Here is a 55,845-nt window from a genome sequence, read left to right as displayed (position 1 = left end):
AACGAAGCCGCGGCCGCCTTGAAGTTGCCGTTGCGGAACTGCTGCTGCGCCGCGCTGAGCGCATCCGTTTCACCCGGCTGCACGGTGCCTTCGACACCATCGATCGTCGCCTGCTGCGGCTCGAACTTCTTGAGCCGCGTGTCGAGATCCTGGTAGTACTCCTTCTGCTGCCGCTCGAGCGTCGTCAGCCGGTTCGTCAGGTCCTCGTTCTCGCCGCGCAGCGTCGCGACCTGCTGGTTCAGCTGGTCGAGACGGCCGGATTGATCGAGGATCGTACGCTGGGCGGCGGACAACTGGCTCGCCAGGTTGTCGGTTTTGCTGCGCAGATCGAGCACGGCGCGGCGCGCTTCGTTGTCGTCGAACACGCCGGCGTGCGCCGGCGCGGCCGACCACGCCGCGCCGGCGACGCAGAATGCTGCGGCAACGCGCAGCAGGGATACACGGTGCGTCATACGGCGATTCTTCCGTTACTTACTGTTGGTAGACGAGGTCGGCGCGACGGTTCTGCGCCCACGATGCTTCGTCGTGACCCGCTGCCTGCGGCTTTTCCTTGCCGAGGCTCACGGCTTCCATTTGCGAATCGTTCACGCCGAGCAGTGCCATCGCGCGACGGACCGCTTCCGCACGCTTCTGGCCCAGCGCGAGGTTGTACTCGCTCGTGCCGCGTTCGTCGGTGTTGCCCTGGATCAGCACGTGGCGCTGCGGGTGGCTCTTCAGGTACTGAGCGTGCTGCTGCATCAGCGGCTGGTACTCGTCCTTCACCGAATAGCTGTCGAAGTCGAAGTAGATGCTGCGCTTCGCGAGCGGGCTGTTCGGGTCGTTCAGCGGATCGACGTTCACTTGCGCGACGTTGTCGGCGCTCGGTTGCGTGCTGACCGCACCGCCGGCATTCGCCTTGTCGTCGAGCTTCACGCCCGACTTGCACGCTGCGAGCGCGCTGATCATCATCACGGCCAGGGCCAGACGAGCTTTATTCGACATCATGTTTACTCTCCTTGTGGTCATTGCATGAAGGGCCCCCACGACGGCTCACGTACGGAGCCGCCCTGGACGGACAGGATTTGCGGCGGCGCGCTGCCGTCCGAGGGCACTGCTGCCAGAACATTGCGACCACCCGACTGGGTAGCGTACAGAAGGTACTGGCCGTTTGCCGCGAAGCTCGGCGATTCGTCGCGATTCGTATTCGTGATGGCGTTCGCCGCGCCGGACTGCAGATCCTGAACGTACAGCTTGAAGCCCCCACCCGTGCGGGAGATGTAAGCGAGCAGCTTGCCGTCCGGGCTGATACGCGGACTCGTGTTGTAGCTGCCGGTGAAAGTCACGCGCTGCGCGGCACCGGCGCTTTCACCCTGTGCCGGCATCCGGTAGATCTGCGGCGCGCCGCCGCGATCGCTCGTGAAGTAGATCCAGCGGCCGTCCGGCGAGTAGAACGGCTCGGTGTCGATCGAGCTGCTCTGCGTGAGGCGGCGCAGGCCGCCGCCCGTCGAGTTGACCGTATAGATTTGCGTATTGCCCGTCAGCGACAGCGCGACGGCCAGCGTGTTGCTGTCCGGCGACCAGGCCGGTGCGCTGTTGTTGCCCTTCTGGTCGGAGACGATGTAGCGACGGCCGGTCGGCAGGTCGTGGATGTAGACGATCGGCTTCTTGCGCTCGAACGAGACATACGCGACCTTCGTGCCGCTCGGCGACCAGGACGGCGAGATGATCGGTTCGGTGCTCGACAGCGCGATGCGCGCGTTCTGGCCGTCCGAATCCGAGATCTGCAGCTGGTAGCGGTTGCCGGTCTTGATCACGTACGACAGGCGCGTGGCGAACACGCCGCGCACGCCGAGCAGCTTCTGGTAGATGTAGTCGGCGATCTTGTGGCCGGCCGTGCGCAGCGTGGTGTCGGTGGCCGTCAGGGACAGGCCGCCGAGGCTTTGCTGCTTCACGGTGTCGTACAGGATGAAGTTGACCTTGTACTGGCCGTTCGCCTCGCGGTTCACGCTGCCGGCGACGAACGCATTCGCGCCCTTGGCCTTCCATGCGCCGAGGTCGACCGATGCGCTCTCCGGCACGGGCGTGCTGCCGGCGTCGATGTTGGTGAATTTGCCGCTGCGGGCGAGGTCGGCGCGGACGATCGACGTGACCTGCTGCGGCAGGTTCGCCTCATTCGCGAAATTCGCCGTGGCAATGGGGAACTGGGTCGACCCGACACCGGTGATCAGCACGTTGACCTGGGCGTTAGCGGCGCTGCCCGCCGTAATCAGACACGAGGCCACGAGTGCCCTGAAACCTAGCTTTGTCATCAAACTCATGCTTCTTGCTTCCCGTATGGCTTGGATCGCTGCGCAACGGCAGAGACAGTAAAAATACCCGATTCGTTCCCGTCCGACAGCGACGCCCGGAGTGTAAGCGCAATTCTTTTCACTCCGCCGCCTTGAAGGTAATCGTAATGTCCGACGGGGTACGACCGTTAGAATCGGGCGGCAACGGGACCGATGCGTGGATTGCACTCACCACGGCTTGATCCCACCCCGAATTCCCGCTGGAGCGGGAAACCGATGCGCTCAAGACGTCACCGGACGGCGTGCACCGAATCTTGACGACGGTGGTCAGGCCTGCTCGCTCGCCGCCCCAAACGATGTTCGGTTTGACGCGGCGGCGCACCTTGTCGGCATAGCCGGGCGTCGCGGCATTGCCGCCTGAGCCCGTGCCCGTGCCGCTTTTCGCGAGGCCTTCGCCGCCGCCTTCACCGGCGCCGGACAGGCCCTGCATCTGTGCCAGGCGTGCGCTGCGCTCGCGGTCGAGCTTCGCGTTCGCTGCCGCATTGGCCTTCGCGCGCGCCGTGGCTTCGGCCTTCGCCTTGGCCTGGGCTTCCGCCTTTGCCTTCGCGGCCGCGTCGGCCTTCGCCTTCGCCGCCTGCTGCGCTTCGAGCTGCGCCTGCTTTTGCTGCTGGAGTTTCTGCTGTTCGAGCTTCTGCTGCTCGGCGAGCTGCTGTTGCTTGAGCTTGTCGGCCTGCTTCTGCTTGTCGCGTTCCGCGGCCTTCTGTGCGGCGAGTGCGGCTGCCTGCTGCGCCGCGAGCTGCGCGCGCCGGGCTTGCTCTTCCTGCTGGGCCTTCAGTTGCTGCGCGCGGCGCTGCTGCTCGAGCAGTGCTTCACGCGCGGCCGCTTCCTGCTGCCGCTTCTTCTGCTGCAGCGCGATGTCGGCCTGCTCGTCGCGCACCGGGGGAGGGGGCGGCGCGACCTTCACGGGCGGTGCGGGTGTGACAACGGGCCGCGGCGCGGGGACATCGGGCACCTCGGTCCACAGCTCGGCTTCGGCGCCGGCCGGCGTGCTGTTCTGCCACTGCACGCCGTGATACAGGAACAGCGCGAGCAGCACGTGCATCAGCGCGGCGAGCGCGAATGCGCGCCAGGTGCCGCGCTCGCGGGGAGGCTGAGGCGGGTAGGCGGAGCTGCGCGTGGATTGCTGCCGGTTCATTGCGATTTGACGAGGAGGCCGACGCGCTTGACGCCGCGCGCCTTCAGATCGGACATCACGGTCATGACGGCATCGTACTGCACCGTCTTGTCGGCCGCGATCACGACCGGCTGGTCGGGATGGTCAGCCTGCCGGGCCACGATGAAGCTGTCGAGCTCGGCCTTCGTCATCGTGTCTTCCTGGGTCGCGCCCGAGTCGCCCTTGTACTTGACGCTCATCGTGCGATCGGCCTTGATGTTGACGACGACGGGCGGCGTCTGCTCCTGCGGCGCGGCGTTGCCGACGGTCGGCAGGTTGATGATCGACGGGGCGACGAGCGGTGCGGTGACCATGAAGATCACGAGCAGCACCAGCATCACGTCGATGTACGGCACGACGTTGATGTCGGCCATTGCGCGGCGCGAGCGGCCGCCGCGCATGCTGGATCGGATGGGGCTTCCTGCCATGGCGCGCTCCTTACTGGGCCTGACGCTGCAGGATGTTCGAGAACTCTTCGATGAAGGTCTCGAAGCGGATCGCGAGGCGGTCGATGTCGTGCGCGTAGCGGTTGTACGCGACCACCGCCGGAATCGCGGCGAACAGGCCGATCGCGGTGGCGACGAGCGCCTCGGCGATGCCCGGTGCGACGTTGGCGAGCGTGGCCTGCTGCACGTTCGCGAGGCCGCGGAACGAGTTCATGATCCCCCAGACCGTGCCGAACAGACCGATGTACGGGCTGACCGAGCCGACCGATGCGAGGAACGCGAGGTTCGCTTCGAGCACGTCCATTTCACGCTGGAACGACGCGCGCATCGCGCGGCGCGCACCGTCGAGCACCAGGCCCGGATCGCTGATGCGCTTTTCCTTCGCCTTCAGGAATTCGCGCATGCCCGATTCGAAGATCCGCTCGAGCGCGCCGATCGTGTGGCGGTTGTTGGCTGCGCTCTGGTACAGCGCCTGCAGGTCGCCGCCCGACCAGAAATCCTTCTCGAAGCGTTCGGTCTGCGCGCGCGCACGGCGGATCGCAAACCACTTGCGGAAGATGAAGGTCCACGACATCAGCGACAGCAGCAGCAGCAGCCCCATCACGGCCTGGGCCAGCACGCTCGCGTTGAGGACGAGGGAAATGATCGACAGGTCTTGAGAAGTGTTCATAGAGGTTTGAGTAACGTCCCTTCGGGGCGCCCGGTATGCGTGTGGCGCGGCGCGCCGGCCATGCCTGGCGCCGAACCTTGCTTAGTATCGAATCAGAAAGGCAAGTTCATAGGCTTTGTCTAAACGGTGCTCATGCGAGCTTCGTTGACAGTGCAGTCTGCCCGTCGTTGATGACGGGCCCGCGCTGCAGCGCGTCGAGCACGGCCGGCGGGATGGCCGCGGGCCGGATGCCGGTACGGTCCACGCAGCCGAGACGGATGTGCCCGGACACGAGCAGCGTGTCTCCGCACCAGGCTTCCTGCGCGAATTCCACCGACGCGCGGCCGATGCGTCCGGGCCGGCTCGTGATCGCCAGCGTGTCGTCGAGTCGCGCCGGGGCGCGGTAGTCGAGCGACGTGCTGCGGACGACGAAGATCGCGTCGGTGTCGTCGGCGAGCTGGCGCTGGTCGATGCCGCATGCGCGCAGCCACTCGGTGCGGGCGCGTTCGAAGAACTTCAGGTAGTTGGCATAGAAGACGATGCCGCCTGCGTCGGTATCCTCGTAGTACACGCGCACCGGCCAGATGAAGCCGGACGGCGCTTCCGGGGAGCGGGTAGGCTGGGTCATGGCGCGCATTCTACCGGAAGGCAAGAGCCTGATTCGTAACCGATTCGTAACGGAATGTAGTATGTCGTAGCACACCGCGGGCCGGCGCGGAGGGGCCGGGCCCGCGTGGCTTCAGCCGCGGTGGACGGTCGGGCCGCCGGGGGCTTGCGCGATCGGCATCAGCTCGATCGTGTTGACGTTGACATGCGCCGGGCGCGTCGCGATCCAGTAGATCGTGTCGGCGATGTCCTCGGGCATCAGCGGCTGAACATTGTTGTAGACGTTCGCCGCTTTGGCGTCGTCGCCGCGATAGCGGATGTTCGAGAATTCGGTGCCGCCGCACAGGCCAGGCTCGATGTCGGTGACGCGCAGCGGCGTGCCGAGCAGGTCGGCGCGCAGGTTCAGGCTGAATTGTCTGACGAAAGCCTTGGTCGCGCCGTAGACGTTGCCGCCCGCATAAGGGTACGAGCCCGCGACCGAGCCGATATTGAAGATGTGGCCGCGGCCGCGATCGATCATGCCGGGCAGCAGCGCGTGCGTGACCGTGACGAGGCCCGTGCAGTTCGTGTCGATCATCGTGTGCCATTCGTCGAGACTGGCCTTTTGGGCCGGCTCGACGCCGAGCGCGAGGCCGGCGTTGTTGACGAGCACGTCGAGCGCCGCGAATTCGGCGGGAAGGGCGGCCGGCACGGCCTCGACGGCCGCGCGATCGCGTACGTCGAGCTCGAGCGGCAGAAGGGAATCGCCGAGTTCGGCGGCGAGCGCATCGAGACGATCCTTGCGGCGCGCGGTCGCGACGACGCGGTGGCCTCCCTTGACGAAGGCACGGGCGATGGCGGCGCCGAAGCCGGCGGACGCGCCTGTGACGAACACGATCATTGCTGCTCCTGGTGGATGACAAAATAGCGAGTGATATCCCGCAAGCCTACTGAGATTGCCGCACCGCGGCAAGGCGGCACAGCGTTCCCGCACGGGCGCGTAGAGTCTGGCCCCAATTGCTTCCGGCGCACCGCCGTGCGGTTGCCTATTCATGACGCATCCAATACACTAACGCGCTCATCACCCCTGCGTGACTGGCGATAGAACCCTTCGGGTTCAAGGTGGAGCATCCCACCGTGAAGCGCGGGGCGCCGTTTTTGCCGTTCGCCTGGGCAGCCGTTGTGCGCCGTCGCGTGCATCGCCGGTGGCTGTCCTGCCTCGCGTCATACGGATTCTTCCGCCACGTCGAGCTGGTCCCGCCAGCAGCGCACCGTACTCGGCCGCTCCGGTCAACCTGTACACACTTAACGGAAACCGTATGTTTGACAGAGCCCAAAGCACCATTGCGAACGTCGATCCCGAAATCTTTGCCGCGATCGAGCAGGAAAACCGCCGCCAGGAAGATCACATCGAGCTGATCGCGTCGGAAAACTACACGAGCCCGGCGGTGATGGCCGCACAGGGTTCGCAACTCACGAACAAGTACGCCGAAGGGTATCCGGGCAAGCGCTACTACGGCGGCTGTGAATACGTCGATGTGGTCGAGCAGCTGGCGATCGACCGCGTGAAGCAGCTGTTCGGCGCGGAAGCCGCGAACGTGCAGCCGAACTCGGGCTCGCAGGCGAACCAGGGCGTGTTCTTCGCGATGCTCAAGCCGGGCGACACGATCATGGGCATGAGCCTCGCGCACGGCGGCCACCTGACGCACGGTTCGCCCGTGAACATGTCGGGCAAGTGGTTCAACGTGGTGAGCTACGGCCTGAACGAAAACGAAGACATCGACTATGAAGCGGCCGAGAAGCTGGCGCAGGAACACAAGCCGAAGCTGATCGTCGCGGGCGCGTCGGCGTTCTCGCTGAAGATCGATTTCGAACGTCTGGCGAAGATCGCGAAGTCGGTCGGTGCGTACCTGATGGTCGACATGGCCCACTACGCGGGCCTGATCGCGGCGGGCGTGTACCCGAACCCGGTGCCGCACGCGGACTTCGTGACGACGACGACGCACAAGAGCCTGCGCGGCCCGCGCGGCGGCGTGATCCTGATGAAGGCCGAGTACGAGAAGCCGATCAACTCGGCGATCTTCCCGGGGATCCAGGGCGGCCCGCTGATGCACGTGATCGCGGGCAAGGCGGTGGCGTTCAAGGAAGCGCTGTCGCCGGAGTTCAAGGCATACCAGGAGAAGGTGGTCGAGAACGCCCGCGTGCTGGCTGAAACGCTGGTGAAGCGCGGCCTGCGGATCGTGTCGGGCCGCACGGAAAGCCACGTGATGCTGGTGGACCTGCGTGCGAAGAACATCACGGGCAAGGCAGCGGAAGCGGCACTGGGCGCGGCGCACATCACGGTGAACAAGAACGCGATCCCGAACGACCCGGAAAAGCCGTTCGTGACGAGCGGCGTGCGCCTGGGTTCGCCGGCGATGACGACGCGTGGCTTCGGTCCGGCGGAAGCGGAGCAGGTGGGCAACCTGATCGCGGACGTGCTGGACAATCCGGAAGATGCAGCGACGATCGAGCGCGTGCGCGCGCAGGTCGCCGAGCTGACCAAGCGTTTCCCGGTCTATCGCTGATCGACGATGCGCTGCCCGTTCTGCCGGCATGACGACACGCAGGTCGTGGATTCCCGCGTGTCCGAAGATGGCGCCGCGATCCGGCGGCGCCGTCGCTGCTCGGCTTGCGACAAGCGCTTCACGACGTACGAGCGGGTCGAGCTGTCCCTGCCGTTCGTCGTGAAGAAGGACGGCAGCCGCACGGAATTCGACCGTCGCAAGCTCGTCGCCAGCATGCAACTCGCGCTGCGCAAGCGGCCGGTCGCTGCCGACGCGATCGACGCGGCGGTCGCCCGCATCGAATATCAACTGCTCGCGACAGGCGAGCGCGAAGTGCGTAGCGAGAAACTCGGCGAACTCGTGATGAACGAGTTGCGCGGGCTCGATACGATCGCTTATGTCCGCTTCGCATCGGTGTATCGCCGGTTCGAGGACGTTTCCGAATTTGCCGACGTGATCGAAGAGTTCCGTCGCGCCTCTCCCGCCAAGACTCCACGTAAGCGCTGACGCGCTGCGTTCGTTCATCGTCTTCTCCGTTGGGTCAGTTCGCGCCGATTGTGTCGGTCGCGATCGCATGCCGCCAGTCAGCCATTCGGCAAATGGTGCGTGTCCGCACGTGTCGCTACAGTCGTCGCATCACCTTGGCGACGGACGACTGCGATGGGACTGCATGCTCAACCCCTGAAAACTGTATTGCGACGCGCGGGCGGATTCACGCTCGTCGAACTGATGGTCGCCATCTCGCTGGCGGCCGGGCTCGCGCTTTATGCTGCGCCCGCGTTCGACCAGTGGCGCATGCGCGAACGCGTGGATGCACGCTCGCGCGCGCTGCTCGGTGCGCTGTCGTTTGCACGTACCGAGGCGACGCGTCTCGGCGTGCGCGTCACGCTGTGCCGGGCGGGTAGCGCCGGCACCTGTCTGCGTGCGGGTGAACGGTGTGATCCGGCTGAATGGTCGTGCGACTGGATCGTCAGCGGGCAGGTCGACGGGCAGTCGCGCGTGCTGCGGCGCTATCCGCGCGATGCCGAAGTGGCCGTCGCGGGTGCCGCGCACGATCTCGCGTTCGCACCGCCGGTCGGACAGGCAATCGGTGGCATCCGGCGCTTCGAATTGCGTCCGCGACGCGACGTGCCGGGGGCGGACGACGCGCATGCGTCGCGTTGCGTGCGGATCGCGGCAGGCGGTCGGGCACGGGTTGTCGCCGGCCGTTGCGACGCGGCGTGAGCGTCATGCGCAACGCCATGCGCGGCACGTCGCTGATCGAAGCGATGCTGGCCATCGCGCTGCTCGCGACCGTCATGCTCGCCGTAGCGGGCAGCCAGCTTGCGATGGCGCGTGCGCAGCGCGCGACGATCTGGCGTGAGCGCGCGCTGTGGCTGGCCGATGCGCGTATCGAGCGCCTGCACGTCGCTGCGGAGGCCGGTGATGACCTCGCGGCGCGGGCCACGGCGTCGCTGCCCGGCGGCACGATGACGCGCGGTGACGGGCCGGATGGCGTTCGCTACACGGTTGTCGGCTGGCGTGGCGGCAATGCGGCCACCGAGCCGCGATGCGAAGCGGCGGGAAGCCCGGCGCAGCCGCCGTCGTGTGTCCGGATTCCGTATCGGGAGGCTGAAGCCGATGAACGCTGATCGCCGCATGCGTGCGCACACGTTGCTTGAAGTGTTGATTGCGATGACCGTCGGTCTGCTCGTGCTCGCGGCGGCCGGTGCGCTGTACCACGCGCAGCGCGTCGCACAGCGGCGCGCGGACGACGGGTTCCGGATGCGCGATGCGGCCGGCACCGCACTGATGCTGATCGGCCAGCAGATCCAGATGGCCGGATTTCGGCCGCTCGATTTGGAAGGCGTCTCGTCGTTGCCCCCCGTGTTCGGCTGTTCGATGGCGCGCGTGAGGGGAGAGGGCGCGCAGGTACGGTGCGAGCCGGTGCGCGGTGCGTCGGACGCTTTGCTGATCCGGTATGTCGGCGATGCCGTGTCGACGTGGCTCACCGTTAGCGGCCAGGTGTCGGATTGCCTCGGGCAGGGTGTCGGCGTGTCCGGCGAACGTGCGCCGGTGGAGAACCGCTTCGATGTGCACACCAGTCCGTCGACGGGCGAACCTGAACTGTATTGCGAAGGAAGCGGCCGTCCGGGCACGCCGCAGCCGATCGTGTCGGGAATCGATCAGTTGCGGGTGCGCTATCTTCGCCGCGGCGGCACTCAGTTCGTCGAGGCCGATGCATTGCGCGGCGACGACTGGCGCGATGTCGTGGCCGTGCATGTCTGCGTGCGGGCGCGCGGCGAACCGACGGGCGAGCCGGTGCGGCACGTCGACTGCGACGGCCGCATTGTCGTTGCGCAAGACGGCCGCGTGCGTCTGACGCTCGATCGCATCGTCGCGTTGCGCAATGCCGCGCGCACATTCGACGATACGTCGCGTGATGCCACGGATGAACGCGAGGTGCCGCGATGAACGGAGCGAGGCAGTATGCGCGCAAGAGGTCGCGGTGCGTTGCGACACGCAACATGCATGAGCGAATCGAAACACGCCGTGACGGTCCGCGGCAGGCTGCAGATGCGAAAGTCCAAACAGCGAGCCGGCAAGCGCTGCACATGCGCTTGCGGTCAGCCAGCCGCGATTGGCGTCGCGACGCGGGCCTCGCATTGCCCGCGGTGATCGCGATTGGCGCAGCGGTGGCGGCGCTGACCGGCACGTGGTTCGAAGCCGCACTGACGGAGTCGCGCCGCACGCGCGCATTATCCGATCGGCTGATCGCATTCCACGCGGCCGACGCCGCGCTGGCAGCGTGCACCGCGCGATTGCGCCGGGGCGCGGCGCCGTACGTGAGTGAAGGCGAGTCGCACGCGGAGCCCGACGCGTGGCGGCGCATGCCGGCGCTGGCGGCCGCTGAAGCGTTCGCGCCGTTCGCCGGATGGCCGATGGCCGTTCAACCGCCGCGATGCCTGATCGAAGCGTGGCGCGGGGCAGGGCCGGCCGGCGGCCGCGCATACGTCGTCACCGCGCGTGGCGTCGGTGCACATGCATCGAGCGCAGTCTGGCTGCAGCACCAGGTCGCGATCCGTGATGGGCACATCGTCGCCCTGCACTGGCGTCGCATCGCGACGGTGCTCCGATGAACGGTCGCGCGTGCGTGTACCGCTCGGCGGGATTCACGTTGATCGAACTGATGATCGTGCTCGCGATCGTTGCGGTGCTGGCAGGATGGGGCATCCCGTCGTATCGCGAGCATGTCGTGCGCGTTCATCGCGCGTCGGCGGTCGCCGCGTTGTACCGTGCGGCCCAATATCTTGAAACACTGGATGGTGTGCCGCCTTCGGCATTGCCGATGGCGCTCACACAAGCGCCGCCGGACGGGCGCGCGGTCTATCGACTGGCGCTCAGGCGGCCGGATCGCGACGATTCGCCGGTGGGTTATGACCTGGAGGCCATCCCGCTCGACACGGGCCCGATGCACGACGATGCGTGCGGCGCATTCACGCTGCGTTCGGACGGGACGAAAGGCAATGTGCGAAGTGACGGCGCCGACGGACCGGTCGCGGCGTGCTGGGGCGTGCGTTGAATGCGGCGGGAAGGCGCGCCACGGCGCTTGGCCGTGCGCGCGGGATGCCGACGACGGTCAGTCGTCGTGCGTGTCGAGTCCACGCTCGTCGCGGGACTGCTTCCAGATCCGGTAGACCTCCCATGCCGCGAAACCGAGGGTGCCCCACTTCAGCGCGGGGCCCGCGCTCGCGCGCAGCAGCGAGCGAACGGGTTTGGCGAGCACGAGCGATGCGAGCGAACTCAGCATCGGATACTGGTTGACGAGCTGTCCGAGGTTCGCGTTCAGGTTCTTGGCGGACTGGCTGAACTTGCTGCTGGACAGGCCGGGGATGAACACCTTGAGCCAGCTGAAGCGCGTCACCGCGCGGCGCATGTCGCCGGCGGCTTCCGCGAGTTCGAGCCGCTCGACTTCGGATCGCAGGATCAGCAGTTCCTTGCGGAGCGCGCGATGCTGCGACGCGCTCCAGGTCGATCGCGACGAATGGGAGCGGGGTGAATTGCCCGTGACGTTCTGGCTCATGGCGCGTCGGCGAAGTAGGTGGGAGGGGTGAGCGCGACTGCGTTCACGGCTTGCCGCGGAACAGTTCGCGGTCTTTCTCGAGTTCGGCGAGCGTCGCCTCGAATACGGTCGGCGCGTCGCGCAGGCCCGAGCGGGCCTTCAGTGCGCAGGCGATCCCGCCCGCGGCATACAGCGCGGTGATCGCCGCGAGCGACTGCCAGCGGTAGGTATCCCAGAACGCGATCGCGATGAGCACGGTCAGGCTGATGAGCGCCATCGTGGCGAGCATCATCGCGGCGAGCCCGAGGAACAGCACGCCCATCAGGCGCTCCTTCTCCTCGGCAAGCTCGATGCCCACCAGTTCGAGGCGCGTTTGCAGAAGGCCGATCGCGGAGCCGACGAGGCGGCGCAGCGGTCCTTGGCCGGACGGCTGCGAGGTGGTGTCTGTCGTCATGGGTGAGGTGCGTGCGCGTGCAGTGTGCAGCTAGGACAAAGCCGGCCGGCGGAAACTGCCGGCTGGCTTCGACGCCCGTTGGCCGCGCGACGCGGCCAGCGGGACGAAACGGCGCAGAGCGCGTTACTTGCGGTTGATCAGCAGGCCGATCAGCACGCCCACGCCGGCGGCAACGCCGATCGACGTCCACGGATGCTCGTGCACGTAGTCGTCGGTCGCGCGTGCGGCCTTCTTGCCTTTCTCGACCACCACGACCTGGACGTCGGCCGCCTTTTCCTTGGCCTGCTTGAGGCGCGACATGGCTTTCTCGCGCAGCTCGGCCGCACGGTCGCCCGTGCTGCTCGCAGCTTGCTTGAGCAGGTCTTCGGCGTCCGAGAGAACGGTTTTGATATCCGACATCAGTTTCTCCTTGTTGATTTCCGACATTGCAACTCCCTTCGTGCTGTCATGCTGCAGGTTCATATCCTAGCGAAACGCCTGCCTGCTGGCGAGCCGGGAAGACACACGGTGGCGGTGCAAGACTGCATGGTAAACGACTCGCAATCATGAACAGAGCGACAAAAGGGTTGAAAAGTTTCCCTTTCGGCCGGTTGTCCCGCCCCGACACCAGGCAAAAATGACAAAAAAGTATGAATATCAAACGGAATAATCGTTCGCATGCCCCATTGCTTCCCGTAAGCTGACAGACTTTCCCGCGCCGATCCGGGCGCGGTTTCAACCAGCATCGTTCGAGGAGGGAACATCATGAGTCTGCGTCTTGGCGACATCGCACCGGATTTCGAGCAGGAATCGAGCCTGGGCCCGATCAAGTTTCACGAATGGCTCGGCAACAGCTGGGGCGTCCTGTTCTCCCATCCGGCCGACTACACGCCGGTGTGCACGACCGAACTCGGGCTGACCTCGAAGCTGAAGGGCGAATTCGAGAAACGCAATGTAAAAGTGATCGCGCTGTCGGTCGACGGTGTCGAGTCGCACAAGGGCTGGATCAACGACATCAACGACACGCAGTCGACGGTCGTCGGCTTCCCGATCATCGCCGATGCGGACCGCAAGGTTTCGCAGCTGTACGACATGATCCACCCGAACGCGAACGAAACGCTGACGGTGCGTTCGCTGTTCGTGATCGACCCGAACAAGAAGGTGCGGCTCACCATCACGTATCCGGCCAGCACGGGGCGCAACTTCGACGAAGTGCTGCGCGTGATCGACTCGCTGCAGCTGACCGACAACTACAAGGTCGCGACGCCCGGCAACTGGAAGGATGGCGACGACGTCGTGATCGTCCCGTCGCTGCAGGATCCGGAAGAGCTGAAGAAACGCTTCCCGAAGGGCTTCAACGCGGTGCGTCCGTATCTGCGCCTCACGCCGCAGCCGAACAAGTAAGCATCGGCTGCAGAGGAACGTGATACCGGGCCGGCGGCCCGGTGCGCGGATCCGATGAAAAACGGCCCGCCCGGCATGACTGCCGGGCGGGCCGTGTCTTTTGCGCGAGCACGGCGCGGCGTGCTTGCCGCGCTTGCTGCATCCGGACGATCAGAAGAATGCCTGGATGCCCGTCTGCGCGCGGCCGAGGATCAGTGCGTGGATGTCGTGCGTGCCTTCGTACGTGTTGACCACTTCGAGGTTCACGAGGTGGCGCGCGACGCCGAATTCGTCGGAGATACCGTTGCCGCCGAGCATGTCGCGCGCGAGTCGTGCGATGTCGAGCGCCTTGCCGCACGAGTTGCGCTTCATGATCGACGTGATCTCGACGGCCGCCGTGCCTTCGTCCTTCATCCGGCCGAGGCGCAGCACGCCTTGCAGGCCGAGGGTGATTTCGGTCTGCATGTCGGCGAGCTTCTTCTGGATCAGCTGGTTCGCGGCGAGCGGCCGGCCGAACTGCTGGCGGTCGAGCACGTACTGGCGCGCGGTGTGCCAGCAGGACTCGGCCGCGCCGAGCGCGCCCCATGCGATCCCGTAGCGCGCCGAGTTCAGGCACGTGAACGGGCCGCGCAGGCCGCTCACGTTCGGCATCAGGTTCTCTTCCGGCACGAACACCTCGTCGAGGACGATCTCGCCGGTGATCGACGCGCGCAGCCCGACCTTGCCGTGGATCGCGGGCGCCGACAGGCCTTTCCAGCCTTTCTCGAGGATGAAGCCGCGGATCGCGTCCTTGCCGTTCTCTTCGAGCTTCGCCCACACGACGAACACGTCGGCGATCGGCGAGTTCGTGATCCACATCTTCGCGCCGGACAGCGAGTAGCCGCCGGGCACCTTTTTCGCGCGGGTGACCATGCTGCCCGGATCGGAGCCGTGGTTCGGCTCGGTCAGCCCGAAGCAGCCGATCCATTCGCCGGTGGCGAGTTTCGGCAGGTACTTCTGCTTCTGCGCGTCGGAGCCGAATTCGTAGATCGGGACCATCACGAGCGACGACTGCACGGACATCATCGACCGGTAGCCCGAATCGACGCGCTCGACTTCGCGGGCGATCAGGCCGTAGCTCACGTAGTTGAGGCCGGGGCCGCCGTATTCCTCGGGAATCGTCGGGCCGAGCAGGCCGACTTCGCCCATCTCGCGGAAGATTTCGGCGTCGGTGCGTTCGTGGCGGAATGCTTCGGTGACGCGCGGTGCGAGCTTGTCCTGCGCGTACGCTTGCGCGGCATCACGCACCATCCGCTCTTCTTCGGTCAGTTGCTGGTCGAGCAGCAGCGGATCGTCCCAATGAAAAGTTGCAGCACTCATCGTCTCATCTCCTGTCGACCCGAGTTAGCGCTTTAGCGCTTACTCGGGTCCCATGCTTTGCGGTCGACCCGAGTTAGCGCTTTAGCGCTTACTCGGGTCCCATGCTTCGCGGTCGACCCGAGTTGGCACATCAGCGCTTACTCGGGTCCCATGCTTCGCGGTCGACTCGAGTTGGCACATCAGCGCTTACTCGGGTCCCATGCTTTGCGATCGACCCGAGTTGGCACATCAGCGCTTACTCGGGTCCCATGCTTTGCGGTCGACCCGAGTTGGCACTTCAGCGCTTCCCCCGGACCCCATGCTTTACGGTCGGTCCCTGATTCAGCCGGGTTTGTTACCTGAGAGTTTGCTTGACTGAAGTTCCGCTGTGCGGAACAATGTTTTGCAAATCGAACCCAGTGTAGCACCAGATGACACTTTCAACCATCGACGAAACCACGATCGACGAACGCAAGTTCGTCGTCGCGCTCGCGCGCGGTCTCGACCTGCTGCGCGCATTCCGGCCCGGGGAGACGATGCTCGGCAACCGCGACTTCGCGGAGCGCACGGGGCTGCCGAAGGCGACGGTGAACCGGCTCGCCTACACGCTGACCGTGCTCGGCTACCTGCGTTACGACGAGACGCTCGGAAAGTATGCGCTCGACGCCGGCGTGCTGTCGCTCGGCTACGCACTGCTGTCGGGCTCGGGCACGATCGACCTCGCGCGGCCGCACATGCAGGCGCTCGCGCGTGACATCGGTGCGGCCGTGTCGCTCGGCTGCCGCGACGGGCTCGACATGATCTACCTGGAGACGATCCGCAGCGAGACCGCGCTGACGCTCGGGCTCGCGCCCGGCTCGCGGCTGTCGATGCTGACGAGCTCGATGGGGCGCGCGTACCTGGCCGTGCAGCCGGAAGACGTGCGCCGCGCGCTTTATGCGGAGCTGCATCGTGCGGCCGGCGGCGCGGCCGACGCCGATGCGCTCGTCGCCGCCGCGCAGCAGGCGGTGGCCGAGTTTTCGGCGGGTGGCTGCTGCTATTCGTTCCGGGCGTGGCACATGGACGTCAACGCGGCGGCCGTCCCGTTTCGCGAGCCGCGCGAGGGGCGCTGGCTGATCCTGAGCTGCAGCGGCCCTGCATCGTCGATGGACGAGGACGTGTTCCGTACGCAGGTCGGGCCGAAGCTGAAGGCGCTCGCGCAGCGGCTAGGGCAGACGGCCTGAGCGACGGGCGCGCGCGGTGGGGTGCCGTCGCCGGTACGGTCGGCAGCGCCCGGGCACGACACCGCCGCCGGTTGTGCCACGAACGAACCGCGCGCATGATCGTTCGCCAGCTCACCGACGAAGAGGCTTGCCATGTCTCACGCAGAATCGATGGAAGGCGGATGCGCATGTGGCGCGATCCGGTACCGGATCACCCGTGTTCCGGCCGACGCCGGCTTTTGCCACTGCCGGCTCTGTCAGCGCACGACCGGCGCGGCGGTCGTCGCGTCGGCATCGGTGCCAATCGACGCGTTCGAATACCTGCAAGGCGAGCCGACGGTGTATGCGTCGAGCGCGTGGGGCGAGCGGCGCTTCTGCGGCCGTTGCGGCGCGCAGCTCGAATACCGGCTCAGTGATGCACCCAGGACGGTCGAGATCAATTACGCGACGCTCGACGAGCCGTCGCGGCTACGTCCGGCCTGGCATGTCTGGTATGGGGATCGCTTCCCGGGCATCGAGATCGACGACGATCTGCCCAAGTACGATGACGGTGGAAGGGCGTAAGCGGTAGGTTACCGCCGACATCGACCGTGCCGGCAACGAGGCGCGCGCGTTCCCGCTAAGCCGGTCTTTCCACGAGGCCGGCAACCGCCGGCCGGACCTCGGACGACGGGGCGAGCCAGGCGGCCCGATCCCCACGTTACATCACCTGCATTCCTCTGTCGGCACGCGACGCCCCGCGTGTGCGAACCCCCTCATCCGCCGAGGCTCAGGCCGTCACGACCTTCGCAAACACGGGCCCCTGCATGAACCGGACGTCGTACTGGCGCAGCAGCTCGCACTGCGTTTCGTCGACGACGCCGTCGAAGATCAGCGGAATCCGCACGCGCTGCGCATAGGCGACGAGCGCCTTGACCATTCCGTCGCGCAATGCGATGCCCGCATCCATCTTGATGTAGTCCGGGCGCGCCATCTCCGATTCGACCGCGAGGATGCGGCCCGGGTCCGGCAGCTTGTCGGCGACCTTGAAGCCGTGATGCTGATAGCTGCGCGTCAGGTAGCCGAGGAAGGTCTTGTGCGCGACCGCGACCGCCGGCAGCTCGATCACGATCCGCTCGGCCGGCAGCCCGAAGCGCTGCAGCACCGACGAGAAGTGCTTGCCGTGGTCGTACTTCACGCTCTTCAGCAGCCGTTCGTGCACGCGCAGGAACAGCAGCCCATGGCGCTGCGCGCCAAAGAAATTGATGGCATGCAGCGCGCGCGACAGGCGGTCGATCGCGACGAGCGTCTGGTCGTCGACGGCCGAGTCGACCGGATCGTGCGGCGCGCCCGTGACGACCGTGACGGCCTGGAAGCCGAGCTCGTCGCCGTAGCGCTCGATCGCGTCGGCGAACGACGTCGATTGCGGTGCGCCCGGCATCGTCACGTCGTAGATCGGTTCGTAGGCGCTGCCGAGCGTGCGCTCGGGCAGGTTCGCGCTTGCGGTGCCGCCATCGGCGAGCGCGAGGTGATCCCGCAGATACGGCAGTTGCCCGGCACGGGCGACCAGCTCGGGAATGGTGGGCGGAATCATCGGCGTAAGAAGGAAAAACGGCGGCCGAACGGGCCGCCTCGTAGCTTGATATTAGCAGCGCCGGCCAAGCTCGGCTCGGCGTTTCGTTCATATGGTTATCCCGTCGTCGACGCTTCGGCTAGGGTTTACGTTGATTTCACTATTCGTAATTGGTTTTACTATTCGTAAATCCAGGATTTGTCGCCGATCAAGAAATGCGGCATGCGGGCGCCGCGAGACGGCGCCGTTCACGAATCAACAGGAAGCAAGGAGCGAGACGTGGCGGTTGACAGGAATGGCACGCGGGAGAGCGGCGCGGCGCGCCGGCAGGCGACGGGCGGGATGACGGGCGTGCCGGCCCGCGCCCGGCAGGGGTGAGGAGCGGATGGCGACCATGAGCATCGATTACCAGACGCTGAAGTTCGACTACCGCCCGCGTGCGCAGGACACGACCGTTCACCCGGTGATCGTCGTCGGCGCGGGCCCGGTGGGCCTCGCGGCCGCGATCGACCTCGCGCAGCAGGGCGTGAGCGTCGTGCTGCTCGACGACGACGACACGCTGTCGACCGGCTCGCGCGCAATCTGCTTCGCGAAGCGCACGCTCGAGATCTTCGACCGGCTCGGCTGCGGCGAGCGCTTCGTCGACAAGGGCGTGAGCTGGCACGTCGGCAAGGTGTTCCTGCAGGACGAGCAGTTGTACGCGTTCGACCTGCTGCCCGAGGAAGGGCATGCGCGCCCCGCGTTCATCAACCTGCAGCAGTACTACGTCGAAGGCTACCTGGCCGACCGCGCGTTCGAGCTGCCGAACATCGACATCCGCTGGAAGCACAAGGTCACGGGCGTCGACCAGTCGGCCGAACACGCGGTGCTGACGATCGAAACGCCGGAGGGCGTCGCGACGCTGCGCGCGCAGTACGTGATCGCGGCCGACGGCTCGCGCAGCCCGATGCGCACGATGATGGGCCTCGAAAGCCACGGCCGCACGTTCAAGGACCGTTTCCTGATCGCCGACGTGAAGATGAAGGCGGAGTTTCCGACCGAGCGCTGGTTCTGGTTCGACCCGCCGTTTCACCCGAATCAGTCGGTGCTGCTGCATCGCCAGCCCGACAACGTATGGCGCATCGACTTCCAGCTCGGCTGGGATGCCGACCCCGTCGCCGAGAAGCAGCCGGAGCGCGTGATCCCGCGCGTGCGTGCGCTGCTCGGGCCGGACGTCGAGTTCGAGCTCGAATGGGTGAGCGTCTATACGTTCCGCTGCCAGCGGATGGACACGTTCCGGCACGGCCGCGTGCTGTTCGCGGGCGATTCCGCGCACGGCGTGTCGCCGTTCGGCGCGCGCGGCGCGAACAGCGGCGTGCAGGATGCCGACAACCTCGCGTGGAAACTGAAGCTCGTGCTCGACGGCCGCTCGGCCGACAGCCTGCTCGACACGTATGCGAGCGAGCGCGAGTTCGCGGCCGACGAGAACATCCGCAACTCGACGCGCTCGACCGACTTCATCACGCCGAAAAGCCCGGTGTCGCGCGTGTTCCGCGATGCGACGCTGAAGCTTGCGCGCGACTGCGAATTCGCGCGCAAGCTTGTGAACAGCGGCCGCCTGTCGGTGCCGGCGGTGCTCGCCGATTCGCCGCTGAACACACCCGACCGCGACGGCGACGCCTTCGCGGGCGCGATGCGGCCGGGCGCTGCTGCGGCCGATGCGCCGGTCCGTCCGCGGGGCGCGTCGGGCCGGCTTCTGCAGCATCTGGGCAGCGGCTTCACCGGCGTGCTGTTCGGGTTGCCGGGCGATGCGGCCGCGCTCGCGCAGGCGCTCGATGGCCTCGCGCTGCCGGTGCGGCCCGTGCTCGTCGTGCCGGCCGGGCACGCGCAAGCGGTCGCGGGTGTCGTCGTCGTGGAGGACGTCGACGGCTTCGCCGCGCAACGCTACGACGCGAAGCCCGGCACGTTCTACCTGCTGCGTCCCGACCAGCACGTGTGCGCGCGCACGCGCACGCTCGACCGTCAGGCGCTGGCCGACGCACTGGCGCGCGCGACCTGCGCACGCTGAAAACGATAAAGACACCGGAGACTCCGTCATGCCCCCACTCGACACCCGCCCGCGCCTGGCCGATCCGGACGCGTTCTACGAAGCGCTGATCGACATGCATCGCGACCTGTCCGACGCCGACAGCCAGCTCGTCAACGCGAAGCTGATCCTGCTGCTCGCGAACCAGATCGGCGACGCCGACGTGCTGCGCGAAGCGATGGCGCTCGCGCGTCAGGGCGTGACGCCGCCCGTGCATCCGGCCGCCGAGGTGACGCAATGAGCGCGGCGCCGGCCGACGCGCGCGTGCTCGAAGTCGAGCGCGTGATCGACGAGACCCATCGCCCGGGCTTCCACTGGATGCTGCTCGTGTTGTGCGGGCTGTGCCTCGTGATCGACGGATTCGATGCGCAGGCGATGGGCTACGTCGCACCGAGCGTGATCGCCGAATGGGGCGTGCCGAAGCAGGCGCTGGGGCCCGTGTTCAGCGCGAGCCTGTTCGGGATGCTGCTCGGCGCGCTCGGGCTGTCGGTGCTGGCCGACCGGATCGGGCGGCGCCCGGTGCTGATCGGCTCGACGCTGTTCTTCGCGGTGACGATGCTCGCGACGCCGTTCGCGGGTTCGATCCCCGTGCTGATGGCGCTGCGCTTCGTCACGGGCCTCGGCCTCGGCTGCATCATGCCGAACGCGATGGCGCTGGTCGGCGAGTTCAGCCCGGCCGCGCATCGCGTGAAGCGGATGATGATCGTGTCGTGCGGCTTCACGCTTGGCGCGGCGATCGGCGGCTTCATCAGCGCCGCGCTGATTCCGGCGCTCGGCTGGCGGTCGGTGTTCTTCGTCGGCGGCGCGGTGCCGCTCGTGCTGACGATCGCGATGGTCGCGCGGCTGCCCGAGTCGCTGCAGTTCCTGGTGCTGAAAGGGCGCGTCGCGCAGGCACGCGCGTGGCTCGCGCATTTCGCGCCGCAGGCCGGCATCGATGCGAACACGCGGATCGTCGTGCGCGAGCGCGCCGCGACCGGCGCGCCGGTCGCCGAGCTGTTCAGCCACGGCCGCCTGCCGGTCACGCTGCTGCTGTGGGCGATCAGCTTCATGAACCTGATCGATTTGTACTTCCTGTCGAACTGGTTGCCGACCGTGATGCGCGACGCGGGCTATTCGCCGGGCACGGCGGTGATCGTCGGCACGGTGCTGCAGACGGGCGGCGTGATCGGCACGCTGTCGCTCGGCTGGTTCATCGAACGCTACGGCTTCGTGCGCGTGCTGTTCGCCTGCTTCGCGTGCGCGGCCGTATCGGTGGGGCTGATCGGCTCGGTCGCGCATGCGCTGCCGTGGCTGCTGGTGGTGGTGTTCGCGGGCGGGTTCTGCGTGGTCGGCGGGCAGCCGGCCGTGAATGCGCTCGCGGGCCAGTATTACCCGACGTCGCTGCGCTCGACGGGCATCGGCTGGAGCCTCGGCATCGGCCGGATCGGCTCGGTGCTCGGGCCGCTCGTCGGCGGACAACTGATTGCGCTCAACTGGTCGAACGGTGCGCTGTTCCACGCGGCCGCGGTGCCCGTGCTGTGCTCGGCGCTGTTCGTCCTCGGGCTTGCCGGCGTAACGCGGCGAAGCGGCGCGCAGGCGCCGAACGCCGCGATGAATTGAGGGAGAAAGGAAACGATGACGCTTGACCTGTCGAAGCCGGCAACCGCCGGCTACCAGAGCGGTTTCGCGAACGAATTCGCGACCGAGGCATTGCCCGGTGCGCTGCCGCACGGCCGCAACTCGCCGCAGCGCGCGCCGTACGGGCTGTACGCGGAGCAGCTGTCGGGCACGGCGTTCACCGCGCCGCGCGGCCACAACCGCCGCTCGTGGCTGTACCGTATCCGCCCGGCGGCCGTGCACCGGCCGTTCGAGCCGTATGCGGGCCCGCAGCGGCTCGTGTCGGAATTCGCTGATTCGGCCGACGTGCCGCCGACACCGCCGAACCAGCTGCGCTGGGATCCGCTGCCGATGCCGGTCGAGCCGACCGATTTCGTCGACGGGCTCGTGACGATGGCCGGCAATGGTTCGGCCGCCGCGATGAACGGCTGCGCGATCCACCTGTATGCGGCGAACCGCTCGATGCAGGACCGCTTCTTCTACAGCGCGGACGGCGAACTGCTGATCGTGCCGCAGCAGGGGCGGCTGTTCATCGCGACCGAATTCGGCCGGGTCGACGTCGAGCCGTTCGAGATCGCGGTGATCCCGCGCGGCGTGCGTTTTGCCGTCATGCTGCCGGACGGCGACGCGCGCGGCTATATCTGCGAGAACTTCGGCGCGCAACTGCGCCTGCCGGATCTCGGCCCGATCGGCTCGAACGGTCTCGCGAATCCGCGCGACTTCCTGACGCCGCAAGCCGCGTACGAAGACCGCGAAGGCGCATTCGAACTGATCGCGAAGCTGAACGGCCGGCTGTGGCGCGCGGACATCGGCCATTCGCCGCTCGACGTCGTCGCGTGGCACGGCAACTACGCGCCGTACAAATACGACCTGCGCCTGTTCAATACGATCGGCTCGATCAGCTACGATCATCCCGATCCGTCGATCTTCCTGGTGCTGCAGTCGCAGAGCGACACGCCGGGCGTCGACACGATTGACTTCGTGATCTTCCCGCCGCGCTGGCTCGCGGCCGAGGATACGTTCCGCCCGCCCTGGTTCCACCGCAACGTCGCGAGCGAATTCATGGGGCTCGTGCACGGCGCGTACGACGCGAAGGCCGAAGGCTTCGTGCCGGGCGGCGCGAGCCTGCACAACTGCATGTCGGGCCACGGGCCCGACGCGGACACGTTCGAGAAGGCGTCAGCGAGCGACACGACGAAGCCGCACAAGGTCGACGCGACGATGGCGTTCATGTTCGAAACCCGCACGCTGATCCGGCCGACGCGCTACGCGCTCGACACCGCGCAGCTGCAGGCCGACTACTTCGAATGCTGGCAAGGCATCAAGAAACATTTCAATCCGGAGCAACGATGAGCGATACCCAAGACTGGCGCGCGACGCTCGACCCGGCCCGCAAGAGCTGGGTCGAGACGGCGAACGATCCCGCCTGCGATTTCCCGATCCAGAACCTGCCGTTCGGGATCTTCAGCGATGCGAAGCAAGCGTCGCGCCGTGCGGGCGTGGCGCTCGGCGACCAGATCGTCGATCTCGCTGCGCTCGCGCGTGCGGGCCTCGTGACGCTGCCGGCCGGCGCCGACGTGTTCGCCGCGCCGACGCTCAATGCATTCATCGCGCTCGGCCGCGACGCATGGCGCAGCGTGCGCGTGCAGCTGTCCGATCTGTTCTCGCGCGACAACGTGCGGCTGCGTGACGATACGGCGCTGCGCGCACAGGTGCTCGTCGCGCAGCGCGACGCGACGCTGCATCTGCCGGTCGAGATTCCCGGCTATACCGATTTCTATTCGTCGAAGGAGCACGCGACCAACGTCGGCTCGATGTTCCGTGATCCGAAGAATGCGCTGCTGCCGAACTGGTCGGAGATGCCGATCGGCTACAACGGCCGCGCGTCGTCGGTGGTCGTGAGCGGCACGCCGGTGCGGCGCCCGAGCGGGCAACTGAAGCTGCCCGACCAGGAGCGCCCGGTGTTCGGTGCCTGCCGCAAGCTCGACATCGAACTGGAGACGGGTTTCATCGTCGGGAAGGGCAATGCGCTCGGCGAGCCGATCGCGTGCGAGGACGCGGAAGCGCATATTTTCGGCATGGTGCTGCTGAACGACTGGAGCGCGCGCGACATCCAGCAGTGGGAATACGTGCCGCTCGGGCCGTTCAATTCGAAGGGCTTCGCGACGACGATCTCGCCGTGGATCGTCACGCTCGACGCGCTCGAACCGTTCCGCGTCGCGCAGCCGGAGCAGTCGCCGCAGCCGCTCGCGTATCTGCGGCATGCGGGCAAGCATGCGTTCGACATCGCGCTCGAAGTGACGCTGCGCGCGGAAGGGGCGGCCGAAGCCACGTCGATCAGCCGCACGAACTTCAAGCACATGTACTGGACGATGGCGCAGCAACTCGCGCATCACACGGTTGCTGGCTGCAACACGCGCGTGGGCGACCTGATGGGTTCGGGCACGATCAGCGGGCCGACGAAGGATTCGTTCGGCAGCCTGCTCGAACTGACGTGGAACGGCAAGGAGCCGGTCGCGCTGAACGGTGGCGGCAGCCGCGCGTTCATCGAGGACGGCGACGAGCTCACGCTCGCCGGATGGTGCCAGGGCGACGGTTACCGGGTCGGCTTCGGCGCGTGCGTCGGCAAGATCCTGCCGGCGTTGAAGGCGTAACGCGCAACGTGGCGCACACGTGAGCATGACGGCCCGCATTGCGCGGGCCGTCGTCGTTTTCGCAATGTGACCGGTGTATCGGTGGACGGGCGGCGTGTGTTCGTGCCGTCGTCGTTTGGGCGGCGCGCGGCGGTATGCTCGCGCCCCGGTGTCAGACCGCGCGTTGCGGCGCGACGCGGCGCTCCCACAGCGCGGCCGCGACGAACGCCGCGACACAGACGACCAGCACGCCGACCAGCGCGTGGCTGCCCAGTTGTTCCATCAACGCGCCGGCGACCAGCGGGCCGCCGAAGCTCGCGGCGCTCCACGACGCCGACACGAGCGAGCTCGCGGTGACGAGCGCCGCACCGCGGAAGCGTTCACCGCACGCGACGAGCGACAGCGTGTAGATGCTGCCGGCCGCCGCGCCGAGCACGAACAGCAACGGCCAGCACAGCCACGGATTGGCGATCACGAACGGCAGCAGCGGCAGGCCGGCGAGCACGATCCAGCCTGCGCCGAGGTGCACGCGTTCGCGGCCGAGCTTGTCCGCGAGCCAGCCGATCGGGAACTGCATCGCGGTATCGCCGAACAGCATGATCGACGCGAGCAGCACGGCGGTGGCGCTCGCGACGCCGTGATCCATCGCGTAGAGGGGCAGCAGCGACAGCGCGAGCGTATCGAACAGCGCGAAGAAGCCGGTGCCGATGATCAGCGCGGGCATGCGCGGCAGGATGTCGAGCCAGCGGCCGTGTGCTTCGTGATGCGCGTCGTCGCCGGCGAGCGGCGCGCGCCGGATCGTCGCGAGCGTCGGCAGCGCGAGCAGGAACAGCGCGCCGCACAGCGCGAAGCGGATGCTCGTCGCACCGGCGATCTGGCTCACGAGCACGGGGCCCGCCATCTGGAACAGCGTGAAATTGGTCGCGTAGATCGCGACGACGCGGCCGCGCGTCGAATCGTCGGCGAGCTGGTTGACCCACGCCTCGCCGATCGTGAACAGCAGCATCAGCGCGGCACCGCACAGCACGCGCAGCGCGCCCCACAGGATCAGGTTCGACGTGAACTGCATCAGCGCGGTGGCCGCCGCGAGCAGCACGACCGACACGACGATCGCGCGGCGCGAGCCGATATGCCGCGCGAGCGCGGTGACGAACGGGACGATCGCGAGGCCGCCGAGGGCCTGCGCGGCCGTCAGCATGCCGACGACGTTGGTGCCGTGTCCGGCTTCGGTCAGCGCGAGTGCGGTGAGCGGCAGCGTGGCGCCGGTGCCGAGACCGACGACCGCGACGCTCAGAATGAGTGCGAGGAAATCGCGATTAAGAATGGCTTTCATCGGCGAGGATGCTACACCGCGGACCTTGAAAGGTCCATGAAGGCCATCAGCATTGAGTGGAGTTGTGCTCGCAACGATTTCAGCAGGGTTGCGTCACACGTACTCGGTCGGCATGGCCACCGGTCGACGTTCGAGCGACGCCGACCACAGCGTGAGCGCGAGCGCCGCGACGGCCATCGCGACGCCGACCCACGGCAGGTTCACGAGCGACACGCCGGAGCCGATCGCCATCCCGCCGAGCCATGCGCCCGTCGCGTTGCCGAGGTTGAACGCACCCTGGTTCAGCGTCGACGCGAGGTTCGGCGCGTCGCTGGCGCGGTCGACGATCAGGATCTGCAGCGGCGGCACGATCGCGAACGCGAGGATGCCCCACACGAAGATCGTCGCGAGCGCGGCGAACGGCAGGTGCATCGTGCCCGCGAACAGCGTGAGGACCACGCCGATCAGCGCGAGCGTCGCGATCAGCGACGGCATCCGGCGCCAGTCGGCGAGCTTGCCGCCGAGCGTGCCGCCGACCGTCAGCCCGAGGCCGAACAACAGCAGCACGTAGGTGACCTGGCGCGGCGAGAAGCCCGTCACGTCCTCGAGGATCGGCGTGATGTACGTGAACACGCTGAACAGGCTGGCCGAGGCGAGCACGCTGATGCCGAGCACCATCAGCACCTGCGGATGTTTCAGCACGCTGAATTCGCGCGTGATGCTGGTGTCGGGCATCGCGAGATGCTTCGGCAGGCAGACGGCGAGCGCGGCGGCCGCGGCGATGCCGATGCCGGTGACGGCCCAGAACGTCGCGCGCCAGCCGTATGCCTGGCCGAGCGCGGTGCCGAGCGGCACCCCGAGCACGTTCGCGAGCGTGAGCCCGGTGAACATCAGTGCGATCGCCTGCGCGCGACGGTTCGGCGCGACGAGGTTGCTCGCGACCACCGAGCCGATTCCGAAGAACGCGCCGTGGCAGAACGCGGTGACGACGCGCGCGGCCATCAGCACCGCATAGCCCGGGGCGATCGCGCAGAACAGGTTGCCCGCGATGAACAGGCCGATGAGGCCCATCAGCGCGCGCTTGCGCGGCATCTTCGCGGTGACGATCGCGAGGATCGGCGCACCGATCGTCACGCCGAGCGCATAGCCCGACACGAGCATGCCGGCGGCCGGGATCGACACGCCGAGATCGCGCGCGACATTGGGCAGTAGCCCCATGATCACGAACTCGGTGGTACCGATTCCAAATGCGGCGACGGCGAGGGCGAAAAGAGGTAAGGGCATCGCGGTGGGCTCGGGAAAAGCCGCCGCTCGGGCGGGCGCAGGATGCGCGGGACGGGCGGGCGGTAAGGCGAACGACAGCCGCGATTCTACTTCAGTGAAAACCCCTATGCTTGGGGCCAAAACGGTTGTTGCCGGCGTGCGACGGGCTTGCCCGCGTGGCGCTCACAGTGTGGGATTCGGCGGCCTTTGCGGCGGTGAAATTGCGGGGGCCGGAACGATGACGGCGGGGGGCTCGTCAGGCGATGCGTTCGGGGGACCCGCAAACGCTCGTGGTCGAAGCGCTTGCCGAGCCGGCCCCGGTTTCCGTGGCCGCGTCCGCCGCGTCGGCGGGGGACGAAGGCGAGCCGGCGGCATTGATCGCGGCCGGATCGTCCCAGCCGTTTTCGAACAGGCACGCTTCGATCGGCATCCGCGCGGCCCAACGTTCCTGCTCGAGCATCGGCTTCGCATAGAACGCGTCGACGTGCCCGACACACAGCACCGCGATTGGCTTCGCGCCGTCGGGCATCCGCAGCAGCGCGCGCAGCGCATCGACGTCGAACAGCGATACCCAGCCCATCCCGAGCCCTTCGGCGCGGGCCGCGAGCCACATGTTCTGGATCGCGCAGGCCGCGGACGCGAGATCCATCTCCGGCAGCGTGCGACGGCCGAACACGTGGCGCTCGCGGCCGTCGGCGAGCGCGACGACCAGCAGCTCGCCGCATTCGCGCACGCCTTCGACCTTCAGCCGCATGAATTCGTCCTGGCGCTCGCCGAGCGCGTCGGCGGTCGCACGGCGCTCGGCCTCGACCAGCGCATGGATCGCAGTGCGCAGCGCCGGATCGGTGACGCGGATGAAGCGCCACGGCTGCATGAAGCCGACGCTCGGTGCATGATGCGCCGCGCGCAGCAGGCGCGCGAGCACGGCGGGATCGACGGGCGCCGGCGTGAAGTGGCGCATGTCGCGCCGTTCGAAAATGGCGCGGTAGACGGCGGCGATGTCGGAATCGTCGAAACGCATGGACGGGAGGGGGCGGGATAACGTCGGCGCAACGATAGCAGACGGCACACGCGCCGCGTTACATCATTTGAAACAAAGCACGAAATTGTTGATGCAAAAGGTCGTGTTTTCAGCGGCGACCAAAAGCAAACGATTGCGGTATCGCTTGCAGCCATGAAATGAGCCGGTTTCGTCGATTTCTCAGCGATTCGCGGTCACGACGTTCTGCGGCGCGCCGGCGTGCCACGCCTCGATGTTCAACAGCGTGGTGTGCGCGATCTCGGCGAGCGCCTCGCGCGTGAAGAATGCCTGGTGCGACGTGACGATCACGTTCGGGAACGTCAGCAGCCGCGCGAGCACGTCGTCCTGCAGCGGCAGGTCGGAGTGATCCTCGAAGAAGAGCCCGCTTTCCTCTTCGTACACGTCGAGCCCGAGATGGCCGAGCTGGCCGCTCTTGAGCGCGTCGACCAGCGCCTGCGCATCGACGAGGCCGCCGCGCCCGGTGTTGATCAGCATCGCGCCGTGCTTCATTCGCGCGAGCGTCCGTTCGTTGATCAGATGGTGCGTCGCCGGCAGCAGCGGGCAGTGCAGGCTGACGATGTCGGCGTGGTGCAGCAATTCGTCGAGCGCGACATAGCGCGCGCCGAACGCGATCAGCTCGTCGTTGTACGGCGGCACCGAGTGCGCGAGCACATGCATCCCGAAGCCCATCATGATCTTCGCGAACACGCTGCCGATGATGCCGGTGCCGATCACGCCGACGGTCTTGCCGTGCAGGTCGAAGCCGAGCAGGCCGTTCAGCGAGAAGTCGCCCTCGCGGGTGCGCGCGACGGCGCGCGGCAGGCGGCGGTTGAGGGCGAGGATCAGCGCGACCGCGTGTTCGGCAACCGCGTGCGGTGAATAGGCGGGCACGCGCACGACCGTGATGCCGAGCCGCTCGGCGGCGGCCAGGTCGACGTGGTTGAAGCCCGCCGAGCGCAGCGCGATCAGGCGCGTGCCGCCGTCCGCCAGCCGTTCGAGGACGGCCGCGTCGACGGTGTCGTTGACGAACGGGCAGACGACGTCATAGCCATGCGCGAGGATCGCGGTTTCCGCGTCGAGGTGCGACGGCTGGAAGTGCAGCCGATAGCCGAACCGCCGGTTGGCGGCAGCAAACGAATCGTCGTCGTACTGCCGGCTGCTGAACAGGATCACGCGCACGCTGCACCTCCGAAGGCTGACGCGCGCAGTTTACTGCAGCCCCGTGACGATGTCGGAGCGGTCGGGCCCGCGCGACGGCCGCAGGAAACCGTAATCGGTGCGTTCGCGGGCCGGCTGCGCGCTGAAGTGATCGAGCGCGTGCTCGACGAAGCTGCGCGTGCGGGCCGGCACGTACTGGCGGTTCGGATAGACGAGCGACAACTGCGTGTCGGGATCGTCGATCCGGTAGCCGGCCATGAGCCGCACGAGCGCGCCGCTGGCGAGCGCGCTGGCGACGCACGGCTCGGGCAGCACCGCGATGCCCGCACCGGCCACGGCGGCCGCGTGGACGAGCGCGAGCTGGTTGACCGTGCAGGTCGGACGCACCGTGACGGAATGCGCGACGCCGTCGTGGCCGACCAGTTGCCACGCGGGTGCATGCTGGTGCGGTGCGAGCGTGACCCAGTCGTGGCCCGGCAGGTCGTCGGGCAGGCGCGGCTCGCCGCGTCGCTCGAGATAGGCCGGCGCAGCTACCGCAACGAACGGATTCGGTGACAGGGCGTGGCCGATCAGCGTCGGGTTGCCGTCGAACCGGTTGCCCGTGACGATGCCGACGTCGTACCCGGAATCGAGCACGTCGAGCGGCCCCTCGGCGACGGTCAGCTGCACGCGCAACTCGGGGTAGCGGCGCCGGAAGCTGCTGACGAGCGGTGTCAGCGCAAGCGGCGACAGCAGGCCCGACGCGACGACGCGCAGCGTGCCGGCCGGTTCGCGCACGGCATGCGCGACGGACGATTCGAGGTGATCGAATTCCTCGAGCAGCGCCCGGCACCCTTCGAGGTAGCGCACGCCGGCCTCGGTGAGCGACAGGTTCCGCGTGGTGCGGTGGATCAGCCGGGTGTTCAGGTGGCCCTCGAGCATCGCGATCGAACGCGTGACGAGTGCATTGGACACGCCGAGATGGTGCGCCGCGCGCCGGAAGCTCTGTTGCTCGGCGACGCAGACGAATACACGCATGGTCTGAATCTGGTTCATGGCTTGCGTATTTCTGGCCCGGTTGATTGATTATGGTTGTGGCTTTACGCCGCGCGACCTCGAAAGCGCATCGCGCGGCCCTCAGTTTTCCGTCGTATCGAAAAATCGTTTTCTTCGATTCCGCAGACGATTGTTCAATACAGCGCGATATCCGTCAACCTGAGAAAAGCGGCGGGTTGCGGAAAATCGAAATCGGGAGTAACGCGTTAAACGCAGTGCTGTCTGGCATGCCTGTCGTTCAAAGGTGGCGCGATATTGGATAAGCATGTTGGGTGAGAATAATGTCCATTTAATTCAATGGGTTGTTAGCTATTTGTGTGAATTTTTTCAGGTATTGCCAGGAAGCGTGCCCCAATTCATGCCGCGATAATGGATGTTTTGTGTCATGCGAGAGTTTTGCGTATCGGATTCTGGGTGATGATTTTCATCACGGTTCTGGTCTATTTCAATCGATACGGAAGTCGTGCTGAAGCGGCGATGTCGATGGAGCGCGATGTTATTGACGGAGAAAATCGTGCGCTTGACGCACGAGTGGAACCGTTTCACACCCTGGCCGGCAATCCATTTTCAATCCGAATGGCCGGCGTGCGACCCGCGCACGGCCGGCTGGCCCGGTCCGGCGACCGGGCCACCGTCGCGCTGTCCGGCCGCGCGTGCCTCTTGCGCGAGGCGGCGGAACGCGGAATGATCGATCAGTTCGCCATGCAGCGCGGCGGGCGCTCGTGCACTTCCTTTCCTCACCTTTTACCAGCCATGTCCATCGATTACTCGCCGATTCCCTGTCCCGTCGTCGTGCCGCTCGACGCGATCCTGCCCGAAGAACCGCTGCTGATGATGGGGGCCGGCCCGGTCCCGATCCCGGCCGCCGTCGCGAAGGCGAACACGGTCGTGATCAACCACCTCGGCGCGACGATGGCGAAGATCATCGAGCAGGTGAAGGAGATGGCGCGCTACGTGTTCCAGACCCGCACGAAGTGGGTGCTCGGCGTCGCGGGCCCCGGTTCGGCCGCGATGGAAATGGCGATCTCGAACCTCGCGTGGCGCGGCACGCGCGTGCTGTCGATCCGCAACGGTTTCTTCAGCGCGCGGATGGCCGAGATGGCCACGCGCGTCGGCGCCGACGTCGCGACGCTCGAAGTGGCCGACCGCGCGGTCGCCAGCCTCGACGAGATCGCGGACGCCATCGCGCGCGAGCGGCCCGAGATCGTCACGATCGTGCAGGGCGAGACGTCGAACACCGTGTGGAATCGCGACCTGCGCGACATTGCGGCGCTCGCGAAGGCGGCCGGCGCGCTGGTCGTGGTCGACGCGGTGTGCACGCTGTCGACGATGCCGCTCGAGATGGACGCGTGGGGCATCGACGCGGTGATCACCGGCGGCCAGAAGGGGCTGTCGTCGATCCCGGGCGTGTCGCTGATCGCGTTCTCCGACGCCGCATGGGAGCGCATGAAGCAGCGCCCCGAACCGAATGCGCACTGGTGCCTCGACATGGCGCTTGCAGAAAACTTCTGGCACAACGCGGGCTATCACTACACGGCGCCCGTGTCCGGCGTGCTCGCGCTGCACGAAGCGCTGCGGCTCGTCTGCGCGGAAACGCTCGAAAGCCGCTTCGCGCGCCACCTGCGCTGCTCGCTCGCGCTGCAGGCGGGCGTCGAGTCGATGGGGCTCAAGCTCTACGCGCCGAAGGACTGCCGGCTCAATTCAGTGGTCGGGATCGAGACGCCGGAAGGGCTCACGCCGGGAATGGTCTGCGGCCATATCTCGAAGCAATACCAGGTCGAGATCTCGGGCTCGTTCGGCTTGCCGATCGTACGGATCGGGCAGATGGGCGAGCAGTGCCGCGAACACAACCTGTTCCGCACGCTGCATGCGTTCGGCCGCACGATGGTCGACCTGAAGGTGCCGGTCGACCTGCCGGCCGGCGTCGCGGCGCTCGAACAGGAACTGTCGCGGCGCGGCGCGTAAGCAGGGAAACGGGGAAAAAGGGGCCGCGCTCAGCGGCCCTGCATCGCGCGCCGGTACGTATTCGGCGTCGTGCCATGTGCGTCGCGAAAGCGATGGCTGAAGTGGCCGGCGTTCGCATAGCCGCAGTCGGCCGCGATCTGCGCGAGCGGCAGCGCCGTCGTGCGCAGCAGCTCGCGTGCCCGCGCGAGGCGCTGTTCGGCCACCCACGCGTGCGGCGCGCGGCCGAACGACAGCCGGAACATCCGCGAGAAGTGGTACTCGGACAGCGCGGCGACGTCGGCGAGTTCGCCGAGCGTCAGCGGTTGCGTCAGGTACGTGTCGATGTAGTCGCGCACGCGGCGGCGCACGGCCGGTGCGAGCCCGCCGCGGAACGACGTGTCGGTGCGGGTCGTGCTCTGTCCGCGCAGCAGCAGGCTCAGCACCTCGTGCGCGGTCTCGTTCACGCGCAGCCGTTCGTCGGCATCGTCCCAGCCGTCCAGCGCGAGCGAGCGCAGCAGCGCGGCGACGCGCGCATCCTCGAAGTAAGTGCGGTCGGCGAGCTTCAGCTCGCGCGGCTCGCGGTCGAGTTCGCGGATCGCACGCTGCGTGAAGTGTTCGGGCAGGAAATACAGGTGGATGAAGTGCATCTCGCCGCGCACCCACCAGCGCGATTCATGGTCGCCCGGCAGCGCGCACAGCAGGCTCGGCGCGCCGTAGCGCGGCACGCGCTGGCGTTCGGTCCGGTAACCGCCGTCGAGGTAGCACGACAGCGTGTGGTGGCCCGGCTGCTCGTAGACCGTCTCGCTTTCGTCGGTGATCCGCGTCCATTCGGCGATCGCCAGATGGTCGCCGAGCCACGCGAAGCGCTCGAGCGTCGCGTTCGCGTCCGCGAGCGTGCGGCAGACCGACTGCAGGCCGAACGGCAGATCGCCGCCAGCCAGGGCGGTGGGGTGGTCGACAGGGGGCGCGGAAAGGGAGAGGCTCATGATGGGCCGAGTATAAGCGGGCGCGCGGCGCCGCGTGCGGCGGCCCGAAAAAGACCGCAATTCCGGACAATCGGCGTGCGCCGGGCGGCGGCATAGTCGGGATCCGTTTCACCTGCTTTTTGGATCGTTGCCGCCATGAACCTGTCGCTTTATTTCGTCACCGTGCTGATCTGGGGTACCACCTGGATCGCGATCAAGTGGCAGCTCGGCGCCGTGCCGCCGCCCGTGTCGATTGCATGGCGCTTCTGGCTCGCGGCCGCCGTGCTGTTCGCGCTGCTGCGCGTGATGCGCCGGCCGGTGCGCCCGCCGCGCGAAGCGTGGCGCTTTCTCCTCGCGCAGGGCTTCGCGCTGTTCTGCCTGAACTTCCTGTGCTTCTACTATGCGGAGCAGGTCGTGCCGAGCGGCCTCGTCGCGGTGATCTTCTCGACCGCGCCACTGCTGAACTCGATCAACGGCCGCCTGTTCATGGGCCGTCCGCTGCGGCCGTCGGCGATTGCCGGTGCGCTGCTCGGGCTGGCCGGCATCGCGTGCCTGTTCTGGCAGCAGATGGCCGGCCATCTCGACGACCACGCGACGTGGACGGGGCTCGCGATCGCGTTCGCGGGCACGATGTGCTTCTCGATCGGCAACCTGCTGTCGAGCCGGATGCAGTCGATGGGTCTGCACCCGCTCGCGACCAACGGCTGGGCGATGCTGATCGGCGCGGCGATCCTGACCGTCGGCAGCGTGGTGGCCGGGATGCCGTTCACGCTCGACACGAGCCCGCGTTATCTCGGCGCGCTCGTCTACCTGGCCGTGCCCGGCTCGGTGATCGGCTTTACCGCCTATCTGACCCTCGTCGGCCGGATCGGGCCGGAGCGCGCCGCGTACTGCACGGTGCTGTTCCCGATCGTCGCGCTGGCCGTGTCGACGGTGTTCGAGGGCTACCAGTGGTCGCCGCTCGCGGTGGTCGGGCTGCTGCTGGTGGTGGCCGGCAACCTGGTCGCGTTCGACCTGACGCGGCGGTTGTTTTTGCGGGCTGCCTGAGACGTTCGGGGCTGCGCGAACGCACGATCGAGGAACGTGGCGAACGGTCGATTAGGTTGACACGGTTGACTTGGTTTCGAGTCGGAGCTACGCTTGATCATTCCGGTCGTGACGGGAGGTGATGATGATTGCGCGGGCTCATACGCTGGAAGGGACGGCCGTCGTTCTTGACGTCGAGACGGAGGAAGCGCTGCGCAGCGCTGTCGGCGCGGCGACCATGCTCGGCCCGGATCGCGCGCGGGCGCTGCTCAGCCTGTCAGACGAGCAATTGGGGCACCTGTTCAAGGTCGGCATCGCGCAGGTCATCGATCTGGCCGGCACGATCACGTTCGGCATCGCTGCGGCCGCGACGCGCGACAGGAAGCCGACCGCCGGGAAGAAGCGGGCGGCGGGCGTCGTCGCCGATCCGGAAAGGCAGGTGCAGGCGGAACGGCGCACGCTGGTCGCCGACGGCAAGCTGCTGCCTGCCGCGCAGATCTGGGCCGGCCTCGGCATGACGCGGCAGGCGCTCAGCAAGGCGGTAGCGTCCGGCCGGATCTTCACGGTCGATGTCGGCGCCGCACAGTACTACCCGGCCTTCTACCTGGCGGGGGACATCGATCGCAAGACGTTGGGCAAGGTGACCCAATGTCTGGGCGGTTTGCCGGGATGGAGCAAATGGCAGTTCTTCACGACGCCGAAGGCGTCCCTGGGCAACGTTACGCCGCTCGTCGCGCTGTCGCGCGGGAAGGTGGATGAAGTCGAGCGTGCCGCCACGGCGTTCGCCGAGCGCTAGGGGGTCCGTTTGCTGACGGCGCCGGGGGAACATTTCGCGAGCGCAACGCTGGTGACTCGCGAAGTTGCGCCGGCGGCGCTGGTGCGTATCTCGCGATATGCGACCGGCGAGCCTTACTTCGGGAAATCGGGCGGCAATCGCTTCGACGATCCGCGCAAGCGGCGGCGGTACGGCACGAGCTATTTCGGCTTCGATCTGCATTGCGCATTCGCCGAGACGGTGCTGCACGACGAAGTCGCCGATCTGGTGCTGGGCGGTTTTCCGCTCGTGACGACCGAACTCGATCGCTACGTCCTTTCATTTGACGGCGCGCCGCTGACCGTCGCCGTCCTGCACGGCTTGCCGCTGAAAAATCTCGGTGGTGACGGTGCGTTGTCGACCATCGCACCGTACGACGTTCCGCAATTGTGGTCGCTTGCCGTCCACCGGCATCCCCGTCGCGTCGACGGGTTTTTGTATATGTCGCGCCATCTCAACACGTCGGAAGCGCTCGTGCTGTTCGATCGTGCCAAACCGAAGCTCTCGCTCGGGCGCGCCGTTCCATTCAGGCGTCATCCCGATGCGGTCCGCGTATTGCGGGACTTCAACGTACTGCTGCGTTGACCCCGCGTGGCGCGGGAGGCAACGCGCCTCCCGCTTTTCATGCCGCCGCGCCGCTTCCCTCGACCCGCGCCTGCCGCTGGTACAGCACCATCGACAGCGCGACGCCCGCGGCAGCCGCCACCGCTGCGAACAGGAACACCTGCGGATAGCCGAGCGCGCCCGCGACATAGCCGGCGAGCGGGCCCGTGATGCCGAGCGACAAGTCGAGGAACACCGAGTACGCGGACAGCGCCGCGCCGCGGCTCGCGGGCGGCACGAGCGCGACGGCCTCGACGCCGAGCGCCGGGAAGATCAGCGCGAAGCCGAAGCCGGTCAGCGCGGCGCCGACGAGGGCGATGTGCGGCACCGGCGCGAGCCACAGCAGCAGCAGGCCCGAACATTCGAATGCGAACGACACGATCGCGACGCGGAAGCCGCCGTAGGTCTTGATCGTGTTCGCGAACAGCAGGCGCGCGCCGATGAACAGCGTGCCGAACACGGTCAGCGACAGGGCGGCGTTCGGCCAGTGGCGCGCCGCGTAGTACAGCGTGACGAAGGTCGCGATCGAGCCGAAGCCGGCCGAGCCGAGCGCGAGGCCGAGGCCGTGCGGCAGTACCCGCGTAAACACGCTCGCATACGACATCCGTTCGCCGTGCACGAGCGGCACCGAAGCGATCAGGCGCGCGAGGTAGAAGCCGATCGCGGCCAACGCGATCACGAGCACGCCGATCAGCGCCGGATTCAGCGTATTTGCGATCGCGACGCCGACCGGCGCGCCGAGCGCGAGCGCGCCGTAGGTCGCGATGCCGTTCCACGAGATCACCTTCGCGTTGTGCGTGACGCCGACCCGGCCGATGCCCCACAGGATCGCGCCGGTGCCGCACAGGCTCTCGCCGACGCCGAGTACGAGCCGGCTCGCGACCAGCAGCACGAGGCTCGCGACCGGCCAGTGCGCGAGCAGCAGCGCGACGAGCAGCAGCACGCCCGACACGCCGCAACCGACCAGCCCGCGCAACACCGTCTGCTTCGGGCCGAGCGTATCGGCCAGGCGCCCGGCCAGCGGCCGCGACGCGAGCGTCGCGAAATACTGGACGCTGATCGCGCCGCCCGCGACGATCGCGGAAAAGCCGAGGTCGTCATGGACGAAGCCCGGCAGCACCGCGAGCGGCAGCCCGATAGTCAGGTAGCAGATGAACGTGAAGCAGACGACGGACACGATTTGCAGCGTGACCGCGAACCCGCTGCGCGGCGGTGTGGCGGAATCGGTTGACATGGGGTCGGAACGAATGAACGAAACGGGCAGAGGACGGCGAAAAAGGGAATCGGGATTTTCCCATGGAACCGGTTTTCACGCAGGTACCATTTAGTTAATCGCGACCTGTTTTCGAGGATCCCGGGCGGTCGCGGGGAAGCAGGGAAGGGGCTGGGAGCGCCGTGTGTAAAGGCCGTCGAGCCGGCCCGGCGCTCATATCGCGGCAGTTATATGGGCCCCATGCGTGATGGGCTATGGGTTGCGAAATTTGATGGTGATAGCGTGCAAACTGTCAGAAAAACGTCGGTCGAGCGCACAGCGCGGGCCGCCTTGCCCCCCATTTGAAGAACCATCGAGACATGAGTGAGCCGATCCGCTTCTACCATCGTCACGCGATCCGCGAAGTCAGCGGCGCGGACGTTACCCGCACCGTGCTGCAATACCTGCGCGAGGACGCGCATTGCACCGGCACCAAGGAAGGCTGCGCGGAAGGCGACTGCGGCGCGTGCACGGTCGTCGTCGGCGAGCTGACCGACGCCGGCGCGGTCGAGTTCAAGGCCGTCAACGCATGCATCCAGTTCCTGCCGACGCTGGACGGCAAGGCGCTGCTGACGGTCGAGGACCTGCGTCAGCCGGACGGTGCGCTGCATCCGGTGCAGCAGGCGATGGTCGACTGCCACGGTTCGCAATGCGGGTTCTGCACGCCCGGCTTCGTGATGTCGATGTGGGCGCTGTACGAGAAGCACGGCCACGAAGGCTGCGGCCGTGCCGGCACGTGCGCGAAGGCGAAGGACGTGCCGACGCGCACCGAGATCGCCGATGCGCTGACGGGCAACCTGTGCCGCTGCACCGGCTATCGCCCGATCGTCGATGCGGCCGTGCAGATGTTCGACGCGGCCGGCGAAGGTGCACCGGCACCGTCGGCGCCGGTCGACACCGCCGCGCTGGCCCGCACGCTCGCATCGCTCAAGCGCGACGATACGTTCGACTACACGACGATCAACGGCGCGCGCTTCGCGGCGCCGCGCACGCTCGACGCGCTGGCCGCGCTGAAGGCCGAGCGGCCCGACGCGCGCATCCTGGCAGGTAGCACCGACATCGGCCTGTGGGTCACCAAGCAGATGCGCCGGCTCGACGACCTGATCTACGTCGGCCAGATCGCCGAACTGCAGAACATCGTGCACGGCGACGACTGGATCGAAATCGGTGCTGGCGTGACGGTCGAGAAAGGGTATGCGGCGCTGGCCGGCCCGTATCCGGAACTGACCGAGATGTGGAAGCGCTTCGCGTCGCTGCCGATCCGCAACGCGGGCACGATCGGCGGGAACGTCGCGAACGGCTCGCCGATCGGCGATTCGATGCCGGGCCTGATCGCGCTCGGCGCGCGCGTGGTGCTGCGCGGCGGCGACACGGTGCGCGAGCTGCCGCTCGAGGCGCTGTACACGGGCTACCAGCAGAAGGACATGGCACCGCACGAATTCGTCGTCGGCCTGAAGGTGCCGACCCGCACCGGCGCGCGCGAGAAGCTGCAGTTCCGCACGTACAAGCTGTCGAAGCGGTTCGACTCCGACATCTCGGCCGTGTGCGCGGCGTTCGCGTTCATCGCGGACGGCGACACGATCCGCGAGCCGCGCATCGCGTTCGGCGGGATGGCCGCGACGCCGAAGCGCGCGACCCAGACGGAAGCCGTGCTCGACGGCGCGCAGTGGCACGAAGCCACCGCGCAGGCGGCGATGCAGGCGCTCGAGCGCGACTACCAGCCGCTGTCCGACATGCGCGCGACGAGCACGTATCGCCTCGATACCGCGAAGAACCTGATGTATCGCTTCTGGCTGGAGACGCGCCCGCACGACCCGCTGCCGCCGCAAGCCCTGAATGTGCGTGAAGTGGCCGCCGAACCCGGCACCGACGCGGCGCGCGTCTGAAGACGGAGAACACCGAACATGAACCAGCAAGCAGAACCGTTCCTGAGCACCCTCGACCCGCAAGCCGACGCGGCGCAGGTCCACGTATCGCGCGCGCACGAATCCGCGCACCTGCACGTCAGCGGGCGTGCCACCTACACCGACGACATCCCGGTCGTCGCGGGCACGCTGCACGCGGCGCTCGGCCTGTCGGCGAAGCCGCACGCGAAGATCGTGTCGATGAACTTCGACGCGGTGCGCGCGACGCCGGGCGTGGTCGCCGTGTTCACGGCCGACGACATCCCGGGCGTCAACGATTGCGGCCCGATCATCCACGACGATCCGGTGCTCGCGAAGGGCATCGTGCAGTTCGTCGGCCAGCCGATGTTCATCGTCGTCGCGACGTCGCATGAAACCGCGCGGCTCGCCGCGCGCCGCGCCCAGGTCGACTACGAGGAGCTGCCGGCGATCCTCACCGCGCAGGAAGCGCGCGCGGCCGAAACCTACGTGATCCCGCCGCTGAAGCTCGCGCGCGGCGACGCGGCCGCGCGGCTCGCCGTCGCGCCGCACCGCGAGTCGGGCGAAATGCTGCTCGGCGGCCAGGAGCAGTTCTACCTCGAAGGGCAGATCGCGTACGCCGTGCCGAAGGACGACGACGGGATGCACGTGTACTGCTCGACGCAGCACCCGAGCGAGATGCAGCACCTCGTCGCGCACGTGCTCGGCGTCGCGTCGCACAACGTGCTGGTCGAATGCCGCCGGATGGGCGGCGGGTTCGGCGGCAAGGAATCGCAGTCGGGCCTGTTCGCGTGCTGCGCGGCGCTCGCGGCGTGGAAGCTGCTGTGCCCGGTGAAGCTGCGTCCGGACCGCGACGACGACATGATGATCACCGGCAAGCGGCACGACTTCCATTACCGCTTCGACGTCGGCTACGACGACGACGGCCGCATCGACGGCGTCGCGCTCGACATGACGTCGCGCTGCGGCTTCTCGGCCGACCTGTCGGGCCCGGTGATGACGCGCGCGGTGTGCCACTTCGACAACGCGTACTGGCTGGGCGACGTGAACATCGCCGGCTACTGCGGCAAGACCAACACGCAGTCGAACACCGCGTTCCGCGGGTTCGGCGGCCCGCAGGGCGCGTTCGCGATCGAGTACATCCTCGACGACGTCGCGCGTTCGCTCGATCGCGATCCGCTCGACGTCCGCTATGCGAACCTGTACGGCAAGACCGAACGCAACGTCACGCCGTACGGGCAGACGGTCGAGGACAACGTGCTGCAGGAGCTGCTCGGCGAACTCGAGGCGACGAGCGACTACCGCGCGCGGCGTGCGGGCGTGCGCGAATTCAACGCACGCAACACGGTGCTGAAGAAGGGCATCGCGATCACGCCGGTGAAGTTCGGCATCGCGTTCAACGTCACGCACTTCAACCAGGCCGGCGCGCTGGTGCACATCTATACCGACGGCTCGGTGCTCGTGAACCACGGCGGCACGGAGATGGGGCAGGGGCTCAACACGAAGGTCGCGCAGGTCGTCGCGCACGAGCTCGGCATCCGCTTCGGCCGGATCCGCGTGACGGCGACCGACACCAGCAAGGTCGCGAACACGTCCGCGACCGCTGCGTCGACGGGCTCGGACCTGAACGGCAAGGCCGCGCAGGATGCGGCGCGCCAGTTGCGCGAGCGGCTCGCGGTGTTCGCGGCGAAGCAGTTCGGCGACGGCAAGGTCGATGCGGCCGACGTGAAGTTCGCCAACGACTTCGTGTGGGTGGGCGGCAACGGCGTGCCGTTCGGCGAAGTGATCGCGAAGGCGTACCTCGCGCGCGTGCAGCTGTGGTCCGACGGCTTCTACGCGACGCCGAAGCTGTACTGGGATCAGTCGAAGCTGCAGGGCCGGCCGTTCTACTACTACTCGTACGGCGCGGCCGTGTCGGAAGTCGTGATCGACACGCTGACGGGCGAGATGCGCACGCTGCGCGTCGATGCGCTGCACGACGTGGGGGCGTCGCTGAACCCGGCACTCGACATCGGCCAGGTCGAAGGCGCGTTCATACAGGGGATGGGCTGGCTCACGACCGAGGAGCTGTGGTGGAACAAGGGCGGCAAGCTGATGACGCATGCACCGTCCACGTACAAGATCCCGACAGTGAACGACACACCGCCGGAATTCAACGTGAAGCTGTTCAACAACCGCAACGTCGAGGACAGCATCCACCGTTCGAAGGCCGTCGGCGAGCCGCCGCTGCTGCTGCCGTTCTCGGTGTTCTTCGCGGTGCGCGATGCGGTGGCCGCGGTCGGCGACTACAAGGTGAACCCGCCGCTCGATGCGCCGGCGACCGGCGAGTCGATCCTGCGTGCGGTCAGCGCGGTGCGTGCGGCACGCGCCGGTCAGGCAGGCTGAGATGAAACGGCCCCCGAGCTCACTTCGTTCGCTGTCGACCGGAGTTGGCGCTTCAGCGCTTACTCCGGTTCCATGCACGGCTCCCCCCGAGCGGGCGGTCAGCCTCCTTGGGACGGCCCAGCGGAGGCTGACATGAACGGCCCCGCCCGCTCGCTCCGCACCGCGTCGACCCCGGCGTTCGCGCCGGGCACCGGCCAGCGCAACCGCGCGACCGGCACGCCGGCGCCGATGCACATCGTGCTGTTCGGCGCCGGGCACGTCGGTCACGCGCTCGTCACGCTGCTCGGCGCGCTGCCGTGCGTCGTGCAGTGGGTCGACACGCGCGACGAGCTGTTCCCGGACGAATGTCCGCCGAACGTGCAGCCGGAGCCGACCGACACGCCGGAGGCGGTCGTCGACGCCGCGCCGCCCGGCGCGTACTTCCTCGTGATGACGCACAACCACGCGCTCGACTTCTCGCTCGCCGCGCAGATCATGCGGCGGCGCGACTACGCGTACTTCGGGATGATCGGCTCGCGCACCAAGCGCGTGAAGTTCGAGCGCCGGCTTGCCGCGCGCGGCGTCGATCCGGCGCGGCTCGTGGAGATGGTGTGCCCGATCGGTGTCGCGGGCATCGTCGACAAGGCGCCGGGCGCGATCGCGGTGGCCGTGTGCGCGGAGCTGCTGCAGGCGCGCTCGGGCATGCCGGTGGGCGACGCGAAGGCCGCCGCTTCGGGGCGTGCGCGCGACGACGTGTCCTGCGCGCGGTAGCGCCGCGCGGCCAGCGCGGGGCCGCGCGATTTTGCATACACTGCACGACGACGCGCGGCATCGGGCCGCGCCTTACCGCGCACGTGCCATGTCCGATCATCAGGTTTATCTCGACGCGCTCGATGCGAGCCTCGTCGCCATCGAGCGCTGGCTGTCCGGCATCGATACCGCGCCCGAGGCGCTCGATGCGCTGCTCGCCGCGTTTTCCGCCGAATTCACGATGATCCTGACCGACGGTCGCGAGGTCGATCACGACGGTACGCGCGCGTTGTTCGAAAAGCTCGCCGGCGCGAAGCCGGGGCTGCGCATCACGCTGTCGGACACCCGCGTGCTCGCGGCCGATGCGTCGCATGCGACCGTGACCTATCTCGAAGCGCAGCACGCGGCGTCGGGCGAGCTGCCCGCGCGCCGTTCAACCGCCGTGTTCGAGCGCGACGCGGCGGGTGTCGTGCGCTGGACCCATCTGCAGGAAACCTTCTGCACGGCCTGAACTCGAGCGGCCGTGCCGCGCTTTGTGCCGCGGCTCAGCGCTTGCGGCTGCGGGGAACCGTCAGCTCGTCGGACACGCTCTGCATCAGCGCGCACAGCCACGCGATGTCGGTCGGGCGGTCGGGCTGCGGATGCGTGAGCAGGTAGCTCTTGATGCGCGGGAACGGCACGGGCGGCGTGACGACCACGAGCGGCAGCAACTGCGCATAGTGCGTCGCGAAGCGGCGCGTCGTCGTGAAGATCAGGTCCGACTGCAGCAGCACCTGCGGCACGATGCCGAAGTAGGGCAGCGTCGTCACGATGCGCCGCGTGAGGCGCGCGCGTGCCAGGCCGATCTCGATCGCGTTGCGCTTGTCGCCGGTGTAGGGCGTCGGCGCGACGTGCGCGGCCGATGCGTACGCTTCACGCGTGAGCGGCACGCGTGCGAGCGGGTGCGCATCGCGCATCAGGCACACGATCGTGTCGGAGAACAGGTCCTGGCGCGCGAACTGCGGGTCGGGCTTCGGCCAGTTGCCGATCACGAGATCGAGCGCGCCCGATTCGAGCGCGCCCGCGTGATCGAGCGCGGGATTCAGCGAATCGATTTCCAGATGGGCATGCGGCGCCGCGTCGCGAAAGCGCTCGATCAGCGTCGGCATGAAGAAATCGTTCAGGTAATCGGGGGCGGCGACGCGGAACGTGCGCCGCGCGGACGACGGATCGAAATCGCCGTGCGGCGTCGCGATGAAGTCGACCTCGCGCAGCGCGCGCTGCGCGGCCTCGAGCAGCGACGCGCCGTATTCGGTCGGAACCATGCCGGATTTGCCGCGCACGAGGATCGGGTCGTTCAGCGTTTCGCGCAGCTTGCGCAGCGCGGTGCTGATCGCCGGCTGGGTCTGGTTCAGCCGCAGCGCGGCCTGCGTGACGCTGCGCTCGAGCAGCAGCGTGCGCAACACGCGCACGAGCCAGATATCGAGCGAGGCGGTACGGTCGTCTTCTTCCATCGTAGGCGGGGATTGCGGGGAAGCGTAACCTTACCGCAGCCGCGCATTGGCGTGCGTGATACCGGCCATCACACACGGCCCTTCGGCAGCACGCTGATCCGCTTGACCTCGCGCGATTCCAGCCAGTTCGGCGTGCGCGCGCAGTACAGCACCATCGGCAGCGCGTCCTCGCCCCAGAACAGCTGCTGGTTCATCCAGAACGTCGGCACACCGAACACGCCGAGCGCGATCGCGTCGTCGGTGTTGCGGCGCAACTGCGCGCTCGTCTCCTCGAATTCGATCAGCTCGTCGCCGTGGCCGACGCCGACGCGCTCGCACAGTGCCGCGAAGCCTTCCGGCGTCGACGGGTCGTTGCCGTCGTGCCAGATGAAGCGGAACATTTCCAGCACGGTCGCGATGTCGGCGCGCAGCGCGATCGCGAGGCGCAACACCTTGTCGGAATCGAACGGATGGGCGGGCGGCATCTTGAAGCGGATGCCGAGCTGCTCCGCGCGAAACAGGGCGTGACGGTACGTGAACACGCGCTTGGCGGGCACGTCCGCGCTCGAGCGTTGCCCCCAGTGGCGCTGCAGGTCGGGCAGCGACACCGCGACGGGCTCGAACGGCACGTCCGGCCATTTGTCGAGCTGTTCGAGGAGCAGGTAGGAGAACGGCGACACGAAGTCGTAGAACCAGGCGGGTTGGGCGGTGTCGAGGCCGGTTGTCATGGCGATCTCCAGAGGGTGGGGCGAGCGGCGCCTGGCGGCGGCCTCCATGTTACGCGGCGGCGCGCGCATGCGGCAATGATCGCGGATCGTCCGCTCACGCGGAACCGGGAGTCGCCCGAGGGGGCGTGCCGGCCGGCGGCGCGGCTTCGGCCCGTGCCTGCGGCGGGCCGCCGGCGCCCGGCGGGCTGGCCGGCGTGTCCTGGTCGTGCGCGGTGAGCCGTTCGCGCACGAAGCCGATGTGCTCGCGCAGCACGTAGAACTGCCCGGCATACGCCAGCGGCATCTTCATCCGGTTCACGGCTTCCTCGATGTCGTCGAGTTCGTCGAGCAACTGCACGCGCTCCTCGGCCGTGTGCTCGCCGAGCGCGCTGCGCTCGAGCGCGATCAGCGCGCCGTACCAGCGGTAGATGCGCGAGCGCACGCGCCAGCCGTACAGCGACGGCACGAGCCGCAGCCCGGGGATCAGCACGACGATCAGCGGCACGACCACGACGAGCAGCCGGTCGACGAGGCTCGCGACCCAGAACGGCAGCCGCCGGTACAGGAAGGTCTTGCCTGATTTGTAGTAGCGCGCGGCGTCGTCGGAGAGCTGGAAGCCACGCGTGACGGGCGACGGGAATTCGCCCGCGTGCTGCAGGATCGTCGCGTGGCCGTGCACCTCGCGCGCGGCCTCGATCAGCAGGTCGGACAACGCGGGGTGCAGCGAGTCGCGCGCGACGAGTTCGATGGTCGGTGCGACCGTGTGGATGTCGGCGGGCGGCAGGTTCCGGCCGAGATCGTAGACCCCCATCGGCAGCGTGATCGCGGTCAGGTACGGGAAGCGCCGCGCGTACGCCTCGGCCTGCGTGAACGAATACACGTGCACGCCCGGCGCGCGGAACAGTTTCGCCATCACCGGGATCTGCGTCGAGTCGCCGGACAGGAACGCCGCGTCGATCTTGCCGTCGAGCAGCGCGGTGGCCGCGTCCTCGCCGGCGGTCGGCAGCAGCTCGGTCGAGCCGCCCGGCACGATGCCGTTCATCTTCAGCAGCGCGAGGCTCAGCTCGCGCGCGCCGCTGCCCTCCGCGCCGAGCGCGAGCCGCTTGCCCTTGAAGTCGGACAGGCGCGCGACGACCGGGCCGCGATACATGATCGCGAGCGGCACGTAGCCGATGCTGCCGAGCGACACGAGATGTTCGTCGCGCTCCTTCGGGCCGATGCCGCTCTGCACGAAACCGACGTCGACCGGCGCGTTCGGGTTCGACAGCCGCGCGAGGTTCTGGGCGGACCCTTCGGACGACTGGACGTCGAGCGTGACGCCGTTCTTCGCGAGGATCGTCTTGTATTTCTGCGCGGCGTTCCAGTACGTGCTGCCGGGCGGCCCGGACGAGATCACGAGCGTGGACGGCGGGGCCGGCTGGATCAGCTTGACCGCGAGCCAGACGGCCGCGCCGGCGAGCAGCACGGTCGGGCCGATCGACAGCGCGAGGTCGCGCCACGATACCGCGACGAAGCGGGCGAGGATGCGGCGAGGCGGGCGAGGGCGGGCTGGCTTCATGGGGGCGGCGGATGACGCTGGCGTGACGTATCGGTGACGATCGGACGGTTGTCATGGACGACGCCGATGCTCGCGGCGATGGTACCCGGTTTCGCCGGGCGTGCGCGAGTGGGGCGGCCTGGCGCGGCCCCGCGGCGACAGTGGCGGGGCGGCCCCGCGTCAAAAGCTTTGCGCTTCCGCGGGCGCTGGATTACATTGTGCGACGCAGCCGCGCCCGATTTGCGCGCGACCCGGCACGCAATGAGACCGGGCGCGTTCGGCCGGCGGCTGTCCGGCCCGGCCGGCCCGCTTTCGCGTGCGCCGGCCGCCAGCCCGTCTCGCCTCTCTCGTATCGCCGTGGAAAACACCGGCTGTCCCGCCCGTTCGCGCGCGGGCCGGCTGTTTTTGGGGGTAATCGGCCGTACTGTGCACGGCCGTTCCGGAGTGATAAGGAGATAGCATGAAGTCGATCGTGTTGAGAGCGTTGGGCGTTGCCGCCGTGGCGGCCTGTCTGTCGGGCAGCGTGTATGCGCAGTCGAGCGATGCCGCGGCAACGGAAGCGCCCGCGGCCGCGACCAGCGCGCCGAAGGCCGCCGCGAAGACCGCGAAGAAGGCGAACCGCAAGCTTGGCTATGCGGTGCGCAAGGCCATTACGAAGGCGGGCGGCATCGACGTGGCGAACATCGTCGTGCGCTCGAAGGGCGGCGCGATCACGCTGGAGGGCACGGTGCCCGACCAGGCCCAGATCGACAAGGCGGAAGAGGCGGCGAAGGGCGTGAGCGGCGTGACGTCGGTGTCGAACAAGCTGACGGTTCAGCAGCAGTAACGCCGGGCGACGGCGCGTGAGCGCCGCGTGCGCCCGTTTTCAGGCGGGCCCCGGCATGCCGGGGCCCGTTTGCGCTTGAGAGGCCGCAAGCCGCACGAAGCGGCGGCGGACCGATAACGATATCGAGAGGGCGGCGATGACGAGACTCGGGTGGGGCAGGCGGATGGTTTTCGGCGCGGCGCTGGCCGCGGTCGCGATGCTCGGCGCCTGTAACGGCGACGAGTCGGCCGAGCGCAACCGGTTGCCCGGTTTCGTGTCCGGCAGCGTGCGCACGACGGCCTATGACGGCGCGAGCGACGACCTGCTGACGGCCGGCCTCGGCAAGACGGGCCTCGGCTCGGCGAGCGCCCCCGGCTTTGCGAATGCCGCCCGGCCGACGGGCGCCGAGCTGCGCCGTCTCGCGATCTGGTCGAACTACCGCGCGCTCGTCGACATGAGCGCCAACGGCGGCTACGGCCGCTTCTGGGGGCCGAACGTCGACCTCGACGGCAACGACACGCTCGGCGAAGGCAAGATTCCCGGCACCGAATATCTCGCGTACGCCGACGACGGCAGCGGCAGCAAGAACGTCACGCTGCTCGTGCAGGTGCCCGCCAGCTTCAATCCCGCGCAGCCGTGCATCGTCACCGCGACGTCGTCGGGCTCGCGCGGCGTGTACGGCGCGATTTCCGCGGCCGGCGAATGGGCGCTCAAGCGCGGCTGCGCGGTCGCCTACAACGACAAGGGCGGCGGCAACGGCGCGCACGAGCTGATGTCGGACACCATCACGCTGATCGACGGCACGCTCGCCAACGCAGTGCTGGCCGGCACCGCGAGCCTGTTCACCGCGAACGTCACCAGCGGCGATCTCGCCACGTTCAATTCCCGCTTCCCGAACCGCTATGCGTTCAAGCACGCGCATTCGCAGCAGAATCCCGAGCAGGACTGGGGGCGCGTGACGCTGCAGTCGGTCGAGTTCGCGTACTGGGCGCTCAACGAGCAGTTCGGACCGCTGGTCGACGGCTCGCATCACGGCGTGCGCTATCGCGCGGGTGACATCACGACGATCGCCGCGTCGGTCAGCAACGGCGGCGGTGCGTCGCTCGCGGCGGCCGAACAGGACAACCGCGGCTGGATCACCGCGGTCGTGGTCGGCGAGCCGCAGATCAACGTGCGGATGGCGCCGAACGCGGTCGTGCGCTCGGGCGGCCAGCCCGTGCCGTCGTTCGGCCGGCCGCTGGCCGACTACGCGACGCTCGCGAACCTGCTGGAGCCGTGCGCGGCCGCGTCGGCGTCGCTTGCCGACGCGCCGTCCCTGAGCGCGCTGCCGGCGGCGACCACGCAGTCGATCCGCACCCAGCGCTGCGCGACGCTCGCCGCGGCCGGGCTCGTGTCGGGCGCCGATACGCAAAGCCAGGCCGCCGACGCGCTCGCGCAGCTCCACGCGGCCGGCTACCTCGCCGATTCCGACCTGCTGCAGGCGCCGATGTGGGATTCGCAGGCGATTCCGGCGATCGCGGTCACGTATGCGAACGCGTACACGCGCTCGCGCGTCACCGACAACCTGTGCAATTTCAGCTTCGCGACGACGAACCCGGCGACGGGCGCCGTCGCCGCGCCCGCCACGTCGCCGATGCCGGCCGTGTTCGGCGTCGGCAACGGCGTGCCGCCGACGGCCGGCATCAACCTCGTGTTCAACACGGGCGCGGGCGTCGACCACCGGCTCGCGACGCCCGACGGGAGCTTCGCGGGCGCGCTGTGCCTGCGCCAGCTCTGGACGAACGGGATGCTCGGGATGCCCGCGAACGTCGACGCGGTGCGCGTGAACGCGAACCTGCAGGGCAAGCCGGCGATCATCGTGCAGGGCCGCAGCGACGCGCTCGTGCCCGTGAACCACGCGTCGCGCGCGTACGTCGCGCAGAACGGCATCAGCGAAGGCGGGCGCAGCCAGCTCGTGTTCTACGAGGTGACGAACGGCCAGCACTTCGACGCGTTCCTGCCGGTGCCGGGCTTCGACACGCGCTTCGTGCCGGTTCATTACTACAACCTGCAGGCGCTGAACCTGATGTGGAAGCACCTGAAGAACGGCGCGCCGTTGCCGCCGTCGCAGGTGATCCGCACGGTACCGCGCGGCGGCACGCCGGGCGCCGCGCCCGCGCTGACGAGCGCGAACCTGCCGCCGATCTCGGCCGCGCCGGGCGCGAATGCGATCACGACCGGCGCCGGCGCGATCGACGTGCCGCTCTGACGGCGCGCGCCGCGCCGCGCTCACGAAGCCGGACACTCGTCCGGCTTTTTCTTTTGGGTGCTCTGGAATCGGTCCCGAACTGCCTTTCATCGGAATGGCGAGCGCCGTAACAAATTATTACTTTACGGCGATAAATCGGAACCCTAATATGCGCCGGTATTTTCACTTAATTTAATAAATTCCAGATACGAGGATATTCCTTTCCGTTTAGTTAATCGATCCTTTCGATTTTATTAAATCGGCTCGAGTCGCGATTGATCGTCGTATTGCGATTAATCGGCATCTCGCCGAGGGGGATTGTTCGTCTGTTCGAAGCGAGGCGCCCTTGGTGGGGCTGGCCTGGCAAGGGCGTGCTTTTGCCGTCGATTTTGTGCGCGTGCAAATGCGCTGAATGAATATGTATTGCTGCGGATTATCGAATTGTCGTTCGCAATGGAATTGATTTCATTGTGCGGTCGCAAAAAAATATGGGTGGGGTAAATCGTGCCGGTCGGTATTCGCCGAGCCGGTAAAAAACTCGGAGTGCGTCGCATAACGAATGCATTCCCGGTGCGGAGCGCCGGCGCAAATGATCCTTTGCGACCGGCGGTATTTATCGTTCTGTTCGAGAGGCAATAATGACGACACGGAAGTCCTTGAAAGACGGTTTCGCGCTATTCGGAACGACACTGAGCGTGCCGCTCGCAGCGGCCGCGGCCGCTGCGCTGCTCGTCACGGGGTGCGGCGGCGACGACGGGTCGAGCCCGGCCGCATCGGCGGCGGCCGCCGCCGCGACGTCGGCCGGCGCCAGCACGTCGGCCAACACCACCGCAACGGCCGCCGCGGCCGACCAGCCGTACGTCGACAACGACGTGTACGGCACCGGGCCGAACGACGCGGTCACGGATTCCACGGAAGGGGCGGCCGTCGTGCACCGTACGGTCACGATCGGCGGCAAGACCATCAAGTACACGGCCACCACGGGCCACCTGACGACGATCGATCCGGTCACGTCGGCGCCGAACGCGAAGATGTTCTACGTCGCGTACACGCAGGACAATCCGGATCCGTCGAAGCCGCGCCCGGTCACGTTCTTCTACAACGGCGGCCCCGGCTCGTCGTCGGTCTACCTGCTGCTCGGCTCGTACGGGCCGAAGCGCCTGCAGTCGTCGTTCCCGAACTTCACGCCGCCCGCGCCGTACAAGCTGCTCGACAACCCGGACAGCCTGCTCGACCGTACCGACCTCGTGTTCATCAACCCGGTCGGCACCGGTTACTCGGCGGCGATCGCCCCGGCGAAGAACAAGGACTTCTGGGGCACCGACCAGGACGCCCGCTCGATCGACCGCTTCATCCAGCGCTACCTGACCAAGTACTCGCGCTGGAATTCGCCGAAGTTCCTGTACGGCGAGTCGTACGGCACCGCGCGCAGCGCGGTCGTGTCGTGGGTGCTGCATGAGGACGGCATCGACCTGAACGGGATCACGCTGCAGTCGTCGATCCTCGACTACGCGAACGCGCTGTCCGCGCCGGGCACGTTCCCGACGCTCGCGGCCGATGCGTTCTACTGGAAGAAGACGACGCTCAACCCGACGCCGACCGACCTCGACGCGTACATGGTCCAGGCCCGCAACTACGCCGACAACACGCTCGCGCCGCTCGCGCAGAAGCCGAACCCGCAGGACGGCGGCTTCGTGAACGTGCGCCTGAACCTGAACCTGCAGACCGCGCAGCAGATGGGCGCGTACATCGGCACGGATCCGACGTCGCTGATCCAGACGTTCGGCAACCCGGCCGCGCTCGGCAACGTGCCGTCGTCGAACGACAACCCGCCGTACACGTTCTTCCTGACGCTCGTGCCGGGCACGCAGATCGGCCAGTACGACGGTCGCGCGAACTTCACGGGCAAGGGCATCGCGCCGTACATCCTGCCGAACTCGGGCAGCAACGATCCGTCGATCACGAACGTGGGCGGTGCGTACACCGTGCTGTGGAACAGCTACATCAACACGGACCTCAAGTACACGTCGACGTCGTCGTTCGTGGACCTGAACGACCAGGTCTTCAACAACTGGGACTTCAGCCACACGGATCCGACCGGCGCGAACAAGGGCGGCGGCAATACGCTGTACACGGCCGGCGACCTCGCGTCGACGATGAGCGTGAACCCGGACCTGAAGGTGCTGTCGGCCAACGGCTATTTCGACGCCGTCACGCCGTTCCACCAGACAGAGCTGACGCTCGCGCAGATGCCGCTCGACCCGACGCTCAAGGCGCAGAACCTGACGATCAAGAACTACCCGTCGGGCCACATGATCTACCTGAACGACGCGTCGCGGACCGCGCTGAAGGGCGATCTCGCCAACTTCTACGACGGCATTCTCGCCAACCGCACGGCGCTGCAGCGCGTGCTGAAGCTGCAGATGCGCACGCAGCAGCTCAAGCAGCAGAAGTTGCAGCAGCAAGGGCAGTAAGCGCCGCGGGCGGCTCGCGCCGCCTGACGTGAGATCGAGGCACTGCCTTGCTACGTGCTCCAGCACTTCACGTGGCGTGTGTTGAAGGCAGTGCTGGCGTTCTCCAAGATGCCCCGTGAGTCATGGACTTCCGGGGCATCTTCTTGTCGGGAGCTGGACGAGTCGCCCCGTAAACCGCCCATGACGGTGTTGCCGAATCCTCAAAAGGGGGATGATTGACCCTCTTTTGAGGATTTACCGGAACATCCCCATAAAGTGACGGCAGGGTGACGTGACGGGGCCTTTCTTCGGAAGATTCCGGCGAGAGAAAGGAAGTCGACGTGTGCCGTTGCAGCCGCGCCGCTTACGCCAGCACGAGCCGCACGCCGACCGCGACGAGCGTCGAGGCGAGCAGGTTGCGCAGCAGCCGTTCGGGCGCGCGCGCCGACAGCAGGCTGCCGATCACGATGCCGGGCAGCGAGCCGAGCAGCAGCGACAGCAGCATCGACCAGTCAACCGAGCCGAGCAGCCAGTGGCCCATGCCCGCGACGAGCGTGAGCGGCACCGCGTGCGCGATGTCGGAGCCGACGATGCGGGTGGTCGCGAGCATCGGATACAGCAGCAGGAGCACGGTCACGCCGATCGCGCCGGCGCCGACCGACGTCATCGACACGAGCACGCCGAGCACGGCGCCTGTCAGCACGGTCGACCACAGCGTGCGCGCGGGGCTCGGCGCGAGCGGGTTGCGTGCGGCGAACGCGGTGAGCTGCGGCCGGAAGATCAGCGCGAGCGACGTGAGCAGCAGCGCGATGCCGAGCACGAGCTGGATCATCCGCGCGGTGCCCGGCGCGTTCATCCCGTGCGTGTGCAGCCACCACAGCGTGACGGCCGCGGCCGGGACGCTGCCCGCCGCGAGCCGGCCCGTGATGCGCCAGTCGATCGAGCCTTTCAGGCCGTGGACGAGCGTGCCGGTGGCCTTGGTCGCGGCCGCGTACAGCAGGTCGGTGCCGACCGCCGTTGCCGGGTGGACGCCGAACAGCAGCACGAGGATCGGCGTCATCAACGAACCACCGCCAACGCCCGTCAGGCCGACGAGGATGCCGACGAACAGGCCGGACAACGAGTACAGCAGATCGATATGGGGAAGCGACATCGGAAGCAGGCGGTTATGCGGCGACGGTTATGCGATGTTCGGCGGCGGCGCGTGGCCGCGGCGCGCGCATCAAAGTCCGCCATTGTCGCAAAAGTGGCGCGTCGATGGTCGACTGCGTTAAAAATCGGCGGGGGAAGCCCGTGGGGCGGGCATCTGGCCCGAAGTAAAACAGGCGTTTGAGCGGAGCGAGGGGCGTGATGGCTGTTCTCCTCGCGACTGATCCGCCCGAAACGCCCGGTGAAGCGAGAGCGGGTGCCAGGCCCGGCACGCATAAAAAAGGGCGCGACAGTACGCGCCCTGGTTCGATGGCGGCGGTGGACGCCACCGGCCACCAACCGCCAGCCACCGGTCAGTGCATCGCGGAGCCGACGCCTTCGACCGCACCCTGCTGCCGGATGCGCAGCGCGAGGCCGATCAGCGCGGCGACGGCAGCGAATGCCGCGCCGAACGCGAAGGCCGCATGGTAGCCGCCGTTCAGCGCGTCGAGCGGGGCATTCGCCGCCGCGAGCGCGTTGGTGCGGGCGGCCGCGAGGCTGGCGAGCACGGCGAGGCCGAGCGCGCCGCCCATCATGAATGCGGTGTTGACGATCCCCGACGCGAGCCCGGAATCGGCCGGATCGACGTCGCTCATCGCGGCGAGCAGCACCGGATTGAACGCGACGCCCGCGCCGATGCCGAGCAGCGTCATGCCGGGCAGCACGTGCCAGACGAAGCCGCCGTCCACCGGCGCACGCGAGAACAGTGCGAGGCCGCACGCCGCGATCAGCAGGCCGGCCGCGATCGGGCCGCGGATGCCGAAGCGCATCACGATCCGCGCGGACAGCCCGAGCGAGAACGCGGCCATGATCAGGTTCGCCGGCAGGAACGCGAGGCCGACCTGCAGCGGCCCGTAGCCGAGCACGCGCTGCATGTACAGCGCGGACAGGAAGAACCACGCGAACATCGCGGCCGCCCACAGCACGGCGATCACGTTCGCGAGCGCGACGTTGCGCGACGCAAACAGCGAGAGCGGCATCAGCGGATGCGCGGCGCGCGCCTCGATCGCGATGAACAGCGCGAGCAGCGCGGCGGCCGCGCCGATCAGCGCGACGGTCTGCGTCGACAGCCAGCCGGCCTCGTTGCCGCCGACGATCCCGTAGACGGCCAGCATCAACGAAGCAGTGACGGTGATCGCGCCCGCGACGTCGAGCCGCGCGTTGCCGGCCGGCGCGCGCAGGCGCGGCAGCAGCGCGGCGCACATCGCATAGACCGCGATGCCGATCGGCAGGTTGACGAGGAAGATCCAGTGCCACGACAGCGAGCTCGTCAGCAGCCCGCCGAGCAACACGCCGATGCTGCCGCCGCCCGCGCAGACGAAGCCGTATACGCCCATCGCGCGGGCGCGTTCGCCGGGCTCGGTGAAGAGATTCATGATCAGCGACAGCGCGACGGCCGATACGACCGCGCCGCCGATGCCCTGCACCGCGCGCGCGGCGATCAGCATCGCCTGCGATTGCGCGAGGCCGCACGCGAGCGATGCGAGCGTGAAGACGACGAGGCCGGCGAGGAACATGCGTCGCTGGCCGTACAGGTCGCCGAGCCGTCCGCCGAGCAGCAGGCAGCCGCCGAACGTCAGCAGGTACGCGTTGACGACCCACACGAGGGCCGTCTCGGTGAAATGGAGGTCGGTGCTGATCGACGGCAGTGCAACGTTCACGATCGTGCTGTCGAGCACGATCATCAGCACGCCGAGGCAGAGGACGATCAGCGCGTACCAGCGCTTCTCGCCGTGAATCCCGTGGGTCATGGGCTTGCCGCCTTCTGATAGTTATTTGAAAGGCTGCATTGTAGACCCCCTCGGCGCGGGCTTCCTGCCGGTTTGTGGCAGCAGCGATGCGTAGTCGCGCGTCCCGGCGGGACGCGCGTGAGGACGGATGCGACGGGCGTTACGAGCGCGCCGGCAGTTCGCAGCCATCGGGGCCGCACGCGGCTGCGTCGCCGCCGTCGAGTTCGACGATGCCGTCGCGCCATGCCTGGTCGAGCGCCTGCGCGAATGCGTCGGCCGGTTGCGCGCCCGACACCGCATAGCGGCCGCCGAACACGAACAGCGGCACGCCGCGGCCGCCGATCTGCGCGGCGCGGGCGGCATCGGCCTCGACTTCGGCGCGGTACAGGTCGCTGCGCAGCACGGCTTCGACGGCCGAGCGCTCGAGCCCCGCTTCGACCGCGAATTCGGTCAGCTCGGCGTGATCGAACAGCGAGCCGTGCTCGCAGAAATACGCGCGGTACAGCCGCTCGGTCAGCGCGTGCGCGCGGCCCGTCGCTTCCGCGAGCTTCACGAGCCGGTGGCCGTCGAGCGTATCGCCGACGAGCGTGCCGGGCAGGTCGTAGCGCAGCCCGACGCTCGCGGCCGCATCGGTCACCTGGCGCAGCATCTGGTCGACCTGCGCGGGCGACATCCGGTACTTGCCGGCGAGCATCGCCTCGACCGGCTCGACGGGCTGGCCGGGCATCAGCCGGTACGCGCGCAGCGCGACGTCGACGCGGTCGGCGTGCGCGAACGCGGCGAGCGCCTCGTCGAAGCGGCGCTTGCCGATCCAGCACCACGGGCAGATCAGGTCGGACCAGATTTCGACGGTCAGGGTCGGGCGGGCAGTCGGGGCGGGAGCGGTCGTCATGGGCAATTCCGGGCAGCAAAAAATGTAACCGGGACTATATCATTTTGTACTTCGACGTTTCGTCCTGGCCGGGCGGCCATGCGGTCATATGAAACGGGCGCCCGGCGTATCACGAAGCATAGACACGGAAGCGGCGTCCCGATAGCGAATGCCGATGCCCGGCCGTCGTCGTATGCGGCGGCGAATCTGCCCGAAGGGTGGTTCGCTTACGCGTCGCCCTGCGTTTCCTTCAGGTGCTTGAGGTGCTTGTAGACCGTCGCGCGGCCCATTCCGAGCACGTTCGCGACATAGTTCGCCGCGCTCTTGCCACGGAACGCGCCCTCCGCGTACAGCGCTTCGACGAGCTCGCGCCGGTGCTCGCGCGTGAGCCCGTTCAGCCCGACCTGCCGCTCGCGCAGCCAGCCGTGCAGGAACGTGTTGATGCGCTCCTGCCAGTCGTCGCGGAACAGCTCGTCCGGCTGCGCGACGACGCCCGCGCCCTTGATGAACAGGTCGAGCGTCGCGCGCACCTCGTCGAACACCGCGATGTTGAAGTTGATGCACATCATCCCGGCCGGGCGGCCTTCGTCGTCGAACAGCACGTTGCTCACGCAGCGCATCCGCCGGCCGTCCCAGTTCAGCTTCTCGTACGGGCCGATCACGCGCTCGCGCGCGGAATGATCGATTTCCTCGAGCGCGGAATCGTCGCCGACCTCGCGCTTCGACAGGTTGTTCGCGAGATACAGCACGGTCTGGTCGTGCAGGTCGTGGATCACGACTTCCGCGTACGGGAAGAACAGTGCGGCGATACCGTCGGCGATCGGCGCGTAGCGGGTGAGCAGCAGGTCTTTGACGGGGGATTTCTTCTTGCGCATCGGGTTCGCCATCTCGGGTGGGCGGGGGCCGGGCAGCGCATCGGGCCGACGTGCGGGCGTACCGTTGGCCGGCATGCCCGTGCGCCCGCGCGCGGCCGCCGCGGCGGTTGCGCCATTGTATCGGCCCCGCGCGCGCGTGCCGCTCATGCGCGTGCCAGGTGCGTGTACAGCGCGTGCGCGATCGCGATGTCCTCGAGCCCGAGGCCGATCGAGCGGAAGAACGCGTGACGGGCATACGACGGTGCCGGGCAGGTGCCGGCGACGAGCGCGGGCAGGTCGCCGGCGATCCGCGCGGCGTCCCAGCCGTGTTCGGCCGCCGCGATCTGCATCTCGCCGGCGCTCGCGGGCGTCGTATGCCGGTAGTCGCAGTACACGTCCATGTCGGGCAGCCAGGCGGGCGGGATCTCGTGGGCGCGCGCGACGTTCGTGCTGATCGACGTGACGAGCGCGGGGCGCGTGAGCATCCCGTCGCCGAGCACGGGCGTGCCGGACGACGTGCACAGCATCACGACGTCCGCGTCGCGCACGCAGGCTTCGACGCTCGCCGCGGTGCGCGCACGCGGATCGAGTTGCGCGAGCGCCGCGTGCTGCGCCGCGTCGCCGGCGAGCGACGGCGAGTACACGCGGATCGTCTCCCAGT

General features: G+C 67.8%; 53 protein-coding genes, 1 pseudogene and 1 riboswitch (1 of these 55 only partly in view). Of the genes and pseudogenes, 26 read left to right on the top strand and 28 right to left on the bottom strand.

Features of this window, described 5'->3' with window-relative positions; genetic code table 11:
- The 8 genes from ybgF to G3N98_RS11970 form a co-directional block, all read right to left on the bottom strand.
- Positions 1-452, bottom strand: the 5' portion of a protein-coding gene (ybgF, locus tag G3N98_RS12005) for a tol-pal system protein YbgF (RefSeq protein ID WP_011351071.1). 298 nt of this gene lie to the left of the window's left edge; the window shows 452 of its 750 coding nt (coding positions 1-452); the start codon lies at positions 450-452; its stop codon lies beyond the left edge, outside the window.
- A 19-nt stretch (positions 453-471) separates the two neighbouring features.
- The gene (gene pal / locus G3N98_RS12000; RefSeq protein ID WP_089424598.1) at positions 472-984 is read right to left on the bottom strand and encodes a peptidoglycan-associated lipoprotein Pal; all 513 of its coding nucleotides are present in this window, start codon (positions 982-984) and stop codon (positions 472-474) included.
- Positions 985-1,001: 17 nt separating this feature from the next.
- Complete coding sequence (gene tolB, locus G3N98_RS11995; RefSeq protein ID WP_043189432.1) at positions 1,002-2,297, bottom strand: Tol-Pal system beta propeller repeat protein TolB; 1,296 nt, start codon at positions 2,295-2,297, stop codon at positions 1,002-1,004.
- Positions 2,298-2,406: 109 nt separating this feature from the next.
- A complete protein-coding gene (tolA, locus tag G3N98_RS11990) occupies positions 2,407-3,462 on the bottom strand; it encodes a cell envelope integrity protein TolA (protein ID WP_089424599.1) in 1,056 nt (351 codons plus the stop codon).
- On the bottom strand, positions 3,459-3,908 hold the full coding sequence (gene tolR, locus G3N98_RS11985; protein WP_011351075.1) for a protein TolR: 450 nt from the start codon (positions 3,906-3,908) through the stop codon (positions 3,459-3,461). Before tolR ends, tolA begins: the two co-directional genes overlap by 4 nt.
- Positions 3,909-3,918: 10 nt before the next feature.
- Positions 3,919-4,596, bottom strand: a complete 678-nt coding sequence (gene tolQ / locus G3N98_RS11980) for a protein TolQ (RefSeq protein WP_021157170.1) — start codon at positions 4,594-4,596, stop codon at positions 3,919-3,921.
- A gap of 130 nt (positions 4,597-4,726) precedes the next feature.
- Positions 4,727-5,212, bottom strand: a complete 486-nt coding sequence (ybgC, locus tag G3N98_RS11975) for a tol-pal system-associated acyl-CoA thioesterase (RefSeq protein WP_206148295.1) — start codon at positions 5,210-5,212, stop codon at positions 4,727-4,729.
- Between the two features lie 102 nt (positions 5,213-5,314).
- Positions 5,315-6,061, bottom strand: coding sequence for an SDR family NAD(P)-dependent oxidoreductase (locus G3N98_RS11970; protein WP_089430665.1), 747 nt, complete (start codon positions 6,059-6,061; stop codon positions 5,315-5,317).
- Positions 6,062-6,241: 180 nt separating this feature from the next.
- Positions 6,242-6,342, top strand: a riboswitch (ZMP/ZTP riboswitch).
- Between the two features lie 137 nt (positions 6,343-6,479).
- Here G3N98_RS11970 and glyA point away from each other — a divergent pair.
- From glyA to G3N98_RS11935, 7 genes are all read left to right on the top strand, one after another.
- Positions 6,480-7,727, top strand: a complete 1,248-nt coding sequence (glyA, locus tag G3N98_RS11965) for a serine hydroxymethyltransferase (protein WP_021157166.1) — start codon at positions 6,480-6,482, stop codon at positions 7,725-7,727.
- Positions 7,728-7,733: 6 nt separating this feature from the next.
- The gene (gene nrdR, locus G3N98_RS11960; RefSeq protein WP_089424602.1) at positions 7,734-8,213 is read left to right on the top strand and encodes a transcriptional regulator NrdR; all 480 of its coding nucleotides are present in this window, start codon (positions 7,734-7,736) and stop codon (positions 8,211-8,213) included.
- Positions 8,214-8,366: 153 nt separating this feature from the next.
- On the top strand, positions 8,367-8,930 hold the full coding sequence (locus G3N98_RS11955) for a GspH/FimT family pseudopilin (protein WP_089460483.1): 564 nt from the start codon (positions 8,367-8,369) through the stop codon (positions 8,928-8,930).
- 5 nt (positions 8,931-8,935) lie between these two features.
- Complete coding sequence (locus G3N98_RS11950; protein ID WP_241025872.1) at positions 8,936-9,337, top strand: hypothetical protein; 402 nt, start codon at positions 8,936-8,938, stop codon at positions 9,335-9,337.
- Positions 9,327-10,160, top strand: a complete 834-nt coding sequence (locus G3N98_RS11945) for a PilW family protein (protein ID WP_206148294.1) — start codon at positions 9,327-9,329, stop codon at positions 10,158-10,160. Before G3N98_RS11950 ends, G3N98_RS11945 begins: the two co-directional genes overlap by 11 nt.
- A gap of 140 nt (positions 10,161-10,300) precedes the next feature.
- Positions 10,301-10,825: a hypothetical protein gene (locus G3N98_RS11940; RefSeq protein ID WP_206148293.1), complete on the top strand. Its 525-nt coding sequence runs from the start codon at positions 10,301-10,303 to the stop codon at positions 10,823-10,825.
- The gene (locus G3N98_RS11935; RefSeq protein ID WP_206148292.1) at positions 10,822-11,268 is read left to right on the top strand and encodes a type IV pilin protein; all 447 of its coding nucleotides are present in this window, start codon (positions 10,822-10,824) and stop codon (positions 11,266-11,268) included. The genes G3N98_RS11940 and G3N98_RS11935 overlap by 4 nt, the downstream gene beginning before the upstream one ends.
- Positions 11,269-11,325: 57 nt before the next feature.
- On the opposite strand, the gene G3N98_RS11930 is transcribed toward G3N98_RS11935, so the two are convergent.
- The 3 genes from G3N98_RS11930 to G3N98_RS11920 form a co-directional block, all read right to left on the bottom strand.
- On the bottom strand, positions 11,326-11,769 hold the full coding sequence (locus G3N98_RS11930; protein ID WP_089472227.1) for a DUF3318 domain-containing protein: 444 nt from the start codon (positions 11,767-11,769) through the stop codon (positions 11,326-11,328).
- A 43-nt stretch (positions 11,770-11,812) separates the two neighbouring features.
- On the bottom strand, positions 11,813-12,202 hold the full coding sequence (locus G3N98_RS11925) for a phage holin family protein (protein WP_011351086.1): 390 nt from the start codon (positions 12,200-12,202) through the stop codon (positions 11,813-11,815).
- Between the two features lie 123 nt (positions 12,203-12,325).
- A complete protein-coding gene (locus G3N98_RS11920) occupies positions 12,326-12,628 on the bottom strand; it encodes a YqjD family protein (protein WP_006494044.1) in 303 nt (100 codons plus the stop codon).
- 318 nt (positions 12,629-12,946) lie between these two features.
- Between G3N98_RS11920 and G3N98_RS11915 the strand changes: the two genes are divergently transcribed.
- Complete coding sequence (locus G3N98_RS11915) at positions 12,947-13,585, top strand: peroxiredoxin (protein WP_069247250.1); 639 nt, start codon at positions 12,947-12,949, stop codon at positions 13,583-13,585.
- Between the two features lie 150 nt (positions 13,586-13,735).
- Here the strand turns inward: G3N98_RS11915 and G3N98_RS11910 are convergent, their stop codons facing one another.
- Complete coding sequence (locus G3N98_RS11910) at positions 13,736-14,923, bottom strand: acyl-CoA dehydrogenase (RefSeq protein ID WP_021157157.1); 1,188 nt, start codon at positions 14,921-14,923, stop codon at positions 13,736-13,738.
- A 410-nt stretch (positions 14,924-15,333) separates the two neighbouring features.
- Here G3N98_RS11910 and G3N98_RS11905 point away from each other — a divergent pair, with 410 nt between their 5' ends.
- Together G3N98_RS11905 and G3N98_RS11900 are read left to right on the top strand one after the other, a co-directional pair.
- On the top strand, positions 15,334-16,125 hold the full coding sequence (locus G3N98_RS11905; protein ID WP_047850652.1) for an IclR family transcriptional regulator: 792 nt from the start codon (positions 15,334-15,336) through the stop codon (positions 16,123-16,125).
- 132 nt (positions 16,126-16,257) lie between these two features.
- Positions 16,258-16,668: a GFA family protein gene (locus G3N98_RS11900; RefSeq protein WP_206148291.1), complete on the top strand. Its 411-nt coding sequence runs from the start codon at positions 16,258-16,260 to the stop codon at positions 16,666-16,668.
- A 205-nt stretch (positions 16,669-16,873) separates the two neighbouring features.
- Here the strand turns inward: G3N98_RS11900 and G3N98_RS11895 are convergent, their stop codons facing one another.
- Positions 16,874-17,677: an EAL domain-containing protein gene (locus G3N98_RS11895; RefSeq protein WP_089424610.1), complete on the bottom strand. Its 804-nt coding sequence runs from the start codon at positions 17,675-17,677 to the stop codon at positions 16,874-16,876.
- 364 nt (positions 17,678-18,041) lie between these two features.
- Between G3N98_RS11895 and G3N98_RS11890 the strand changes: the two genes are divergently transcribed.
- From G3N98_RS11890 to fahA, 5 genes are read left to right on the top strand one after another with little or no spacing between them, the layout of a single operon-like run.
- Positions 18,042-19,703, top strand: a complete 1,662-nt coding sequence (locus G3N98_RS11890; RefSeq protein ID WP_206148290.1) for an FAD-dependent oxidoreductase — start codon at positions 18,042-18,044, stop codon at positions 19,701-19,703.
- A 28-nt stretch (positions 19,704-19,731) separates the two neighbouring features.
- Entirely contained in the window at positions 19,732-19,962 is a 231-nt protein-coding gene (locus tag G3N98_RS11885; protein WP_069247256.1) for a DUF2783 domain-containing protein, read from the top strand.
- Complete coding sequence (locus G3N98_RS11880; protein ID WP_206148289.1) at positions 19,959-21,320, top strand: MFS transporter; 1,362 nt, start codon at positions 19,959-19,961, stop codon at positions 21,318-21,320. The genes G3N98_RS11885 and G3N98_RS11880 overlap by 4 nt, the downstream gene beginning before the upstream one ends.
- 15 nt (positions 21,321-21,335) lie before the next feature.
- Positions 21,336-22,670, top strand: coding sequence for a homogentisate 1,2-dioxygenase (gene hmgA / locus G3N98_RS11875; protein WP_206148288.1), 1,335 nt, complete (start codon positions 21,336-21,338; stop codon positions 22,668-22,670).
- Positions 22,667-23,971 (top strand): fumarylacetoacetase, encoded by a 1,305-nt coding sequence (gene fahA, locus G3N98_RS11870; protein ID WP_206148287.1) that lies wholly within the window; start codon positions 22,667-22,669, stop codon positions 23,969-23,971. Before hmgA ends, fahA begins: the two co-directional genes overlap by 4 nt.
- A gap of 151 nt (positions 23,972-24,122) precedes the next feature.
- Here fahA and G3N98_RS11865 read toward each other — a convergent pair whose 3' ends face one another.
- The 5 genes from G3N98_RS11865 to G3N98_RS11845 all read right to left on the bottom strand — a co-directional run bounded on the left by G3N98_RS11865 (position 24,123) and on the right by G3N98_RS11845 (position 29,739).
- Entirely contained in the window at positions 24,123-25,283 is a 1,161-nt protein-coding gene (locus tag G3N98_RS11865) for an MFS transporter (protein WP_089424615.1), read from the bottom strand.
- Between the two features lie 93 nt (positions 25,284-25,376).
- Positions 25,377-26,546 carry an MFS transporter gene (locus tag G3N98_RS11860; RefSeq protein ID WP_206148286.1) on the bottom strand — a complete coding sequence of 390 codons (1,170 nt, stop codon included), beginning with the start codon at positions 26,544-26,546 and terminating at the stop codon, positions 25,377-25,379.
- Between the two features lie 235 nt (positions 26,547-26,781).
- A complete protein-coding gene (gene bluB / locus G3N98_RS11855) occupies positions 26,782-27,546 on the bottom strand; it encodes a 5,6-dimethylbenzimidazole synthase (RefSeq protein WP_206148285.1) in 765 nt (254 codons plus the stop codon).
- Between the two features lie 180 nt (positions 27,547-27,726).
- The gene (locus tag G3N98_RS11850; RefSeq protein WP_206148284.1) at positions 27,727-28,725 is read right to left on the bottom strand and encodes a 2-hydroxyacid dehydrogenase; all 999 of its coding nucleotides are present in this window, start codon (positions 28,723-28,725) and stop codon (positions 27,727-27,729) included.
- Between the two features lie 30 nt (positions 28,726-28,755).
- Complete coding sequence (locus G3N98_RS11845) at positions 28,756-29,739, bottom strand: LysR family transcriptional regulator (RefSeq protein ID WP_206148283.1); 984 nt, start codon at positions 29,737-29,739, stop codon at positions 28,756-28,758.
- A gap of 753 nt (positions 29,740-30,492) precedes the next feature.
- Between G3N98_RS11845 and G3N98_RS11840 the strand changes: the two genes are divergently transcribed.
- Positions 30,493-31,704 carry an alanine--glyoxylate aminotransferase family protein gene (locus G3N98_RS11840; RefSeq protein ID WP_206148282.1) on the top strand — a complete coding sequence of 404 codons (1,212 nt, stop codon included), beginning with the start codon at positions 30,493-30,495 and terminating at the stop codon, positions 31,702-31,704.
- A gap of 29 nt (positions 31,705-31,733) precedes the next feature.
- Here G3N98_RS11840 and G3N98_RS11835 read toward each other — a convergent pair whose 3' ends face one another.
- The gene (locus G3N98_RS11835) at positions 31,734-32,669 is read right to left on the bottom strand and encodes an AraC family transcriptional regulator (protein WP_089439334.1); all 936 of its coding nucleotides are present in this window, start codon (positions 32,667-32,669) and stop codon (positions 31,734-31,736) included.
- 135 nt (positions 32,670-32,804) lie between these two features.
- Here G3N98_RS11835 and G3N98_RS11830 point away from each other — a divergent pair, with 135 nt between their 5' ends.
- From G3N98_RS11830 to G3N98_RS11820, 3 genes are all read left to right on the top strand, one after another.
- Complete coding sequence (locus G3N98_RS11830; RefSeq protein ID WP_174946126.1) at positions 32,805-33,695, top strand: EamA family transporter; 891 nt, start codon at positions 32,805-32,807, stop codon at positions 33,693-33,695.
- Between the two features lie 121 nt (positions 33,696-33,816).
- Positions 33,817-34,470: a hypothetical protein gene (locus G3N98_RS11825; protein WP_241025875.1), complete on the top strand. Its 654-nt coding sequence runs from the start codon at positions 33,817-33,819 to the stop codon at positions 34,468-34,470.
- Between the two features lie 51 nt (positions 34,471-34,521).
- On the top strand, positions 34,522-35,073 hold the full coding sequence (locus tag G3N98_RS11820) for an RES family NAD+ phosphorylase (protein ID WP_346779082.1): 552 nt from the start codon (positions 34,522-34,524) through the stop codon (positions 35,071-35,073).
- 37 nt (positions 35,074-35,110) lie between these two features.
- On the opposite strand, the gene G3N98_RS11815 is transcribed toward G3N98_RS11820, so the two are convergent.
- Complete coding sequence (locus tag G3N98_RS11815) at positions 35,111-36,325, bottom strand: MFS transporter (RefSeq protein ID WP_206148280.1); 1,215 nt, start codon at positions 36,323-36,325, stop codon at positions 35,111-35,113.
- Positions 36,326-36,663: 338 nt separating this feature from the next.
- Between G3N98_RS11815 and xdhA the strand changes: the two genes are divergently transcribed.
- The 4 genes from xdhA (at position 36,664) to G3N98_RS11795 (ending at position 41,851) form a co-directional block, all read left to right on the top strand.
- Positions 36,664-38,229, top strand: a complete 1,566-nt coding sequence (gene xdhA / locus G3N98_RS11810; protein ID WP_206148279.1) for a xanthine dehydrogenase small subunit — start codon at positions 36,664-36,666, stop codon at positions 38,227-38,229.
- A gap of 18 nt (positions 38,230-38,247) precedes the next feature.
- A complete protein-coding gene (gene xdhB, locus G3N98_RS11805; protein ID WP_206148278.1) occupies positions 38,248-40,611 on the top strand; it encodes a xanthine dehydrogenase molybdopterin binding subunit in 2,364 nt (787 codons plus the stop codon).
- 132 nt (positions 40,612-40,743) lie between these two features.
- Positions 40,744-41,361: a xanthine dehydrogenase accessory protein XdhC gene (gene xdhC, locus G3N98_RS11800; RefSeq protein ID WP_206148277.1), complete on the top strand. Its 618-nt coding sequence runs from the start codon at positions 40,744-40,746 to the stop codon at positions 41,359-41,361.
- 88 nt (positions 41,362-41,449) lie between these two features.
- Positions 41,450-41,851, top strand: coding sequence for a nuclear transport factor 2 family protein (locus tag G3N98_RS11795; RefSeq protein WP_206148276.1), 402 nt, complete (start codon positions 41,450-41,452; stop codon positions 41,849-41,851).
- A 34-nt stretch (positions 41,852-41,885) separates the two neighbouring features.
- Here G3N98_RS11795 and G3N98_RS11790 read toward each other — a convergent pair whose 3' ends face one another.
- The 3 genes from G3N98_RS11790 to G3N98_RS11780 all read right to left on the bottom strand — a co-directional run bounded on the left by G3N98_RS11790 (position 41,886) and on the right by G3N98_RS11780 (position 45,077).
- On the bottom strand, positions 41,886-42,833 hold the full coding sequence (locus tag G3N98_RS11790; protein WP_011351110.1) for a LysR family transcriptional regulator: 948 nt from the start codon (positions 42,831-42,833) through the stop codon (positions 41,886-41,888).
- 68 nt (positions 42,834-42,901) lie between these two features.
- The gene (locus G3N98_RS11785; RefSeq protein WP_089439342.1) at positions 42,902-43,540 is read right to left on the bottom strand and encodes a 2-hydroxychromene-2-carboxylate isomerase; all 639 of its coding nucleotides are present in this window, start codon (positions 43,538-43,540) and stop codon (positions 42,902-42,904) included.
- A gap of 94 nt (positions 43,541-43,634) precedes the next feature.
- Positions 43,635-45,077, bottom strand: coding sequence for a TAXI family TRAP transporter solute-binding subunit (locus G3N98_RS11780; protein WP_089424629.1), 1,443 nt, complete (start codon positions 45,075-45,077; stop codon positions 43,635-43,637).
- Between the two features lie 439 nt (positions 45,078-45,516).
- Between G3N98_RS11780 and G3N98_RS11775 the strand changes: the two genes are divergently transcribed.
- The 3 genes from G3N98_RS11775 to G3N98_RS11765 all read left to right on the top strand — a co-directional run bounded on the left by G3N98_RS11775 (position 45,517) and on the right by G3N98_RS11765 (position 50,562).
- A complete protein-coding gene (locus G3N98_RS11775) occupies positions 45,517-45,882 on the top strand; it encodes a BON domain-containing protein (protein WP_089424630.1) in 366 nt (121 codons plus the stop codon).
- Positions 45,883-46,018: 136 nt separating this feature from the next.
- Entirely contained in the window at positions 46,019-48,109 is a 2,091-nt protein-coding gene (locus G3N98_RS11770) for a D-(-)-3-hydroxybutyrate oligomer hydrolase (protein ID WP_206148275.1), read from the top strand.
- 617 nt (positions 48,110-48,726) lie between these two features.
- Positions 48,727-50,562, top strand: a complete 1,836-nt coding sequence (locus tag G3N98_RS11765) for a peptidase S1 (protein WP_089430682.1) — start codon at positions 48,727-48,729, stop codon at positions 50,560-50,562.
- 343 nt (positions 50,563-50,905) lie between these two features.
- On the opposite strand, the gene G3N98_RS11760 is transcribed toward G3N98_RS11765, so the two are convergent.
- The 5 genes and pseudogenes from G3N98_RS11760 to G3N98_RS11740 form a co-directional block, all read right to left on the bottom strand.
- On the bottom strand, positions 50,906-51,694 hold the full coding sequence (locus tag G3N98_RS11760; protein ID WP_089430683.1) for a sulfite exporter TauE/SafE family protein: 789 nt from the start codon (positions 51,692-51,694) through the stop codon (positions 50,906-50,908).
- Positions 51,695-52,043: 349 nt separating this feature from the next.
- The gene (locus G3N98_RS11755; RefSeq protein WP_089430684.1) at positions 52,044-53,480 is read right to left on the bottom strand and encodes a DHA2 family efflux MFS transporter permease subunit; all 1,437 of its coding nucleotides are present in this window, start codon (positions 53,478-53,480) and stop codon (positions 52,044-52,046) included.
- A gap of 139 nt (positions 53,481-53,619) precedes the next feature.
- The gene (locus tag G3N98_RS11750; RefSeq protein ID WP_089472244.1) at positions 53,620-54,351 is read right to left on the bottom strand and encodes a DsbA family oxidoreductase; all 732 of its coding nucleotides are present in this window, start codon (positions 54,349-54,351) and stop codon (positions 53,620-53,622) included.
- A gap of 206 nt (positions 54,352-54,557) precedes the next feature.
- A complete protein-coding gene (locus tag G3N98_RS11745) occupies positions 54,558-55,352 on the bottom strand; it encodes a PAS domain-containing protein (protein ID WP_089472245.1) in 795 nt (264 codons plus the stop codon).
- Positions 55,349-55,845, bottom strand: a pseudogene (locus G3N98_RS11740) (ornithine cyclodeaminase family protein); the annotation flags it as partial. The pseudogene G3N98_RS11740 and the gene G3N98_RS11745, both read right to left, overlap by 4 nt.

This window comes from Burkholderia sp. Tr-20390 (assembly GCF_017104595.1).
Lineage (GTDB): Bacteria > Pseudomonadota > Gammaproteobacteria > Burkholderiales > Burkholderiaceae > Burkholderia.
Note: the sequence above shows the minus strand (reverse complement) of the source record. Positions and strands in the feature narration are given on the sequence as shown.

Excerpts from the sequence above, each read along its gene's own strand:
- G3N98_RS11910 (WP_021157157.1), bottom strand. The coding sequence starts at position 14,923 with ATGAGTGCTGCAACTTTTCATTGGGACGATCCGCTGCTGCTCGACCAG.
- hmgA (WP_206148288.1), top strand. The coding sequence starts at position 21,336 with ATGACGCTTGACCTGTCGAAGCCGGCAACCGCCGGCTACCAGAGCGGT.
- G3N98_RS11865 (WP_089424615.1), bottom strand. The coding sequence starts at position 25,283 with ATGAAAGCCATTCTTAATCGCGATTTCCTCGCACTCATTCTGAGCGTC.
- G3N98_RS11770 (WP_206148275.1), top strand. The coding sequence starts at position 46,019 with ATGACGAGACTCGGGTGGGGCAGGCGGATGGTTTTCGGCGCGGCGCTG.
- G3N98_RS11790 (WP_011351110.1), bottom strand. The coding sequence starts at position 42,833 with ATGGAAGAAGACGACCGTACCGCCTCGCTCGATATCTGGCTCGTGCGC.
- xdhB (WP_206148278.1), top strand. The coding sequence starts at position 38,248 with ATGAACCAGCAAGCAGAACCGTTCCTGAGCACCCTCGACCCGCAAGCC.
- tolQ (WP_021157170.1), bottom strand. The coding sequence starts at position 4,596 with ATGAACACTTCTCAAGACCTGTCGATCATTTCCCTCGTCCTCAACGCG.
- G3N98_RS11920 (WP_006494044.1), bottom strand. The coding sequence starts at position 12,628 with ATGTCGGAAATCAACAAGGAGAAACTGATGTCGGATATCAAAACCGTT.
- xdhA (WP_206148279.1), top strand. The coding sequence starts at position 36,664 with ATGAGTGAGCCGATCCGCTTCTACCATCGTCACGCGATCCGCGAAGTC.
- glyA (WP_021157166.1), top strand. The coding sequence starts at position 6,480 with ATGTTTGACAGAGCCCAAAGCACCATTGCGAACGTCGATCCCGAAATC.
- bluB (WP_206148285.1), bottom strand. The coding sequence starts at position 27,546 with ATGCGTTTCGACGATTCCGACATCGCCGCCGTCTACCGCGCCATTTTC.
- G3N98_RS11835 (WP_089439334.1), bottom strand. The coding sequence starts at position 32,669 with ATGAGCCTCTCCCTTTCCGCGCCCCCTGTCGACCACCCCACCGCCCTG.
- G3N98_RS11860 (WP_206148286.1), bottom strand. The coding sequence starts at position 26,546 with ATGCCCTTACCTCTTTTCGCCCTCGCCGTCGCCGCATTTGGAATCGGT.
- G3N98_RS11900 (WP_206148291.1), top strand. The coding sequence starts at position 16,258 with ATGTCTCACGCAGAATCGATGGAAGGCGGATGCGCATGTGGCGCGATC.
- G3N98_RS11890 (WP_206148290.1), top strand. The coding sequence starts at position 18,042 with ATGGCGACCATGAGCATCGATTACCAGACGCTGAAGTTCGACTACCGC.
- G3N98_RS11745 (WP_089472245.1), bottom strand. The coding sequence starts at position 55,352 with ATGAGCGGCACGCGCGCGCGGGGCCGATACAATGGCGCAACCGCCGCG.
- nrdR (WP_089424602.1), top strand. The coding sequence starts at position 7,734 with ATGCGCTGCCCGTTCTGCCGGCATGACGACACGCAGGTCGTGGATTCC.
- G3N98_RS11755 (WP_089430684.1), bottom strand. The coding sequence starts at position 53,480 with ATGACCCACGGGATTCACGGCGAGAAGCGCTGGTACGCGCTGATCGTC.
- G3N98_RS11950 (WP_241025872.1), top strand. The coding sequence starts at position 8,936 with ATGCGCAACGCCATGCGCGGCACGTCGCTGATCGAAGCGATGCTGGCC.
- ybgC (WP_206148295.1), bottom strand. The coding sequence starts at position 5,212 with ATGCGCGCCATGACCCAGCCTACCCGCTCCCCGGAAGCGCCGTCCGGC.
- G3N98_RS11915 (WP_069247250.1), top strand. The coding sequence starts at position 12,947 with ATGAGTCTGCGTCTTGGCGACATCGCACCGGATTTCGAGCAGGAATCG.
- G3N98_RS11775 (WP_089424630.1), top strand. The coding sequence starts at position 45,517 with ATGAAGTCGATCGTGTTGAGAGCGTTGGGCGTTGCCGCCGTGGCGGCC.
- G3N98_RS11825 (WP_241025875.1), top strand. The coding sequence starts at position 33,817 with ATGATGATTGCGCGGGCTCATACGCTGGAAGGGACGGCCGTCGTTCTT.
- G3N98_RS11780 (WP_089424629.1), bottom strand. The coding sequence starts at position 45,077 with ATGAAGCCAGCCCGCCCTCGCCCGCCTCGCCGCATCCTCGCCCGCTTC.
- G3N98_RS11945 (WP_206148294.1), top strand. The coding sequence starts at position 9,327 with ATGAACGCTGATCGCCGCATGCGTGCGCACACGTTGCTTGAAGTGTTG.
- tolA (WP_089424599.1), bottom strand. The coding sequence starts at position 3,462 with ATGAACCGGCAGCAATCCACGCGCAGCTCCGCCTACCCGCCTCAGCCT.
- tolR (WP_011351075.1), bottom strand. The coding sequence starts at position 3,908 with ATGGCAGGAAGCCCCATCCGATCCAGCATGCGCGGCGGCCGCTCGCGC.
- G3N98_RS11955 (WP_089460483.1), top strand. The coding sequence starts at position 8,367 with ATGGGACTGCATGCTCAACCCCTGAAAACTGTATTGCGACGCGCGGGC.
- pal (WP_089424598.1), bottom strand. The coding sequence starts at position 984 with ATGATGTCGAATAAAGCTCGTCTGGCCCTGGCCGTGATGATGATCAGC.
- G3N98_RS11925 (WP_011351086.1), bottom strand. The coding sequence starts at position 12,202 with ATGACGACAGACACCACCTCGCAGCCGTCCGGCCAAGGACCGCTGCGC.
- G3N98_RS11795 (WP_206148276.1), top strand. The coding sequence starts at position 41,450 with ATGTCCGATCATCAGGTTTATCTCGACGCGCTCGATGCGAGCCTCGTC.
- G3N98_RS11930 (WP_089472227.1), bottom strand. The coding sequence starts at position 11,769 with ATGAGCCAGAACGTCACGGGCAATTCACCCCGCTCCCATTCGTCGCGA.
- G3N98_RS11970 (WP_089430665.1), bottom strand. The coding sequence starts at position 6,061 with ATGATCGTGTTCGTCACAGGCGCGTCCGCCGGCTTCGGCGCCGCCATC.
- G3N98_RS11880 (WP_206148289.1), top strand. The coding sequence starts at position 19,959 with ATGAGCGCGGCGCCGGCCGACGCGCGCGTGCTCGAAGTCGAGCGCGTG.
- G3N98_RS11935 (WP_206148292.1), top strand. The coding sequence starts at position 10,822 with ATGAACGGTCGCGCGTGCGTGTACCGCTCGGCGGGATTCACGTTGATC.
- G3N98_RS11845 (WP_206148283.1), bottom strand. The coding sequence starts at position 29,739 with ATGAACCAGATTCAGACCATGCGTGTATTCGTCTGCGTCGCCGAGCAA.
- G3N98_RS11785 (WP_089439342.1), bottom strand. The coding sequence starts at position 43,540 with ATGACAACCGGCCTCGACACCGCCCAACCCGCCTGGTTCTACGACTTC.
- G3N98_RS11830 (WP_174946126.1), top strand. The coding sequence starts at position 32,805 with ATGAACCTGTCGCTTTATTTCGTCACCGTGCTGATCTGGGGTACCACC.
- xdhC (WP_206148277.1), top strand. The coding sequence starts at position 40,744 with ATGAACGGCCCCGCCCGCTCGCTCCGCACCGCGTCGACCCCGGCGTTC.
- G3N98_RS11895 (WP_089424610.1), bottom strand. The coding sequence starts at position 17,677 with ATGATTCCGCCCACCATTCCCGAGCTGGTCGCCCGTGCCGGGCAACTG.
- G3N98_RS11840 (WP_206148282.1), top strand. The coding sequence starts at position 30,493 with ATGTCCATCGATTACTCGCCGATTCCCTGTCCCGTCGTCGTGCCGCTC.
- G3N98_RS11750 (WP_089472244.1), bottom strand. The coding sequence starts at position 54,351 with ATGACGACCGCTCCCGCCCCGACTGCCCGCCCGACCCTGACCGTCGAA.
- G3N98_RS11765 (WP_089430682.1), top strand. The coding sequence starts at position 48,727 with ATGACGACACGGAAGTCCTTGAAAGACGGTTTCGCGCTATTCGGAACG.
- G3N98_RS11940 (WP_206148293.1), top strand. The coding sequence starts at position 10,301 with ATGCGCTTGCGGTCAGCCAGCCGCGATTGGCGTCGCGACGCGGGCCTC.
- G3N98_RS11885 (WP_069247256.1), top strand. The coding sequence starts at position 19,732 with ATGCCCCCACTCGACACCCGCCCGCGCCTGGCCGATCCGGACGCGTTC.
- tolB (WP_043189432.1), bottom strand. The coding sequence starts at position 2,297 with ATGAGTTTGATGACAAAGCTAGGTTTCAGGGCACTCGTGGCCTCGTGT.
- G3N98_RS11815 (WP_206148280.1), bottom strand. The coding sequence starts at position 36,325 with ATGTCAACCGATTCCGCCACACCGCCGCGCAGCGGGTTCGCGGTCACG.
- G3N98_RS11760 (WP_089430683.1), bottom strand. The coding sequence starts at position 51,694 with ATGTCGCTTCCCCATATCGATCTGCTGTACTCGTTGTCCGGCCTGTTC.
- fahA (WP_206148287.1), top strand. The coding sequence starts at position 22,667 with ATGAGCGATACCCAAGACTGGCGCGCGACGCTCGACCCGGCCCGCAAG.
- G3N98_RS11905 (WP_047850652.1), top strand. The coding sequence starts at position 15,334 with ATGACACTTTCAACCATCGACGAAACCACGATCGACGAACGCAAGTTC.